Raw genomic sequence first — 55,721 nt, forward strand, 5'->3', positions numbered from 1 at the left:
GCCCGGCGCGTCGACGACCGCACCGCCCGGTGCCGTGCCGCCGGCCGGCGGGGGGGACGGGTGTCAGCAGTGACGAGGTGTTCCAGGTCGAGACGCACGGGATCGACCCGATCCCCGACGAGGACCGGCACGGCAGTGCCAAGGACATCTTCTGGCTCTGGTTCGGCTCCAATCTGACCTTCACCTACGTCATCAACGGCGCTCTCGCCGTCGGCTTCGGACTCTCCTTCTGGCAGGCCACCGCCGCCGTCGTGATCGGCGGGCTGACCTTCTTCGTCATCAGCGCCGCCGGCCTGAGCGGGATACGTACCGGCACCGCGACCCTGGTCATCTCCCGGGCCCCCTTCGGTGTCCTCGGCAACTTCCCGGCCGGACTGCTCAACTGGGTCGTCTCCATCGGCTACACCATCGTCAACACGGTGGTCGGCACCCTGGCACTCGAAGCGCTCTTCGCCGACATCGGATGGCACGGCGGCGACGCCTCCCGGGCGCTCGCGCTGGTGATCACCCTCGCCGTGACCTTCGCGGTCGCCATGTGGGGCCATGCCACGGTGCAGTTCGCCGAGCGGTGGATGGCGTACGTGCTCGCCGCCGGGTTCGGAGTGCTGCTGGTCTTCCTGCTGCCCGGCGCCACGACGGGCGCCGACTCCGGGGGAGCCCCCGGGTTCTCCGGCTGGACGCTCGCCTTCGTCGTGATGCTCGCGGGCCCCTTCTCGTATCTGCCGATGCCCGCCGACTACACCCGATATCTGCCCCGTGAGACCTCGCTGCGCTCCCTCACCTGGACCGGTGCGCTCGGCGGCCTCATCTCATCGGTGGCGCTCGGCGTCGCCGGGGTCGCGGCCGCCACCCAGGCCGATATGACGGACGCCGTGGCCGGGGTGGAGAAGCTGCTGCCCGGCTGGTTCCAGCCGGTCTTCCTGCTGCTCGTGCTCGGCGGTTCGGTCACCAACTCGATCCTCACCCTCTACTCGTCCAGCCTCAACCTCCAGGTGCTCGGCATCCCGTGGAGCCGGGCCAGGGCGATCATCGTCAGCGTCGCCGTGACCGCGCTCGGCTCGCTCGGCGCGCTCTTCCTGGTGGACTTCACCGAGTCGCTGCTGAGCTTCCTCTCCCTGCTGATCATCGTGTTCGCCCCGTGGGGCGGGGTCTTCCTCGCCGACATGCTGATGCGCCGCTGCCGTTACGACACCCGCGCGCTGCACGCGGGGCGCGACGGTGCGTACTGGTACCGCGGCGGCTTCCATGTCCCCGGGATGGCCGCCCTCGTCGCCGGCATGGCCTTCGCCGCGCTGACCTGCGACTCGGAGCTGTGGACCGGGCCGCTGGTCGCCCCGCTCGGCGGCGGCGACCTCACTCTGCTCGGCTCGGTCGTCTCCGGGCTCGTCTACTGGGTCCTGGCCCGTGGCCGGTTGCGCGGGGCCCCCGCCGACAGCTGACCGGCCCGCGTCCGTACGGGCCGGACGACGCCACCCCGTACGGCCGGCACCACGAGCACCATCCCCACCACCGGCGCCGCCGACACCGCCCCCGTCACTCGTACCTCCCGCACCATCCGTACCTCCCGTACTACCCCCAGGAGTCCGTCCCTCATGACCCGCACCGCCGCCCCCGCCGACCTGGTTCTGCGCAACGCCCGTATCCACACCGTCGATCCGCGGCTCCCCGCCGCCGAGGCACTCGCCGTCCGCGGCGGCCGTATCGTCTGGCTCGGCCCCGACGCTGAGGCGGCGGCCTGGACGGGCGAGGGCACCCGGACCGTCGACGGGGCGGGCCGGCTGGTGCTGCCCGGCTTCATCGACGCGCACAACCACGTACGGCTCGGCTCCGACGACGCCTGCGTCCAGCTCGCCGGAGCCCGCACCCTCACCGAGATCCACCACCGCATCACCGCCTGGAGCGCCGAGCACCCCGACGCCGAGTGGATCGAGGCCGAGGCCTTCGACTACTCGGCGATCCCGGACGGCCGGATGCCGAACGCCGCCGACCTCGACCAGGTCACCGGCGACACCCCCGCCTTCGTCCTCAGCTACGACGTCCACACCGCCTGGCTCAACACCGCGGCCCTGCGCCGTCTGGGCGTCACCAGGGAGACGACCTCGCTGCCGTTCGGGCGCGCCGAGACCGACCCGGTCACCGGTGAACCCACCGGATTCATCAAGGACTTCGCGGTGAAGGGGCTCTCCCGTGCGGGACACAGAGCACTGCGCGAACTGGGCGTGCCGTGGGCGGCACCCGACCGGCAGTACGGCCGGCTGGTGAAGAGCCTGGACGACGCGATCGGCTTCGGCATCACCACCGTCGTCGAACCGCAGAACTCCCTGGACGACCTGGAGCTGTTCACCCGCGCCCGCGCCGATGGCCGGCTCCGTTCGCGCCTCGTCGCCGCGCTCTTCCACCCGCGCGGCACCACCGACGCCGACCTGGACGACTTCGCGGCGGCCGCCGCCCGGTTCGACGACGACCGCATGCGGGTCGGCCCGCTCAAGCTCTACATCGACGACGTGGTCGAGCCGCGCACCGCAGCGCTCCTCGAACCGTACGCGGGCTGCGGCAGGCACCGGGGCGACACCTTCTACCCGGCGGAGGAGTTCGCCGGGCTGCTCGCCAAGCTGGACGCCCGGGGCTTCCAGTGCTTCGTGCACGCCACCGGGGACCGGGGCATCCGCACCGTCCTGGACGCCGTCGAGCACGCCGCCGCGGTCAACGGGCGGCGCGACGCCCGCCACCAGGTCGTCCACGTCGAGTGTCTGGACCCGCAGGACACGGCGCGCTTCGCCGAGCTGGGTGTCGTCGCCTGTATGCAGCCGAGGCACTGCGCCCCCGAGATCGCGGGGCCCGGCCAGGACTGGGCGCAGAACATCGGCTCGGACCGCTGGCACAAGGCCTGGCCCATGCGCAGCCTGCACGAGGCGGGTGCCGTGCTGGCCTTCTCCAGCGACTGGAACGTGGCCGAGATGGACCCGCTGATCGGCATCTACACCGCGGTCACCCGCCGTCCGCTCGGTGGCGGCGAGCCCTGGCAGCCGGGCGAGACAGTGGATGTCGAGACGGCGGTGCACGGATACACCATGGGCTCCGCGTACGCCAACTTCCTTGAGGACGAACGTGGTTCGCTGAGCGTCGGCAAGCTGGCAGACTTCACCGTCCTGTCCCGGGACATTCTGCGGATCCGCCCGGAGGACATCCCCGGTACGAAGGCCGAGCTGGTCGTCGTCGGCGGCGAGGTGGTGGCCGGGACCGGGGCCTGAGACCCGGGAGCCGGGGGCCGTGGCTACGGCCCGGCCCCCGGCGGCAGCCGCCCCGGCCGTGTACGGCATCGTGAGGACCGGCAGGGACCTCCGGGTCCACCGGCTCCCGTACCGGAGCGCCGCCGCCGGGCACGCGCTCCACCGGGACAAGGACAGACAGGGGACCCGCGATGAGCGACGACGGAGTGCGGGCGCGCACCGAGGGGCGGATCGGCCTTCTCACCCTCGACCGGCCGAAGGCGCTGAACGCGCTGAACCGGGCGATGGTGAACCGTATCGACAAGGCGCTCACCGCCTGGGAGCAGGACCCCGCCGTGGAGAGCGTCGTGCTCACCGGGGCGGGGGAGCGCGGGCTGTGCGCGGGCGGCGACATCCGGATGATCTACGAGGATGTACGCACAGGGGGGAGCGGAGCGGACGCGTTCTGGCGTGACGAGTACCGGCTGAACGCCCGGATCGCCCGCTACTCCAAGCCGTATGTCGCCCTCATGGACGGCATCGTGATGGGCGGCGGTGTCGGGGTCTCGGGCCACGGGAGCGTCCGGATCGTCACCGAGCGCTCCAGGATCGCGATGCCCGAGACGGCCATCGGGTTCGTCCCCGATGTCGGGGGCACCCATCTACTCGGCAGGGCGCCCGGGGAGCTCGGCACCCACCTCGCGCTGACCGGGGCGGCCGTCGGTGCGGGCGACGCGCTGCTGTGCGGGCTCGCCGACCACTTCGTACCGGCGGAGCAACTCCCGGGCCTGCTAGCGGCGTTGGCCCGGGAGCCGGTGGCCGATGTGCTCCGGGCCCATGCGGCCGGGGCGCCGGGTGCGGAGCTGGCCGGGCAGCGGGAGTGGATCGACCACTGCTATGCGGCCCGCACGGCCGAGGAGATCATCGCCCGCCTGCTCGGCACCGGAGTGCCCGCCGCCAAGGAGACCGCCGAAACCCTGCTGAGCCGGTCGCCCACCGCGCTCAAGGTGACGCTGGCCGCGGTCCGCCGCGCCCGTGAACTCGGCACGCTGGAGCGGGTCCTGGAGCAGGAGTACCGGGTCTCGCGCTCCGCGCTGGCCTGGCCCGACTTCATGGAGGGGATCCGCGCCCAGGTCATCGACAAGGACCGCGAACCCCGCTGGTCCCCGGCGGAACTGGCCGGGGTCACCGATGAGCAGGTCGACGGCTGCTTCACGCACCTCGGCGCCGCGGAGCTCGACCTTTCCTGACGCGGTCCCGGGGCGGGCTCCTGATGCGGCCCTGGGCGGGCCGGACTCATGCACTTCTCATCTACGGCACTCCGTGCACACCTGGCATGACGTGCCAGTGAGGGCATAGGTTCTGCCCATGTCCTCATCGACGCACAGTGCCGTGATGGCGGCGCTCGTCCTGGTCCTTGCCGCTGCCGCGATACCGGCGTACCGGCCGCTCGCACGGAGAACGGGCCGGCCGGCCGCGGTCACACTGGCGGCGCTGCTCGCGGTGGCGCTGTGTCTGGGGATCACGCTGCCCGATCAGATCGTCGGCGGGACGGCCGGGCGGCTCGGGGCGTGCGTGACCGGCGACTCGGTCCGTACGCTCACGGGCGGCGCTGTTCACAACGCGGTCAATGTGGTGCTGTGGGTGCCCCTGGGGCTGCTGGCCACCCTGGCCTCGCGCCGGCCGGTGCTCGTGACGCTCGCGGGGTCGGCGGCCTGGGTGGTGGTCGAGCTGTTGCAGACGCTCGACCCCGTACGGTCCTGCCAGCCGCTCGACTGGGCGAACAACACGCTGGGCGTCGCGGCCGGGGCACTCATCGGGTGGCTGATCGGCCGTGCCCGCGACGCCCGGCAGGCACGCTGAGCCGGTGGCCCGGTGGCCCGGTGGCCCGGTGGCCCGGTGGCCCGGTGGCCCGGTGGCCCGGTGGCCCGGTGGCCCGGTGGCCCGGTGGCCCGGTGGCCCGGCCGTCCGCTGTGCCGCCGAGCCGATGCCCGCTCCGTCTGCTATTCCGCGGAAGCCTCCCGGGGCCAGCTGCCGGTCGTGCGCAGCAGGGCGATGAAAGCCCGCTCGGCCGGGGAGAGCAGCCGGTCGCGTCGGCTCACCAGGCTGATGGGGCGGGAACGCGGCCGCGGGCCCACCGGCACCACCGCCAGGGAACCGGCCCGTACATCGCCGTCGACCGCGTGCTCCGAGATCAGCGTGAGCCCGAGACCGGCGGCCACACACTGCTTGACGGCCTCCGGGCCCCAGATGTCGCCGTGCGACACCTCCGTCAGACCCCACTCGGCCAGCACCTCCTCCTGCAGCTCGCGGGTCTGCGAGCCGGGCTCGCGCAGCAGGAAGCGGCAGCCCGCCAGCTCGGCGGGACCGACCTCACCGGCACCCGCCAGCGGATGCGACGGCGCGGCGACGAGCACCAGCCGCTCGTCCAGTACGTGTTCGACGACGAGCTGAGCCGCGGTGGGCGCCCCCGCGACCACCGCGACGCCGATTCCGCCGCCGACCAGCCGTTCCAGTACCGCCTCGTTGTTGCCCACGAAGATGTCGCACTCGATGCCCGGATGCGCGCTCTGGTACCGGGCGAGGAGCGACGGCAGCAGATAGGTGCCGACCGTCGTGGTGCCGCCGACCAGCAGCCGTCCCGATGCCAGTCCACTGACCTGCTGCACCGCGGCGACAGCCTCGTCGGCGAGCAGGAAGACCCGTTTCCCGTACTCGGCCAGGACCTCGCCCTCGGCCGTGGGCCGGATCCGGGTGCCCGAGCGGTCCACCAGCGTGACCCGCAGGGACTGCTCAAGTCTGCGCACTTGGTTGGAGACGGACGGCTGGCTCATATAGAGCTTCTGCGCCGCCGCCGAGAAGCCGTGGTGCTCGACCACCTGCATGAAGATCCACAATCGGTGGAGGTTGAGTTCCACATGCCTCCTGAGCTGGCTCATCGACTCTCCGCACCCGGCAGCCTAACGGCGGACCGGCCTGGTGGGCAGGGGTGCGGCGACCCCGTCGGAGCTATGGGCCTCATAGCGATTCCGGTGGTTCTCCACCGGTCGCGGCGGGTGCTACCCATGAAAGAGGAGAGCGGCAGCCACCGCTCCGGACTTCGACCTCAGGGGTGGATCCGTACATGAAGGAATCTGTGGCCGAACGGCTCGACGTGAACGGGCGAAGCTACGGCCGGCCCCGCCGGCCGGTCGTCGTGGTCTGCATCGACGGCAGTGAACCCGCCTACCACGAACGGGCCGTGGCGGACGGCCGGATGCCTTTCCTCGAACGCATGCTGGAGCGCGGCAGCGATCTGCGGGCCGACTGCACCATGCCGTCGTTCACCAACCCCAACAACCTCTCCATCGCGACCGGCACACCCCCCTCGGTGCACGGCATTTGCGGCAACTACTTCTACGACACCGAGACCGGTACCGAGGTCATGATGAACGACCCGGCGCTGCTGCGTGTGCCCACCCTCTTCGCTACGTTCTCCGCCGCCGGGGCGAAGGTCGCCGTCATCACCGCCAAGGACAAGCTGCGCAGGCTGCTGGGGCGTGGCCTGGTCGACGGCATGTGCTTCTCGGCCGAGAAGGCCGACCAGGTCACGGAGGAGGAGAACGGCATCGGCAAGGTGCTGGAGCGGGTCGGCATGGAGCTGCCCTCCGTGTACAGCGCCGGGCTCAGCGAACTCGTCATGGCGGCCGGCGCGGACGTACTGGAGCAGGAACGGCCGGACCTCATGTACCTCTCGCTCACCGACTACGTCCAGCACAAGCACGCACCGGGCTCACCCGTCGCCAACGACTTCTACGCCATGCTCGACGGCTACTTCGAGCGGATCGACGCGCTCGGCGCCGTCCTCGTCGTCACCGCCGACCACGGCATGAACGCCAAGAGCGACGGGCGGGGCGACGCCCGGGTGGTGTTCCTCCAGGACGTACTCGACGCACGGCTCGGCGAGGGAACGGCGCGGGTCGTGCTGCCCATCACCGACCCGTACACGGTGCACCACGGCGCGCTCGGCTCGTACGCGACCGTGCATCTGCCCGAAGACACCGACGTGGCACCGCTGGTGGCCGCGCTCGCCCTGCTGGACGGCGTGGACACCGTGCTCACCCGGGCACAGGCCTGCGAGCGCTTCGAGCTGCCGCCCGACCGGATCGGCGACCTCGTCGTCATCGCCGAACGCAACACGGCGCTGGGCACCACCCCGGCCCGGCACGACATCTCCGGCTTCGAGGAACCGCTGCGCTCGCACGGCGGACTGACGGAGCAGCGGGTGCCCTTCCTGGTCAACGCGCCGACCGGGCCGCTGCCCGACGGCCACCGGCTCCGTAACTTCGACGCCTACTGGGTGGGCACCGCACTCGCGGCGGACCGGCCGCTCACCGGCTGACGCCGACCGGTCCGAACGCCCCCTCCGCGACCCCCGCACCACTGACCCGGCCCCGGCGTGCGCTGTCGAGGCGTGCGCCGGGGCCGAGCCATGCCCAGGTACGACTCCGATCCCTCACCCGCACCCCCGCGCCGAGGACAGGACACCGCCATGGCAGACACCCCACCGCAACCACCACCGGTTTCGCGACCGGCACCGGCATCACAGCCGCCCCCGGCCGGCCCACCCGTCACCACCCGTGAGGCACTCGCAGAGGTCTCACCGCTGCTCCGTTCCGCACGGTCCCGCCGCTGGCGCCGGCAGATCTTCGCGATCACCTGGCTCGCGTACGTCGGCTTCTACTTCGTACGGCAGGCGTTCTCCGTCGCCAAGCTGGGCATCCTGGACGACCCCTCCGTGCATACCGTGCTCACCGAGCACGTCCTCGGCGTCATCGACGCGGTCTACCTCGCGGCGTACGCGGCCGGTCAGTTCCTCTGGGGCATGTGGGCCGACCGGTTCGGGCCCCGGGTGGTGGTGATCGGCGGAATGGCCGGTGCCATGGCCGCGGCCTGCGTGATGGGGCTGAGCAGCGCCCTCCTGGTGTTCGGCGGCGCCATGGTGGTCCAGGGGCTCGCCCAGTCGGCGGGGTGGGCGCCGCTCTGCAAGAACATGGGGAACTTCTTCGCCGTGGGGGAGCGCGGCCGGGTGCTCGGCGTATGGAGCACCAACTACGCGTTCGGCGGGCTCGTGGCCCCGCCCTTCCTCGGATGGGTCGCCTACTCCGTGTTCGACAGCTGGCGGGCGGCCTTCCTCTCCGGCGCCGCCACCCTCGCCGTCGTACTCCTGCTGTTCGTGCTCTTCCAGCGGGACTCGCCCCGGGACGTGGGCCTTCCGGAGCCGGCCGGACCTGCGGAACTCACAGAACCCGGGTCGCTCACGGAAGCCACGGAAGCCAAAGAACCCACGGAAGCCGCGGTACCCACAGAACCCGCGGAGACCCCGGAGGCCGTACGGAGTGCCGTGCCCCGGACCGACGGTGTGCCGCGACACTCGGCCATCGGCCTCTACCGCGAAACCCTGCGCGACCGCATGGTGCTCACCCTCGGCCTCTGCTACTTCCTGCTCAAGCCCGCCCGTTACGCCATCCTCCTCTGGGGCCCGGTGATCGTCAGCCACCGGCTCCCGGAGATCGACAAGGTCGGCGCCACCCTCATCCCCATCGCGTTCGGGGTCACGGGCGTCCTCGCCCCGATCCTGGTGGGCTGGGTATCCGACCGGCTCTTCCGGTCCCGGCGGGTGCCCGCGTGCGTCCTCGCCCTGGGCGTACTGACCGCGGCCCTCGCGCTGTTCATGCCGCTCACCGCGGCCGGCAGCGTCGAGGTCATGATCGCCGTGCTCGCGGTGATCGGGCTCGCCGTGTACGCGGCCGACGCGATGATCTCGTGTGTCGCCGCCGTGGACTTCGGCAGCGCCAAGGGCGCCGGAACCGCCGCAGGTCTGGTCAACGGCTGCGGCTCGGTCGGCGCCATCCTCGGCGGTCTGCTCCCCGGGTTCCTCTCCGGGGGCGTGCTGTTCACCGGCTTCGCCGGGGCCGCGCTCCTCGCCGGACTGCTGATGCTCCCGCACTGGAACCGCGTACCGCGCACCACGTCCTGAGCCTCCTGCACACCACGAGAAGGAGACAGCCATGACCGTCAACCGTGCCGACACCGCCGTCGTCGGCGGAGGCATCGTCGGCCTCGCCCACGCGCTCGCCGCCGCCCGCCGGGGGGACCGCGTCGTCCTGTTCGAGCGCGACGACTTCGCCGTCGGCGCCTCCATCCGCAACTTCGGCATGATCTGGTCGGTCGGCCAGCAGCGCGGCGAGGTGTACGAACGAGCCCTGCGTACCCGGGAGATCTGGCTGGAGATCGCCGCCAAGTCCGGCCTCTGGGCCGCGCCGACCGGTTCGCTGCATCTGGCACACCACCCCGACGAGGTCGCAGTCCTGGAGGAGTTCCTCGCGATCACCCCAGCGGCCCGGGAGCGCGGCGTACGGATGATCACCGCGGCCGAGACCCGGGAACGCAGCACCACCGCGCGCACCGACGGGCTGCTCGCCGCGATGTGGAGCCCGACCGAACTCAACGTCGACCCCAGGCTCGCCATCCCGGCGGTCGCCAGGCATCTGGTGACCGAGTACGGCGTCGACATCCGGTTCGGCACGACCGTACGCGGTATCGGTCTGCCGACGGTCTCCACCACCGAGGGCGACTGGCACGCCGACCGGGTCTATGTCTGCAGCGGCAACGACTTCGCGACGCTCTACCCCGAAGTCTTCGCCCGGAGCGGGCTGGTGCGGTGCAAGCTCCAGATGATGCGCACCGGCGCCCAGCCGGCCGGCTGGCAGCTCGGCCCGATGCTCTGCGGCGGGCTGACCCTGCTGCACTACGCGGCCTTCGACGACTGTGAGTCGAAGGCCGCGCTGGCCGCCCGGATGGGTGAGGAACTGCCCTTCCACCGGGAGAACGGCGTCCATGTGCTGCTCTCGCAGACCGCGGACGGCCGGCTGACCATCGGCGACAGCCACGCGTACGCCAACACCCTCCACCCCTTCGAGAGCGAGGAGATCAACCAGGCGGTGGTGGACTATCTGGGCACCTTCGCCCAGCTGCCCAACCCGGCCATCACCGAGCGCTGGAGCGGCTACTACCCGTCTCTGCGGGACGGCCGTACGGAGCTGCTGACCGAGCCCGAACCGGGTGTCACCGTGGTGAACGGTGTCGGCGGCGCCGGGATGACCCTGTCGTTCGGGCTCGCCGAGGAGATCGTCGGAGGCTGACACCGGCCCGTACGGCGGCCCGCACGGCGTGGCCCCTCACCGGAACTCCGGTGAGGGGCAACGCCACTTGGGGACAATTCGTCCGGGGCCCGGTCAGTAGCTGATACAGGCCGAATGCCACTCCGTGTAGAAGTCCCACACCTCGGGGGAGCACTCCGGCGGGCCGTACTGCGACGCCTTGGAACCGACGTGCGGCAGATGCGCGTACGCCCCGACACCCGGACGGTTCACATGGAGCATCCCGGCCTCGAACCGGTCGATCGCCTCGAACGCACGGGACTGCGATGCGGTGAAGACGGTGCCGGACATCCCGTACTTCACCGAGTTCGCCACCGACATCGCCTCGTCGAAGCCGTCCGCGTCGATCACGGCGAGCACCGGCCCGAACACCTCCTCCTGGGCCAGCGAACTGTCCGCCGGCACATCGCGGATGACGGTCGGCTGGACATAGCAGCCATCGGGCAGATCCGCCCGCTGCTCCCGCTCGCCCCCGCACAGCACCTTGCCGCCGTCGTGCCGCGCCCCGGCGACGGCCGCCAGGGCCGCGTCCATCCGTACGGTGTTGACGACCGGGCAGACCCGGGACGCGGGGTCGTCCCCCGGTCCGACCCGCAGACCGGCGACGCGCTCCACCAGCCGGTCCAGGAACTCCTCCCGTACCCGGACGTCCACCACGGCCCGGCTGGTGGCCGAACACCGCTGGCCCGCCTGGCCGAAGGCACCGTTCACCACGGCGTCGACGGCCTTGCCGATGTCGGCGTCGTCGCACACGATCAGGGCGTTCTTGCCGCCGAGTTCGAGCTGGGTACGGAGCAGCCGGTGGGCTCCGCCGCTGTGGATGGCGGTGCCGACCGGCAGCGAGCCGGTGAAACTGATCCCCGCCACTGCCGGGTTGGCGACCAGGGCCTCGCCCGCCGCCGCATCGCCCTGTACCAGATTGAGCACCCCGTCCGGGACCCCCGCCTGCTGGAAGATCTCCACGAGGAGCGCCGAGGTGAGCGGGGTCAGCGGGGACGGCTTGAGCACCGCCGTGCACCCCGACAGGAGCGCGGGCGCCACCTTCCACACCGGGATCGCCAGCGGGAAGTTCCACGGGGACACCAGACCGACCACCCCGATGGGTTTGCGGAAGGTGTACGCGAAGGTGCGCTCCTCCTCGGCGGGCGCGGTGACCCCGCCGAGGAGCCGTGCCTGACCTGCGGTGAAGTCGATGACGGCCCGCGCCCTTGCCACTTCGCCGCGGGCCTCTTCGAGCAGCTTGCCCTGCTCCCGGGTGATGGCCGACGCCACCTCATCGGCCCGCTCACCGAGGATGCGGCTCGCCGCCGTGAGATGTGCGGCGCGGGCGAGCGGACCCTGCGCCCGCCACCCGGGCAGCGCGGTGGCCGCCGCGTCCACCGCGTGGTCCACGTCGACGCCGCCGGACTCGGTGAACTCGCCGATGACATCGGAGAGATCGGCGGGATCGATGTTCTCCCGCAGCTGCCCCGACTCCGCCGGGAGCCACTGCCCGTTGATGAAGTTGAGCCGAAGGTGACCCGGAACCTGATTCCACTGCGCAACGCGTGTCATGCCCTCCCCTTCGCTGGACCTGCCGGCGCCGCCGCCGGTCCTGGCCAGGCTCGCTCAGGGGACGGGCCGTCACAATGCGCGATTGGCGAATACGCGTGATAGCCGCCGCCTATCGGGGACCGGTTGCCACCCGCGCCGCCACGACAGCTGGGCTCTTCCGTGTCCGCGACGCGGAAGGCGGCGGCCAGATCACCCGGAGACGACCGGCCGCCTTCCCTGCTCCACCGTCCGCGCGAGGATGCCGAGCGTCGCGCGCAGCCCGGCCTCGGGGATGACCGGGAAGATGCCCTTCTCGCGGTAGCGCTCCTCGATCCCGCTCCAGTCGTAGTACGAGGTGACGAGCGTCCCCGTGGCGCTCGGGCTGAGCCGGTAGCCGTACAGGTGCCTGATCGGCGGCTGGATCGTCCCGGAGATGGTCCACTCGATCAGAGCGTCCTGCTCGAACCGGGTGATGATGACCGTGACGTCGTACTTGCCCATCGGGAGGTCGTTGAGCGCCTCCCGGTCCATGTGCACGACGAAGGTGTCGCCCGCCTTCCGTACGGGCTCGCCCTCCGCGGACTGGAGCATTCCCGAGCTGTCGATGGCCACCTGGCCCCGCGGGTCGCACAGCAGCGCGAACACCGCCGCCGGGGGTGCGGCGATCTCCCGCTGGACTTCGAAACGTTCTGTTGTCATGCCCGCCACGGTACGGCGCCGCTGCCCGGCGCGGGCGTGGAGGGACAAGGTGCTGCTTCCCGGCGGCGGTGGCGGACGCGATGTCCGGTATGGCCATCCAGGTGCGCCCGGCACGCCGGGACGGGCGGGGTCCAGCAGGACCCGGCCGCCCGGCGGCGCGGGCGCACCGTCGTTCCCGGGCCGTCAGAGCAGTACGGGCTTCAGGTCCGGGCCGCCCTCGTTCTCGTACGCGTCCTCGTCGAAGGGGTACAGCGGGCGCTCCACCCGGTGGTGGCCGAGCCGGACCAGGTCCTGGTCGACGCCACCGGGGGTGAGGGCGAGCAGCCAGTCCGCCGCCATGTCGTGCAGTTCGGGCTCCAGGTAGCCGATCTTCACGACGACCAGGTCGAAGGTGCGCGGGTCGATCCCCAGACCGCCCTGCGCGGGTCCGGTGAAGTCGGCGACCGTGTGGAACGGCTTGCGCTGCCCGGTGACGACGACCGTGAGGCCGCCGACGGTGATCGCCGCCAGGTCGCAGCCTCGGTCGTACGCACCGCCCTCGGCCCGGTCCGCCTTGTCGGCCGCGCGCTGCAGGCCGGTCACCGTGCCGGTGATCTCGTACGGCCCGCCCTGGCTGGTGTCGACCTTGCCGCCGACGCCGAGGGTGACGGTGGCGCCGATCCCTGCCTCGAAGCAGGCGCGGACCGCGGCCGGGTCGGTGATGCCGGGGTGGACGGCGGTCACCCGGCCCGAGGCGATCTCCTCGTTCTCCAGGAGCTTGCCGAGCATGTACGCCAGGTCGCCCGCGCCGCCTGCCGTCGGGTTGTCCCCGGAGTCGCTGATCAGGAACGGCCGGCGGTCGGACGCCACCGCGGCGGCGATGCACTCCTCGGCGGTGCCGGTCGGGCCGACGAACTCGAAGTCGCGGCGCACGTCCCAGTACTGACGGGCCAGTGACTCTGCCTCGGCCGCGGCGAGCTCCGCGTCGTCACCGGTGACCACGATGGCGGCCTTGCAGCGGGGCTCGTCGGCCCAGGCGTACCCCACCCAGATCGCCGCGTCCACGATGCCGGGCTTCGCCTCGATACCGGCGAGACGCCCGTACAGCCCCTTGGCGGGTTCAAGACGGGTGCTGGTCTTCTCGCCGGGCAGCAGGACGGGCACCTGTACCCAGGCGCGGTGCGGGCGGCGGTCGGCCGCGGGCAGCAGCAGTCGCTCGACGAGTTTGCGGGCGGCGCGCTCCCGGGTGTCCCAGGCGTCCTCGTGCGGGGCGAGCCGGTGGGCGGTGAGCAGCTCGATGGGCTCGGCGAAGCGGCGCGATACGTTTCCGTGCAGGTCCATCGCCGCGGACATCATCGGCCGTCCCGACGCCGGGTCCTCCGGGGTGCCCACGGCGTTCAGCGCGGCGCGCACGGCCTCGGTGAGGTCTCCCTCCGCGTCGGTGAGGCCGATGACGCTCATCGCGCCGTGCAGGTCGTAGACCATGCCGTCGAGGGGGCCGGCCGACCGGATCCGGGTGACCAGTTCGTCCTTGAGCAGCAGATACGACGCGGCCTCGACGGGACCGCCGGGCAGCGCGGTGGCGTGCAGCAGCGGGACCCACTCGACGAGCGCGTCGAGGTCCGAGCCCGGCTGCGTCCAGGTGTAGCGGTCGAGGAGTTCCTGACCGCGGGTCTGGCGGAAGTCGTCGGCGGTGGAGCGGTGCGGGCAGAAGGTGGACGACTCGATGCCGATGCCGCCGATGGCGATGCGCAGACGGCGGGCGGGGGTGGCGGTGGTCATGTGGCGCTGCTCTCCGGGTTGCGGGTGGGGTGGTGGGAGGGGGACCGGCCGGGCGGCGGGCGGGGCGCGGCCGGGGGCACGGTCAGACCGCCTCGGCGTGCGGCACGGCGTCGCGCAGGGCGGTGATCCCCGCGCCCAGCAGGCCCGCGTCGCGGCTCGAGACGGTGGTGGTGATTTCGAGGCCGGCCGTGGCCATGGGCAGACAGCGCTCGTACAGGACCCCCCGGACGGCTGCCACCAGGGGCTCCGCCGACGCCAGTGCGCCGCCGAGTACCACAGCCTGCGGGTTGAAGAAGTTGACGACGACGCTCAGGACGGTCCCGATGTGCCGGCCCGCCGCCCGGACCAGGGTGGTCGCCTTCGGGTCCCCGTCGGTGACCAGCCGCAGCAGCTCCGCCGTGCCGGCCACCGGGGTGCCCCCGGCGGCGAGCTCGCGCAGTACGGCCGCGCCGCTGGCGACCGTCTCCAGGCAGCCGATGTTCCCGCAGCTGCACGGCCGGTCCTCCGCCGCGTCGACCCGGACATGGCTGATGTCGCCCGCGCAGCCGTTGGCCCCGCGGTGCGGGCGGCCCGCCGAGATCACTCCGCAGCCGATGCCGCGGCCCGCCTTGACGACCACGAGGTGCTGGAGGTCGGGGCGGGCCGACTGGTGCTCGCCCACGGCCATCAGCGTCGCGTCGTTGTCCACGACGACAGGCAGTCCGAGCCGGTCGGCGAGGACGTCACGGAGCGGGAAGTTGTGCCAGCCGGGCATCCGGGAGGGGGTGAGCACCCGGCCGGCCGGGACGTCGACCGGGCCGGGGAAGGCGATGCCGACGCTCCGTACGGTCCGGCCCGCCGCGCGCTGGCGGTCGGCGAGCGCGGTCAGCTGCTCCACCAGCCAGTCGGCGGCCTGGTCGGGACCGTCGGTGAGGTCATGGCTGTGGTCGGCGGCGTCGCGAATGGTGCCGTCCGCCGATACCGCGGCCAGTCTGCCGTGGTGCGAGCCGAGGTCGGCGGTCAGGGCCACACCGCCCTGCTGCGGGATGCGCAGCAGCCTGGGGCGCCGGCCGCCGCGGGACGCGCCCTCACCCGACTCGGTGAGGAGCCCGGCCGCCACCAGCTCCTGCACGCGGAGCGAGACGGTGGATGCGGCGAGCCCCAACTCCCTGACCAGATCGGCCCGTGAGGAGGCGGCGCCGGACGTGACCATGCGCAGAATCTGCTGGTTCGATGCGCTGTCCGTCATGGGGCTCCCCGATTTTTCTGGCTGATTGAAGCTACTTCTGGGCCGAGTTGCTTCTCAGTTGCTTCGGACTTGTTTCGGTCTTACTTCGGATTTTCAAAGCAAGTCCATGCTGTCTCGATGAAAGTTAGCGATCCCGGAGCACCTTTCGCCAGGGGTGGCGGGAAAGTTTCGGTGAATTGGCATCGCAATATGGGACATAAGGGATCAAAAACCTAAGCAAGGCTGCCCTAAGTCGTATATCTACCCTTGACTTAGTTTCGAAGGCCGTCCTAACTTTCAGACATTCTCCAGCCGATGTTCACATCGGCTCGCCTGCTGGAACCCGATGGAGGCCCACCCATGCGCCCAAGGCGCTCATCCGCGCGGCGTCGCGCGCTCGCCGCAGCGGTCACCGGGGCGGCGCTCGTCGTGGCCCTCACGGCCTGCTCGCAGGACGGCGGCAAGATCGACATGGGGCCCACCGGCGGTACACCCGTCAAGGGCGGCACCGCCACGATGGCCCTGCCGCCCGCCGCGACCCCCAACTGGATCTTCCCCATCGGGGCCCCGGGATACGGCGCCACGTACAACTTCGCCATCCAGTCGCTGCTCTTCATGCCGGTCTACGACGCGGTGAAGAAGGACGGCGCGCTCACCACCACCGGCCCCAACACCCTGGGCACGAAGCCCGTCTACAGCGACGGCAACAGGACTGTCACCGTGCCGCTCCGCAAGGACATCACCTGGTCCGACGGCAAGCCGGTGACAGCGCGCGACATCGAGTTCTGGTTCAACCTCGTCAAGGCCAACAAGGCCGAGTGGGGCAGCTACTCGGTCGGCACCATGCCGGACAACGTCAAGAGCTTCGAGACCGTCGACGCCCACACGGTCCGGCTGCACCTCAACCGCTCGTACAACCCCGACTGGTTCACCGCCAACCAGCTCACCCTGATGCGCGCCATTCCACAGGCCGCCTGGGACGCGGAGAAGGACGGCGGCCCCATCGGCGACTGGGACCGCAAGACCGCCGGAGCCAAGGCGGTCTTCGCCCGGCTGACCACCCACTCCAAGAGCCTCGGCGCCTACTCCAGGGACCCGCTCTGGAAGACCGTCAACGGGCCCTGGAAGATAGCCGAATGGCAGAACACCGGCCAGGTCACCCTCGTACGCAACCCGAAGTACACCGGTAACAACAAGGCGCATCTGGACAAGGTCGTCCTCAAGCCCTTCACCACCGCCGACTCCGAGTTCAACGTGCTGCGCTCCGGCGGCGTCGACTACGGCTACATACCCCCGTCGGTGCTCGCCCAGAAGAAGAAGTTCGAGAGCCGCGGCTACCGCGTCGACCCGTGGGAGGGCTGGGCGGCCACCTACATCGTCTACAACTTCAACTCCTCACACGGCGGGGCGGCCATGCGCCAGCTCTACATCCGCCAGGCGATGCAGCACCTCGTCGACCAGAAGTCGATGAGCAAGGTCATCTGGCAGGGCAGCGCCGACCCCACGCTCGGCCCGGTCCCGGTCACCCCGAAGACGCAGTACACCACCCCGGAGATGCAGAAGAACCAGTACCCGTACTCGGTGAAGGCGGCCCGTACGCTCCTCACCGACCACGGGTGGGCCGTCCGCGACGGCCAGGCCCGCTGCACCCGCCCCGGCACCGGCGCCGACCAGTGCGGAGCCGGCATCGCGAAGAACGCCCCGCTCAACCTGACGCTGCTCTCGCAGTCGGGCTCCACCGAGTCCACCAACATGATGCAGGAGCTGAAGTCCTCGCTGAGCAAGGCCGGCATCGACCTCAAGGTCCGCCAGCAGCCGCTCAACTCGGTACTCGGCAACTCCGTACCCTGCAAGGCGGGACAGCCGGGCTGCGACTGGGACATGTCGTTCTTCGGCACGGCAGGCAGCTGGTACTACCCGCTCAACCCCAGCGGCGAACAGCTCTTCTCGACCGGCGCATCAGCCAACTTCGGCAACTACTCGGACCCGAAGGCCGACAAGCTGATCCGCGCCGTCCAGTACTCCAGCGACCCGAACGCCGTTCACGCGTACGGCATGTACCTCTCCCAGCAGCTCCCCGTGATGTGGATGCCGAACCCCGCCTACCAGGTGTCGGTGATCCGCAACGACCTCCGGGGTGTCGACCAGAACCCGACCGTGACCCTCGCCCCGCAGGACTGGTACTACGTCAAGAAGGGGGCCGACCAGTGACCGGCTTTCTCCTCAAGCGCCTCCTCCAGGCGGTGGTCGTTCTCTTCCTGGTGTCGGTCATCGTCTTCGTCCTTCTGCACATGCTCCCCGGCGGACCGGCCCGCGCCATCCTCGGACCCAAGGGCACACCGCAGCAGATCGAGCACTTCAACCACGCCCAGGGGTACGACCGTTCGCTGCCCTTCCAGTACTTCGAGTACCTGAAGCGGCTGCTCACCGGTGACCTGGGAGTGTCGTACAAGCTCAACCAGCCCGTCTCCGACCTGCTCATGCAGCGGCTCCCCAAGACCCTGCTGCTGACGGCGCTCTCCACGGTCCTCGCGGTGATCATCGCGATCCCGCTCGGACTGCTCCAGGCCGTCCGCCGCGGGAAGATCACCGACTACCTGCTGACCGGGGCCGCCTTCCTCGCCTACGCGACGCCGGTCTTCTTCCTCGGACTGATCCTGATCATCGTCTTCTGCCAGACGATCCCGGTCTTCCCCTCGGAGGCACCGCAGGGCGAGTCCCTGGCCAGTATCTTCAGCGGCTTCTCCGGCATGGTGCTGCCCATCGTCACCATGGCGCTCGGCGTCATCGCGATGTTCAGCCGCTACATGCGCTCCGCCACGCTCGACAACCTCACCGAGGAGTACGTCCGTACGGCGATGGCCAAGGGCCAGTCCAGCCGCCGGATCCTCGCCAAGCACGTGATGCGCAACGCGCTCATCCCGCTCGCCACCCTCCTCGGCCTCTATCTGCCGACCCTGTTCAGCGGCGCGCTGGTCGTCGAGGCGATGTTCAACTACCCCGGTATGGGCCTGCTCTTCTGGAACGCCGCACAGGGCTCCGACTTCCCCGTACTGCTCGGAGTGACGCTGGTCGTGGGCGTCGCCACCGTGGTCGGATCGCTGCTCACCGACATCGTCTACGCCGTCCTCGACCCCCGGATCCGGAGCGTCTCATGAGCACCGCAGTCATAGCCCCCGGGCACGAGGACGCCGACCTCGCCACGCCTTCGCTGGCCCGCCGTACGCTGCAGGTCTTCACCGGCAACAAGCTCGCCCTCACCGGCGTGATCGTGCTCGTGCTGCTCTTCGCGTTCTGCTACATCGGCCCGCTGGTCCACTCCACCGACCAGGTCCACACCGACCTGGCACAGGCCAACCTGGCACCCGGCAGCCCCGGACACATCCTGGGCACCACCGACCTCGGCTACGACCTGCTCGGCCGGCTGATGCTGGCCGGCCAGTCCTCGCTGGAGGTCGGCCTCGCCGCCGGGCTGCTCGCCACTCTCTTCGGCACGCTCTGGGGCGCGGTCTCCGGGTACTTCGGCGGCTGGACCGACGCCGTGATGATGCGTGTCACGGACGCCGCGCTCGCCATCCCGGCGATGTTCCTGCTGGTGGTGGTCGCCGCGATCATCACGCCCAGCAAGAGCGTGCTCATCGTGATCATCGCGGCGGTGGCCTGGCTCTCCCCGGCCCGTCTGGTCCGCGGTGAGGCGCTCTCGCTGCGCGACCGCGAGTACGTCCAGGCGATGCGGATGATGGGCGGCGGCGGAGCCCGCGCCGTGTTCCGGCACATCGTGCCCAACGCCATCGGCACTGTCATCGTCAACTGCACTTTCCAGATCGCCGACGCCATCCTCTACGTCAGCTATCTGGCGTTCCTCGGCCTCAGCATCCCGCCGCCCGCCACCGACTGGGGGTCGATGCTCTCCTCGGGCATCACCTACACCCAGAACGGCTACTGGTGGCTGATCTTCCCGCCGGGCATCGCCATCGTGCTCGTCGTCGGCGCGTTCAACTTCGTGGGCGACGGCCTCCGGGACGCCTTCGAAGTACGGCTCCAGAAGAAGTAGCCACACCCCCGCCTGCTTTCCTGCCTGCACTGCCCGGAGGACACTCCCATGACCGAGCCGCTGCTGCGGATCGACGATCTGCATGTCGACATAGCGTCCCGCAACCGCACCGTCCACGCCCTCGACGGCGTCAGCCTGGATCTCGCCCCCGGCGAGGCCCTCGGCGTGGTCGGCGAGTCCGGCTGCGGCAAGACGATGACCGCGCTCAGCGTCCTCGGGCTGCTCCCGCCCGGCGGCGCCGTCTCATCGGGGCGGGTCCTCTTCGACGGACACGACCTCGCGTCGGCCGGTGAACCCGTGCTGCGCGACGTCCGGGGCAACACCATCGGGATGGTCTTCCAGGACCCGCTGACCTCCCTCAACCCCACCATGACCATCGGCGCGCAGGTCGCGGAACCCCTGCTGCTGCACCGGGACATCAGCAAGCAGGAGGCCTGGGCACGGGCCGAGGAGATGCTCGGTCTGGTCGGTATGCCCCAGCCGTCCGAGCGGATGAAGAACTACCCGCACCAGCTCTCCGGCGGTATGCGCCAGCGCGTCGCCATCGCCATGGCACTCGTCTGCGAACCCAAGCTCCTCATCGCCGACGAGCCGACCACGGCGCTCGACGTCACCACCCAGCACCAGATCCTGGAACTCATCGACGGGCTGCGCTCCCGCCTCGGCATGGCGATGATCCTGGTCACCCACGACCTCGGCGTCATCGCCAACCGGGTCGACCGGGTCGCCGTGATGTACGCGGGCAAGGTCGCCGAGACCTCCGGCGTACGGGACCTGTTCGCCCGCCCCAGGCACCGCTACACCCAGGCGCTCTTCGCCGCGCTCCCCGAGAAGGCCGTCGAGGGCGAGACCGAACTGCGCACCATCCCCGGGCTGCCGCCGAACCTCGCCACCGCCCAGCAGGGCTGCCGGTTCGCCGCGCGCTGCGCCTTCGCCACCGACGTCTGCCGCGCCGATGAGCCGCAGCTGACCGGGGACGACCACAGGTTCGCCTGCTTCCACCCCGTACCGGAGGAGGGTGAGCCGGGCCTCGTGGAGGCCCGCCCCGCCGGACAGGAGACCGCATCGGTCGTCCCGGACGGCGCCACCCTCCTCGAAGTCGTGGACCTGCGCAAGGACTTCCCGCTCACCGGCGGCCCGTTCTCCCGCAAGCGCGGCACGGTCAGCGCCGTCGGCGGGGTCTCGCTGACGGTCCGCAAGGGCGAGACCTTCGGCATGGTCGGTGAGTCCGGCTGCGGCAAGACCACCATCGGCCGCATGATCGCCGGTCTTGAGGACCCCACGGCGGGGTCGATCGTCTTCGAGGGCCAGGACCTGGCCACCATGGACCGGGGCCAGCGCCGCGCCCACCGCCGCCGGATCCAGCTGATGTTCCAGGACTCCGCCGCCGCCATGGACCCGCGGATGCGGATCGGCACCATCCTGCGCGAACCGCTCGTCATCCAGGGCGTCGGGGACCGGGCCGAACAGGACCGGATCGTCGCCGGGCTCCTCGACGCGGTCGGGCTGCCGCGCGGCGCCGTCGACCGCTACCCGCACGAGTTCTCCGGCGGCCAGCGCCAGCGGCTCGGCCTGGCCCGCGCGCTGACGCTCTCTCCCGACCTGATCGTCGCGGATGAACCGGTCTCCGCGCTCGACGTCTCCGTCCAGGCCCAGATCCTCAACCTGATGCGCGAACTCCAGCGCGACCGCGAGCTGACGTACCTCTTCATCTCGCACGATCTCGCCGTGGTCCGCTACCTGGCCGACACGGTCGGCGTGATGTACCTCGGCAAGCTGGTCGAGTCGGGCCCGGCCGAACAGGTGTACGCGAACCCCCTCCACCCGTACACCCGCGGCCTCCTCGACACGGTCAACGTCCCGGACCCCGAGACCGCCGGATCCGGGCGCGCGCCGCTCGGCGGCGAGACGCCGTCCGCAGCGAACCCGCCGTCGGGCTGCCGGTTCCGCACCCGCTGCCCGATCGCCAAGGACATCTGCGCCGAGACGGAACCGGCAGCCAGCACCCCGGACGGCGCCGACCACCAGGTGGCCTGCCACTTCCCGCTGGTGCGGGCGGCGGCCTGACCGGGCCGGAGCACCGCGCGGGGCGGCGCCGTTACGCGACCGCCTCGCGCAGCGCCCTCCGGCAGAGCGCGTCGGCTCGCCGGGTGGACTCCGGCAGCCGGTAGTCGGGGGAGAGCCGCAGGGTCTGGGCGCAGGCGTTGTCGAGGGAGACCCGGTGCCCCACGGAGACGAAGACCGGCTTGATCCCGTCCTGGGTGCGCAGCGCCCGGCCCACCTCCGCGCCGTCGTCGGCGAGCAGCGGCGTCTGCGCACCGCGCCGGGCGCCCGGCTGCTCGTACGAGAAGGTGAAGGGATTCTTCGCCACCCCGATCACCGGCAGCCCCGTCAGCACCCCGAGATGGCTGGCGAGGCCGAACCGCCGTGGATGCGCGAGCCCGTACCCGTCGCATACGACAAGACCGGGACCGGCGGTGAGCGCTTCGAGGGCTGCCAGGACGGTCGGGATCTCGCGGAACGCGAGCAGCCCCGGCACATACGGGAAGGTCACCCGGCCCACCGCCGTGGCCTCGTCGACCACGGCCAGCGTCACGGCGTCCAGCACCACGGCGGCGGCCGCGACCACGTCCCGCTCGTCGTCGTACGCCACATCGACACCTGTGATCAGCCCGGTTCCCGGGGCGGGGCCCGGCTCGTCCAGCACCACCCGGGCGCGGAGTTCGTCCTGGACCTCGCGGGCTGCCGTCTCGTCGGCCGGTGTCTCCATGGGCCTCACCCTACGAGGGCCGCCCCGGGCCGTCCGAAGCCCGCTGTGACCTGCGACGTCACCCGAATGGAGCAACCCCGGTGCGAGCGGTCCGTACCGGGCGAGGAGAGTGGATACGTACGCCCGCCGCCGGGACCGCCGCCACGGCCCCGTGGGCGGTCGGCACAGCTGATCCGCTGCCACAGATCTGGAGATCTCCGATGACCTGCATCAACCGGCACGACCTCGGACTGCTCGCCCTGCGGGCCGGCACCGGGGCGGTGCTCGTCGCCCATGGTTCGCAGAAGCTGTTCGGCTGGTTCGGCGGCGGCGGGCTCGCGGGTACCGCGGCGGGGATGGAGCACATGGGATTCCTGCCCGGGCACCGGAACGCGGTCGCCGCGGGCCTCGGCGAGGCGGGCGGCGGGGCGATGCTCGCGCTCGGCCTGGGTACGCCCGTGGCCGGCGCCGCCGTGGCGGGCACCATGGCAGGAGCGGTCGCCGTGCACGCGCCCGCCGGTTTCTTCGCCCAGTCCGGCGGATACGAGTACCCGGCGTTCCTGGGCTTCACCGCCGCCGCCATCGGCGTCGCGGGAGCGGGGCGCTACTCCCTCGACCACGCCACAGGACGCCGCTTCGACCGGCCCTGGATGCTGGCCCTGGCCTTCGCCGGAAGCGCCCTGGCGAGCGCCGCTGTGGTCAGCAAGCGGAACAAGGCACAGGCCGCCAGGGCGAAGGCCGAGGCGGACGAGGTGCCGGGCGCCGGGGCGTAACGGCCGCGCGATCCGGGCGGGGCGGCAGCTGGGGGAGGGGCGGCCGTCGCGCCCCGGTCGGCGCGACCGGCGGGGAGACGCGGCCCCTACGCGCCCGCCCCGGGGCCCGAAAGGGTGCGGATGCCCGCGAGGATGCACTGCACCCCGAAGGCGAAGTTCGGGTCACGGATCTGCGCAGCGGTCATGGTCGCGGGCGACGGCGAGAGGAGCCCTACCGGCGGACGTGCACGTCGGAGAGGTGGTCATGGCCGCGCACCATCGACTGCAGGAGGCGGAGCTGGGGTGACGGCACGTCAATTCCCTCTCAGGGCAGCCGGACTCGCATCACCTTGCCGTCTTCTGGCCCTTCCCACCGGAGACAGGCACTCGCGGTGGACAGCCCTCAGGTCCGCAACAGATCGGCGAGGACCGTGGCCTGGCTGATGTCCGCGCGTTTGGTCGCCGTCAGAAGCGTCAGCTTCCGCTTCCTCGCGAGGTCACGCAGATGGGTCAGGGCTTCGGCGCGTCCGGTGTCCTCCAGCTCGCTCCGGTAGCGGCGGCCGAACTCCTCGAACCGCTCGGGGTCGTGGCCGTACCACTTGCGCAGGTCGGTGGAGGGGGCCACGGCCTTGCACCACTCGTCCAGGTCCGCCTTCTCCTTGGAGAGGCCCCGCGGCCAGATGCCGTCGACCAGGACCCGTGCGCCGTCCCCTGACGACGGGTCCTCGTACACCCGTCGTACCTCCACCTTCGGTCGTGCCGCCATGGGCGCCGCCTCCTGACGATCTCCCGGGGCATCCCCTAAGGGCTGTCCCGCAATCCCTGGCGGGCGCACGACGACAGCTACGGCACCTCGCCGCGTTGTCGGAACGCCCGAATACATCCAGTATGCGGACGCCCCTCCGCCTTGCGATGCACCGCATCTGACGCCGCGCGCCGATCCACCAGGGGTTACGGGACAGCCCTTAGTCCGGCTGCCCGCCTTCGCCGTACCGCTTCTCGAATTTGGCGACCTGGCCCTCGGAGTCGACCACCCGCGCCTTCCCTGTGTAGAACGGGTGGCTCTCCGCGGAGATCTCCACATCGATCACCGGGTACGTCTGCCCGTCGTCCCAGGCGATGGTCTGGTCGCTCCCCGCCGTGGACCTGGTGAGAAACGCGTATCCGGCGGAGCGGTCGCGGAAGACGACCGGCCCGTACGAGGGGTGCTTGTCCTCTTTCATCTACTGCTCCTTGCCGATGGTTCACGGTTCACGTGTGCACGCGGGCGGGTGCCGAGAGCGCGCGGGGCCCGGCAGCGGCCTCAGGTTCGGTGCGGGTGGACCTCCAGCGGAGCCGCATGCGCCTGATGGCCTCCCGACGCCAGCATGCGCACCTCGCCGCCCCGGCTGATCTCCGCGCGTACGATGCCCGTCCCGTCGGCGTAGACCGGGGAGCCGCCCGCGCCCGTCATCGTGGTGCGCCGGACGAGGACGGTGTCGCTTCCTTCGCCGGGTGTGCTGAACACGAGCTCATAGCTTTCCGGAAATTCAGAAGTGTTCATGGTTGGCTCACGCTTCCCGGTTGAGCTGCGCCTTTGCGAGTACGCCCCCGTACGTGCACCGGCACGCCGACCGGAACCCCGTACCCACCACCATGCAGGGTTCCGCCTCCCCGCGCATGCTGAGCTGCACGGGGAGTGCGGGATCGCTCTTCTCCCGTACGGTCTGTGAAGTGTGTGACCACCTGGGATGCGGGGCGAACCGGTACCTGGTTCGCTGAGGGGGAGCCCTTCCAGATCTCCCTTCCAGGACTCCCTTCGAGACACCAGGAGCTGTGATGAGCGGTGCGGACGAGAGCGGCGGCCGGGTCCGGCAGATGCGCGCCAAGGCGAAGGACCTGAAGGAAGCGGCCGAGCGCAGCACTGACCCCGAGGAGCGGCGCCGGCTCAACGAGAAGGCCAGCAGGCTGGACCGGCAGAGCGAGCAGGAGAGCAGCATGGCGGCCGGGGACATCTACCCGTCCGAGTGACCCCGGTACGGCAGGGCGAACCGGGGCACCCGGCGTGTTATCCCACGAGCGCCAACGCCTCTATCTCCAGCACCAGTTCGGGCCGGAACAATGCCACGACCTGGACCGCGGTGCAGGCGGGCTGACGCGTGGCGTCGATGTACTCGTCGCGTACGGAGCGGACAGCGGAGAGATGGGCGACATCGGTGACGTAGAAGGTGAACTTGATGACGTCGTCGAACGTCGCGCCCGCGGCCGTCAGACAGCGGCGCAGGTTCTCGAACACCTGCCGTGCCTGCGCGGCGGGGTCGTCCGCCCCGACGACCTCGCCCCGGCTGTCGAGCGCCACCTGCCCGGAGAGTGCGACCAGCCTGCCGGAGCCGGTCACCACATGGGTGTAGCCCTTACCCGGCGCGACGCCTTCCGGAGCGGCTATGTGGGTGAGATGTGATTCGTTCATGCCTGGAATCCTCACCGGAATAGGCCGACCCCACCAGCGCTTATCCCGCAGTGCGGCCATGCGGGGCACGCATGGCCGCACCCGGTCGGGTCACCAGGGAACGGGCTCGCCGTCGCGGTCCAGGTAGGCAAGGCCCTTGGTGCCGAGGCGTGAGAGCAGTACGTCCACGAGGAGCGGGATGCTCTCCCGCACCGTGTACGGGGCGTCGGCGCCGCCGAGTTCGGTGCTGATCCAGCCCGGGGCCAGGAGCAGCAGGGCGCGGTCGTTGTCGGCCTGGCGGTTGGCGTAGCTGCGCATGAACATGTTGAGCGCCGCTTTGCTGCCGCGGTAGACCTCGCGTCCCGCTCTGGTGTTGTTGGTGATGCTGCCCTGCCCCGAGGACATGATCCCGATCAGGCCACTGGTGCTCACCAGGCCGTCGAGCGCCTCGATGACGCGCAGCGGGCTGAGGGCGTTGGTCACCATGACGTCGATGAAGTCCTGGGTGGGGACGGAACCGATGGGGGTCTGCTCGTTGTTCGTGGTGCCCGCGTTCACGAAGAGGATGTCGAGCCGCGCTCCGGACAGGCGTTCGCGCAGAGGCGTGAGTTCCCCGGGCTCGGTGACGTCCAGGTGTTCGATGCGGATGTGTCCGGGGTGCTGGTCGGCGAGGTCGTGCAGCGGGGTGCGGGTGGTGCCTCGGACGGTGCCGATGACCGACCATCCACGGTCGGCGAGTTCGGCCGCCATGGCACATCCGAGGCCACGGGACGCACCGACGATCAGGGCGGTGGGGGTGTGCTCGTCGGCGGTGGACCGCGACATGGCGCATCGTCTCCGTTTCCGGGGTGGGGGGCTCTTCTGGGTTCGGCGTTACGGGGCGGGGCGGAGCCCGCCGGTCAGGGTGCGGTGCGGTCGATACCGAAGAGCGTGGCGGCGTTGGCGGAGCTGACCTTGTGCCGGTCGGTATCGGTGGGGATATGGCCGAAGAAGGAGTCGATCTCGGCTCGGGTGGGCTGCTGGAAGGGGTAGTCGGTCGAGAAGATCAGCCGGTCGGTGGTCGTCACGGTCAGGGCGTGTCGCAGCAGGGCGGGGCTGAGCATCCCCGAGGTGGTGATGAAGACGTTGGTACGGATGTACTCCGAGACCGTGCGCTGGAGGCCGGCGATGCGGGAGAGGCTGTCGGCCCGGTCCAGCCAGAAGAGCAGCAACTCGCCCCAGTGGCCCAGCACGATCTGCAGATCGGGGTGGCGGTCGAAGGCGCCGCGCAGGATGAGCCGCAGTGCCGCGGTCGCCGCTTCCAGGTGCCAGCCCCAGCCGAAGGTGGCAAGACCCAGGTCGGTCGTCGGGTCGAAGCCCCGGTAGGCGGCGTCACGCAGCGCGTCGGAGGGGATCTGCGGATGGATGAAGACCGGCTGGCGCAGGTCGGCGGCGGTGGCGAAGAAGTCGTCGTAGGCGGGGTCGTCGAGGAACCGGTCGCCGGACCGGCCGTAGACCATGGTCCCCACGTGGCCCTGGGCCGCGGCCCGTTCGAGTTCGGCGGCGACATGGCGCGGGGACGACATCGGGAGGGTCGACAGTGAACGGAACCGTGCCGGGTGGATGCCGACCGCCTCGGTGGCGGTGTCGTTCGCGAGGCGGCTGAGTGCGAGCGCCTCGTCGGGGGGCAGTGACTGGGTCCCCGGCGGCGTGAGGGCGAGGACGGCCAGGTCGATCCCCTGGGCATCCATGGTGGCGATGCGGCCGGCTCCGAGGTCTTCGAGACGCTGGAGGGTGTCGCCCCGCTCATTGAAGAGGAGGCTCTCGTCCGGGTGGGCGACGGCCTTCAGGGCGGAGGTCAGCTCCGGCAGCATCCAGTGTTCTTCGATGCCGATGAGGTCCATGATCGGCGTCCCTCCGCTCGGGCGATTCGTTCCATGTGCGGGCAAAGCTAGGCTCACCTCAAGTACCTGTCAAACGATAACGATCGATCGATAGGTAAATTACACTGTGAGGGTGGACGAGAAGCAGAAGGCCAGACTGTTCGAGCTCGCTGACCTGATCCTGGCGATCAGTCGGCATATTCATGCTGCCAAGGCGGAGACAGGAGAGCCGTGGACGCCGCTCGAAGCGGCGGTCATGCGCTTCGTCGACCACCAGCCGGGCGCCACGGCGGGCCAGGCCGCCGAGTCGACCCGGCTGATCTCCAGCAACTTCAGCCGGGCCCTGCGCAAGCTGGAGCAGAAGGGGCTGGTGCGCCGCGAAACCGACCCCGAGGACGCGCGGCGCGTACGCCTGTATCCGACGCCGAAGGCGGGCGAGAACCTGCGGTACCTCCAGGACGCCTGGGGTGGCCTTCTGGACGAGGCCGTGCCCGACACCGTCGAGGCGGATGAAGTGATCGCCGTACTGCGGCGCATCGAGGCCCAGCTACTGGCCCGAAGCCGCAGTGGCCCGAACCGGGGTTGAACCCGCCACCGGAGCCCCGGGGGAGCCAGGACGACCGGCGGGCGGCTCGCGTTCGCACGGCCCGGCCACCGGTTGCCGGTTGGCGAGCCCGCTTCTGCGGTTCCCGCTGCTCACCCGCGCCTGATGCGGTTCGCGACGACGTCCGCCACCGCGGCGATCAGCGCGGCGACCACGAACGCCACCGACACGATCAGGCCGTGGTCGTACGCGGTCGGCCAGCCCTCCGTCACCTGGGCGAAGAACACCGAGCCCACCGCGGCGATCCCGACCGCGGAGCCCACCCGCTGTCCGGTCTGGAGTGTGCCGCCGGCGCTGCCCGCCATCGCCACCGGGACCTCCGAAAGCGTCAGCGTCTGGTTGGGGGCGATGACGAGGCCGCTCCCCAGCCCGGCCAGCAGCAGCGGCCCCGCCATCGCCCACCCCGCCCCGTGGCCCGGCACCATGTGCACCGCCAGGGCCGTGCCGCCAAGGCCGACCGCCACCATGGTCAGCCCGGTGGCGATGAGAGGCCGGCCGAAACGGCTCACCAGCCGGCCTCCCAGGGCCGCCGTGGCCCCGGAGCCGAGCGCGAAGGGGGTGATGGCCAGCCCGGCGAGCAGCGCGCTGTAGTGCAGCCCGCTCTGCAGATAGAGCGTGCTGATGAAGAAGATGGAGGTGAACCCGGCGAAGTACAGCAGGATCAGCAGGCACCCCAGCCAGTACGAACGCACCCGGAAGAGCGCGATGTTCAGTACGGGCTGGATGCCGTACCCCGAGCAGCGCGACTCCCACCAGGTGAAACCACCGAGCAGCAGCAGCGCCACCAGGAGCAGCAGCCACTTCTGCGGACCGTGCCACTGCTGGGCCTGGACGAAGGGCAGCAGCAGCGCCAGTACGCCGGTGCCGAGCAGGAACACCCCGAGGGGGTCGAGGTCGCGCATACGCACATGACCGGCGGTCGGGGTGTCCGGCAGCAGCCGCCGGGCCAGCGGCAGGCAGATGGCGCCCAGCGGAAGGTTGACGTAGAAGACCCACCGCCAGCCTTCCTGCGCACCGGCCGCCTGGATCAGCAGTCCGCCCAGCAGCGGCCCCACCGCTGTCGAGAGGCCCACCACGGTGCCGAACATCCCGAAGGCCCGGCCGCGCTCGCTGCCGGAGAACATCTGCTGGATCAGCGCGGAGATCTGAGGCGAGATCAGCCCGCCCGCCACCCCCTGCACCAGCCGCGCGATCACCAGCCAGGTGCTCGACTGGGCCGCACCGCAGGCGGCGGACGCGACGGTGAAGAGCGCGAGGCCCGCCATGAAGACCGCACGGCGGCCCCGCGCGTCGCCCAGCCGTCCCGCCGGGATGAGGAAGAGGCCGAAGGCGAGGGCGTACCCGGACAGCACCCACTGCAGATCGGATTCGGGGGTGCGCAGCCCTTCGCGGATCGAGGGCAGCGCGACATTGACGATGGAGACATCGAGCAGGGTCATGAATCCGGCGATCAGGCACACCCCGAGCGCCGCCCAGCGCCGCGGGTCCGGCCCCCCGGACGTGCCGCCCGGGCCGGAACCCGAATCGCTCACGGGCTGTGAAGCCACAGCATGCTTCCTTTCCTCCGGATCTCCGGACGCCGTCCCCGGCCCCCCGAGGCGGTCCGGCCGCGGCCCGCGCCGTCTTCCACCGGATGCCTCACCCGATTCGCCTCGAACATCCTCACGCGGAGGGACAGCCGTGGCATCTCGGCGCCCGCGATCTCACCGCCCGCGGGCGGTGAGCGTTGTGGACCCGGCCGCGGATTTGACAGGGCCCCGGGTGGTGGGACGGTTGATGAGGCGCCCGGTTCGGCCGCCTCGCCGGTGAGGACCGGCCGTAAGGGACCCGGGGGATCACCCCGTGGTGGTCCGGAAGGTGTCCCCGGCCGTGCGCCGTCAACAGGCCGGCGCAGCCCGCCGCGAGTGGATCCCAGCAGGTCGTGGCCTCTGCGTCCGGACGCGAGCAGCAGAAAGGGCGGCGGTCTCGTCATGCGGGCAGCAGTGTACGAAGGACCTCGGACGGTCACAGTGAAGGACGTGCCGGACGCGAGGATCGAGCACCCCTGCGACATCATCGTGAAGATCACCAGCACCAACATCTGCGGCTCCGACCTCCATATGTACGAGGGGCGGACCTCGTTCGAGACCGGGCGCACACTCGGGCACGAGAACCTGGGGCAGGTCGTGGAGGTGGGGCCGGGGGTCAGCAAGGTCAAGGCCGGTGAGTACGTCGTCCTCCCGTTCAACATCGCCTGCGGCTTCTGCAAGCAGTGCGAGAAGGGGCTGACCAGCTACTGCCTGACCATGCAGCCGGAACCCGCCCTGGCGGGGGCCGCGTACGGATTCGCCGAGATGGGCACCTACCAGGGCGGACAGGCCGAGCTGCTGCGCGTCCCGTACGGAGACTTCAACGCCCTGCGGCTCGGGGAGGACGCCGCCGAGCGGCAGGTGGACTACGTGATGCTGTCGGACATCTTCCCCACCGGCTACCACGCCACCGAGATGGCGGACGTCAAGCCGGGGGACCAGACCCTTGTGTACGGCGCGGGCCCGGTCGGCCTGATGGCCGCCTACTCGGCGCTCCTCAAGGGCGCGGGGCGCGTGTGGGTCGCCGACCACCAGCCGGACAGGCTGCGGATCGCCGAGGAGATCGGGGCGATCCCGATCGACACCAGCCGACAGGATCCGGCCGAGGTCGTCAAGGAGGCGACACTCGGACTGGGCGCCGACAACGGCTGCGAGTGCGTCGGCTACCAGGCGCACGACCCCCAGGGCAAGGAGGACGCGGCCCTGACCCTGAACGGGCTCATCGACGCCGTGCGGTTCACCGGGTCACTGGGCGTGGTGGGTATCTTCCTGCCCGAGGATCCGGGCGGTGCCCAGGCCCAGGGAGAACTCGAAGGGCAGGGCAAGATCGCCATCGACTACGGGCTGATGTGGTTCAAGGGCCAGCGGATGGGGACCGGTCAGGCACCGGTCAAGCGGTACAACCGCGCCCTGCGCGATCTGATCGCCGGAGGGAAGGCCGAGCCGAGCTTCCTGGTCTCCCACGAACTCGACCTGGACGCGGCGCCCACCGCGTACGAGAAGTTCGACGCGCGCGAGGAGGGATGGACCAAGGTCGTGCTCCATCCGAACGGCTCCTCCGCCTGACGGCGGCGGCGGGCGGTTCCGCCCGAGTGCGGGACCGCCGGCGAGCATCTAGGACATATTTGTCGCAAATTGCGGGTATTTACCCACCCAGGTTGTTCACGCCACGACAATGAGGTCCCCATGGCCAACACCCATAACGACGACGATGACGAGTTCTACTCGCGCGACCGGCCCGACCATCCCGTACTGCCGGAGGACCGCCCGCGCGGGGGACAGCCCAGGTACCCCTTGCAGCACCGGGGGCCGTGGACGGCGGCGGCCGTCGTCGTCGCGATCATCGTGCTGATCATCGTGGGGGTGGCGCTGTTCCCGTGACGGGGCCCGCTGTCCCCGTACGGGGCCCGGTGCCGCCGGGGGGTCCGCGACCGTGGGGTCGGGCGTCCTGCCTCAGGCGGTACGAAGAGCGGAACGGCCTGCGCGCCACTCACCCAGCAGATGGGCGGCCAGCCGCTCCTCCAGGAACACCGTGGCATCCGCACCGAAAGCCACATCGTCCCGCAGATACGGCTCGTCGGTGAGCAGCCCGCCGGTCACCTCTCGGCGCACGATCTGCTCGTGCACCGCGTCCGCCTCGACATGCTCGTCGTAGAACCGCACGGCGGCGGGACCCGCTCCGAGACGCCGCATCGCCTGCGCGAGGCGGCGCGATCCGGGCGGCGACGTCACCTCGACACAGGCGAAATGACCGACCAGGGCGCCACGCAGCGCCCGGTGCAGCCCGAACAGCGTCATCAGGTTCACCGTCGCGAGTACGGAGGCGGGCGCCGACCCCAGATAGTGGCCGTAGCGGGTGTCGAGGCCGAGATCCGTCATGAGGTCGGCGAAGAGCTGTGCGTGTACGTCCTCGGCCCGGCCGGCGCCGAACTCGTCGTACTCGATCGCGGTCATCGCCGCCTTCGCCCGGCCGCTGAGCCGCGGGATCACCCAGACATGCGGATCGGCCTCCTTGAGGTGGTAGAGCGAGCGCAGGGCGGCGTACTCGCGCATCTGCCACAACTCGCCCTCGTGCTCCAGGTGGTACGCCACACTGCCCCGCGCGTCGGCGGGCTCCACCAGAAGTTCGCCGAACACGTCGTCGGTGCTGCGGCCCGCCGGGACATCTTCGCGCAGACCGGCGAGGAAGCGCTCTTCCAGGGCCCCGCGCAGCGGCATCAGAGCGGGATCCCACTCACGGTGGTCGGCGACCCCCGCGAAGCCGCGGTAGTGCAGCTCGTAGAGCAGGTACAGGGACAGCTGGAGGTCCTCGCCGTACGGGTCGGCCTCCGCCGCCTCCTGCGTGCCTGGCGGGGCCGCGGACTCCGCGGTGAGGGCGGCGATGACACCCGCCGACAGCGGACCCCGGTGGGCGGGCAGTACGGGCCCGGCGCGGTACCGCCGGGGATCGGCCGTCGCAGCGGTCATGAGGCGGGCTCCCCGGGGTGGCCGGGGCGATGGCCGGGCGGGGACGTACGCCGGTGGCCGCGGTGGCTGGTGTCGCACCAGGGATAGGTGCGGCTGCGCCGGCAGGTGCAGAGGGCAACGGTGAACCGCTCGGAGACGACACGTGTGCCGTCGTCCAGGGTCACTTCCACCGGGCCCTCGATCAGGACGGGACCGCCGGGGTCGACAGCCACCCGCCTCGGCCGTTCGGAGGGCCGGTCGGAGGACCGCTCAGCGTCGCTCGGCACGGATCACCACCAGCTCCTCCGTGTCGTCGGCGGGCCCGATCAGCCCCTGCGCGCGGAGCCAGGGCAGCCGGGCGGTCAGTACGGGCCCGAACGGGACGTCCGCCCGGTCGATGACCGAGCACCGCAACCCGGCCTGCGTGAGCTGCCGCAGCGTCGCCGGGGCGCCGCAGAGACCGGAGTGCACCATCAGCAGCACCCCCCGCGGGCCCAGCAGCGACGGGGCGTGCGCACAGACGCGGTCGAGCACATGCCTGCCGTCGTGCCCGGCGTCCCACGCGCGGACCCGGCCCCGGACCGGAGGCAGGGCCCGATCGGCGGGCACATACGGAGGGTTGCACACCACGACGTCGAAGGTGCGGTCCCAGGGGACCGACAGATCGCCGCGCCGCACCCGGATGCGGTGACCGCCCCGCAGAGCGTTGACGCGGGCGGTCGCCACCGCCCGCCTGGATATGTCGACGGCCGAGACCTCGGCCCCCATACGAGCGGCCAGCAGCGCGAGCGCTCCGCCTCCCGTGCACACATCGAGCACGTTCATTCCGGCGGTGACACCTTCGGCCCGGAGTGCGCGCGCGAGAAGACAGGTGTCCATCTGGGGCGCATACACGCCGGGAAGCGTCCAGATCGAACGGGGAAACCCGGAGAGACCGAGCAGACCGGTAAGGCCGGGGAGGCCGGAGTGTCCGGCGGGCCCCGGGCGGTGTCCCGGAGATCCCGGCCGGGTTCCGGGGCCGGCCCTGGCTGCGGTGCCACTCGTCGTGAGCCTCACGGATCCAGCCTCCGTGCCGGCGCCGTGTGCCGCCACTCGGGCGAGGGCGAGGGCGAGGGCGAGAGCGAGGACGAGGGCCTTGGCCTTCCGGCCCGGCTTCCGGAGCCGTACGGACCGTAGCCGACGGGCAAACGCCGTCGAGGACTGAGCCGCCCCACCGGACGGAGCGGTGGCGGCCGGGCGGCTGTGGCGGCGGACCGCGTCGCTCCCGTACGCCTGCGTGCCACGCCTCTAGAGTCCCTTCGGCAGGACGTAAACGGACTTTTTCTGGCGAAGGAGTTACTCAATGGTGCGGAACGGTCGTACAGGCGCCCTCACAGTGATCGCGGCGACGGGTGCGTTGCTGCTGTGCGGGTGCTCGGGTTCCGGCGGGCACGCCCCGTCGCACGGAACCGCGGCCTCGCAGTCGTCTCCCAGCGGTTCACCCAGCTCTTCACCGGGCGCTGCGTCCAGCCCTTCCGGGCACCTGACGGAGGATCAGTCCGAGCGCAAGGCGCTGATCCCGGCGGCCAAGGTGAATTACGAGAAGGCGGCCAAGGCCGCCGTCACAGCGGTGCCCGGCTCCGAGCCGGTCTCCGTGGAGCTCGAACGGGGCGCGAACGGCAAACCGGTGTGGAAGACAGAGGTCGCCAAGAGCGACGGCACCAGCAGCAAGGTGCCCGTTGACGCCACCACCGGCAAGGCGGGGCAGCCGCGGACCGAGACGGACGAGGACAGCGAGGACCGGGCCAAGCTGGCCGCTCGTCTGAAGCGGGCGAAGGTGACGATGTATCAGGCCGCCGCCACCGCAACGGGCCGCAAGAAGGGCACGGTCAGCACCGCCGAACTGGACGACGAGAACGGCACCCTGGTCTGGAAGATCGACGTCGTGACGCACACGGACTGGAACAAGACGACGTTCGACGTCGACGCCGGCAGCGGCAAGGTGGTGCGCGAGAAGGTCGACCGCGACTGAGCCGGACCGTGCGCGGGCCGACCCGCGCAGGACCGCGCCCATGCCTCCGCCCCGGGGGTTGAGCTGCCTGTGCGGCTCAACCCCCGGGGCGGAGGCGGATGTCGACTACGAGTGGGCGCTGATGATGCCGCCGGCGCTCAGCACGATGTAGATGCCGTTGGCGTCGAGGCCGACATCCTGCTGGTTGGTGTTGAGGGTGGCGTCCACTTCGCCGTCGTGGCCGAGGATCTGCGCGCGGTACCGCAGTTCGCCGGTCTTCGTGACCTTGGCCGTCCAGCCGCCCGCGAGCTTGAAGGTGCCAGGACCCTGGTGCCCGCCGCCCATCCAGGAGTGGACCTCGCCGCCGAGGGTGAGCACGACGAACATGTCGTTGGCGTCGAGCCCGGCATCGTGCCCGTCCGTGTCCAGCGTGGCCAGCACCGAACCGCGGCTGACGATCTTGAGCCGGTAGTGCTGGTCGCCCAGCCGGTAGATCTCGCCCTTGCTGCCGTCCGCCAGGGTCTGGGTGCGGGTCGGGGACGCCGCATTGCCCTTGCCGGCCTGCGTGTTGGTGTGGCTCCCGGCGGGCGCCTCGGTCCGCGTCATGGTCCGCGCGTCGGTCCGGGTGTCGCCCGCACCGGCCTTGGAGTCGCCCGCACCGGCCCGGGAGTCACCCGCTCCGGCCTTGGAACCGCTCGACGCACCGCCGTCGCCGGTGGAGTCGGAGGCGGCGACGGAGTCCTTCTTCTCCGGCCCTGCGGCGTCCTTGCCCCCGCTCTGGCAGGCGGTCAGCGAGAAGGCCGCGGCGGCGGCCACGGCCACCAGGCCGGCGGAACGGACGGTACGGCGAGCACGACGAGTGGTCATGATGAAGTCCCCCATGGACTGTCGGGATACGGGTGCCGCCGCCTGCTCCGGCAGGTCGACCGCCCGTATCTGCTGTTGCCTACACACCGTGAGACGGCGCCCCGGCAGGAGTTGTTCGCCAGGTTCTGTCCGCACTTGGTAACAAGGAATCCGGGCACCGACCGGCCGGGCATCCATGGCGGTCACCGGGGCGCAGGCGGGAATGACCACGGGGCCGAGTGCGGCGCCCTAATTATTCTCAAGGGTTGACTGAAAAGTTGACGACCTCGTACGGTGCCGATCGGCGCCGGGTGGGAGCCGCCCCCGTACGCGACCCGCCCACTCTGGAGGCCACCGTGGCAAGCCGTGATCCGCTGCACCCGAACATCCTGCTCGTCCTCAGCGACGACCAGGGCCACTGGGCTCTGGGCAGCGCGGGCAATGACGAGATCATCACCCCCCGCCTCGACGCGCTCGCCGCCGAAGGGACCCGTCTGGAGAACTTCTTCTGCACATCACCGGTCTGCTCTCCCGCGCGGGCCAGCCTGTTCACCGGGCAGATACCGTCCCGCCACGGGGTGCACGACTGGCTCTCCGGCGGTCACACCGGGCAGGACGGCACCGACTTCTTGTCCGGGCAGCGCCTGTTCACCGACGACCTGGCCGCAGCCGGATACAGCCTGGCGCTCTCCGGCAAGTGGCATCTCGGCGCGAACGACCGGCCCCGGACGGGATTCACCCACTGGTACTCCCACGAAAGCGGCGGCAGTCCCTACCACGGTGCGCCCATGTACCGGGACGGCGTACCGGCCCCGGCCGACGGCTACCTCACCGACCTGCTCGCGGACGACGCGTCGGCCCGGGTACGTGCCGAGGCCGGGGGCGACACCCCCTTCTACCTCTCCCTGCACTTCACCGCCCCGCACAAGCCCTGGAAGGGGCAGCACCCGCCGCACATCGAGGATCTGTACAAGGACTGCGCCTTCGACAGCTGCCCACAGGAGCCGCCGCATCCCTGGCAGCCGCTGGTCGACGGGGTGCCCGTCGGAGGCGAACCGGATGTACGGGCGGCGCTCGTCGGCTACTTCGCCTCTGTCACCGCCATGGACGCGGGCATCGGAAGGGTGCTCGACACACTGGCCGAAGAGGGACTGACGGAGAGCACCCTTGTCGTCTTCTCCAGCGACAACGGGTTCAACTGCGGCCACCACGGCATCTGGGGCAAGGGCAACGGAACCTTCCCGCAGAACATGTACGACAGTTCGGTCAAGGTCCCCGCGATCATCTCGCAGCCGGGGCGGATCCCCGCGGGCCAGGTGCGCCAGGAGCTGCTGTCGGCCTACGACTTCGCGGCGACGCTCATGGAGTGCGCGGGCCTGGACCCGGAACCGTACGAACAGGGACCCGGCAACTCCTTCGCGGGACTGCTCATCGGCGACGAAGCGCGGCGGTCCGCCCCGTCCCGGCCCGTGGTGGTCTACGACGAGTACGGGCCGGTCCGTATGATCCGCACCATGGACTGGAAGTACGTCCACCGTTACCCGCACGGCCCGCATGAGCTCTACGACCTGGCCGACGACCCGGGCGAGCGCGTCAACCTCGCCGATGACCCGGTCCACCGCGAACGCATCAGAACTCTGCGGCGGCGGCTGGACGCCTGGTTCCTGGAGCACGGAGAGCCCGAGCGGGACGGGAGCCGCCTGCCGGTGACCGGGGCGGGCCAGTCCGCACCCCTGGACGGCGACCCCACAGGGGCGTTCGACGCTCCGGAGTGGCCGCTGCGGTATCCGCAGAGCGGCCCTTCCTGAGACAGACCGCCTGGGCTGTGGAGGCACCTTGCACCCGGATGTTCTGTCGGTGCAAGGCGCCTTCGCCAGCCGCCAGCCGCCAGCCGCCAGCCGCCAGCCGTCAGTTGACGGTCAGGGCCCAGTGTCTCCCGGGTGTGAACAGAGACCGCCCCGGTAGCCACTGTCGTACCAGGCCCCCGTCGCATTCGAGTCCAGGACCGTCTTCCCCGGCCCCACACAGCGGTGGTAATCACCCGAGATGAACGTGCGTGTGACCTGGATCCAGACGTTCGTCCTGGAGTCACAGTGCTCATAGAACGGATGCTCTGTTCCCGGGTTGTTCCAGCCACAGGCCGTAGGCCGCTGCGGCGCTTGCGCCATGGCATCCGCCGGGGCTGCCGGGGAGAGCGCCAGCGCACCGGCGATCGTCAGCGCGGCGAGACCCAGCCGGCCGGCTTTCCGGAGTCGGGAGAGGGGGAAACGTCCTGACCGCATGGAGGTCCTTTCTTCGGGGACTGACGAGGATCTGACCGGCCCGCACGGGCCGCGGAGCCGACCCTCGCGCTCTTTCGCCATGCTGGTCGTCGGTGCTGGTCGAAGCTATTCCTCCAAAGAGTGAAGGCGGAGTGAGGCAGCACACTCGGCACGCGGCGTACGCCCCGCGCCCTTGATCACATGCCGTGGTGGAAGAACACAGGGAGAGCTGACCGCACACGCGACTGGCTGTAAGATGTGAAAACAGCCCTTGACCTGCAAATACGCAGGCAGGGAGCCTACTTTCAGGAGTGCGCCCATGTTCCGTACGATGTTCAAATCGAAGATCCACCGTGCCACGGTGACCCAGGCCGACCTGCACTATGTCGGGTCGGTCACCATCGACGCCGCACTGATGGAAGCCGCCGACCTGCTGCCGGGCGAGCTCGTGCACATCGTCGACATCGACAACGGGGCCCGCCTGGAGACCTATGTCATCGAGGGCGAGCGCGGCTCTGGCGTCATCGGTATCAACGGCGCCGCGGCCCACCTCGTACACCCCGGCGACCTGGTGATCCTCATCAGTTACGCCCAGATGGACGACGCCGAGGCGCGTACGCTTCGGCCGAGCGTCGTGCATGTCGACGCCGACAACAAGATCGTCGCCCTCGGCGCCGACGCGTCCGCGCCTGTGCCCGGCACCGATCAGGTGCGCCCCCCGCACGCCCGGCCGCTGCTCGCCGGAGCCTGACCGGCCCGTGGCGGAGGTGGTTCTCCGTACCCGCCGTACGAGCACCGCGGCGCCGCGCTCCCGGTCCGCCGCAGCGTCCACTTCCGGGCCCGCCTCCGGCCGCGGGCGGTGGCCCGTCCGGTTCGACCCGGCGCGCGTGGGCAGGCGGAGCGGGAGACATTGGTCAGGACATACAGCCGTACTGTGGGAGGTCCACCGTGACGCATCCTTATCCCGGCCCTATGCCGCCCAACCCGGGTGGTCCGGATCCTGTGCCGCCGACGCCGACCCCGCCGCCGGGCCCCGGTCCGGCACCGGTGCCGCCGCCGCTGCCCGATCCGCTGCCCGACCCCGTACCGCAGCCGCCGGGCCCCGAGCCGACACCGACACCAGGACCGGGACCCGGCCCTGACCCCACGCCTGAGCCGGAGCCGCAGCCCGGTCCGGTCTCACGTCGCTGACGGTGGGTGGGCGCCGCGGTCGGCCGCTCGGACCGCAGCGTCCGGCTTGAGAACACGAGCGCAGCCGACAGGCCCGGCAACCGGACGCCCTGGCGTGCGGCGGGGCCGGCCACCGCACGCCAGTCGTCCTGCACCGCCGCCGGGAACGCCGTTCTCCAGGAGTGCGCAGGGTCCGGAGCGTTCTCGGGGCGGGCGGTCGGTGCGGCGAGGGGGTCAGACGGTGGCCAGCAGCAGGTCCTCTCCGCTCGACGGGCGGAGACCGTCCGTACGGTCGGCGAAGTAGCGCTCGGCGAGCAAGGCTCCCGATACATGCCGCGCGTCTTCGAAGATGAAACGGGCGCGGGCAACGATGGCCGCCCGGAACCCGCTGGTGGCCTGCACGTCCATGTCCGGCCGGCTGCGCCAGTCGTCGCCGGGGGCTGCCAGCCGCAGGCCGATCTCGTCCTCGCTCCCGTACTCGGCTCTTGCCGATTACGAGAGGGCACCGGCGCGGCTCAGTGCACCGGCGTGGCTCAGCGGCCCGGCTGAGTGAGACCGGCCGGCGGGGGGCGCTCGCCGGCCAGGTCGATTCCCCAACTGCCGAGCAGGAGGGCGCGGCCGTCGTCCGTCAGGTTCAGGCCCCTGCGGTCACCGGGGCGCCGCACCACCCACCCGGCGTCGAGAAACCGCCTGCCGACGGCGGCGCCCAGGGCTCCGGCGAGATGAACGCGCCGTTCCGTCCAGTCCAGGCAGGTGCGGGTGGTGGCCCGGCGCGACCCGACGGCCTCATCGACGTCCACGCCGATCCGGCACAGGCCGTCCACCCCGGCGGGGGTGAGGGCGAGAGTGTCGCGGTCGGCCAGCCAGCCCAGCCCGCTCCAGGCGTCCGCCAGCGCGATGCCGAGCCGCCCGGCGAGGTGGTCGTAGCAGAAACGGGCCGTGGCGAGGTTCTTCATCTGGCGGCTTCGCCGATACCCCGTGACGGGTTCCGAGGCGGTGAGGACACCGAGCGCCTCCAGGGCGGACGCGACATCGGGGCCGGTGAGCGAGTAGTACCGGCACCGTCCGCGAGCCCGGCAGGTCACGAGACCGGCGTCGACGAGCACCGCCAGATGCTCCGAAGCCGTCGACGCGCTCACGCCGGCCTCCCGGGCGAGTTCCCCGGCCGGCCGTGTGGTGCCGTCCATGAGCAGGTTCAGGAACACCGAACGTGCCGGTGCGGCAAGCGCCCTGCCCATGCTGGTGAAGTCCCGCTCCCTGCTCATGGGGACGACTCTACGACCGTGACGTTTCGGCCGGTCCCGAAACGTCGCGCACCTACGGTTCGGTCATGGACACGCACACCTACCGCACCCAACTGCACTGGGACGGCTCCACCGCCGCCGGCATCCGCGCCTACACGCGCGACCACACCGCTTCGGCCGCGCCCGCGACGGCCCGGGTCGACCTGAGCGCGGATCCCGCGTTCCGCGGCGACGCCGGCCGGCTCAACCCCGAACAGCTGGTCGTCATGGCTGCCTCCTCCTGCCAGATGCTGTCCTTCCTCGGCGCGGCGGCCCGCGCCGGAGTGGATGTGCTCGCCTACGACGACGAGGCGACCAGCCATCTCGACGTCACCACCGGACCGGCCCGTCTGGCCGCGATCCAGCTGCACGCGACCGTGCGCACCGCGCCCGGCACCGATGAGGCCACCGTCCACCGGCTCGCCGACCAGGCCCACCGGGACTGCTACATCGCCAACAGCCTCGCCGTACCCGTCAGGGTCTCCACCCGTGTGGTGACGTCATGAACCGCCGTATGCAGGACCTGGAGGTCCACCTGCCCGACCGGCCCGGCGCCCTGGCCGCCCTGGGCCGGGCCCTCGGCGAACGCGGGGTGAGTCTGGAAGGGGGCGGTGTGACCACGTACGACGGGCAGGGTGTCGCGCACTACCTCGTCGACGACGGTCCCGCCGCCCTGGCCGCCGTCGAGGCCGCCGGATTCGGTCCGGGCGTCGTCCGCGACGTCCTGATGACCCGGCTCGACCAGGAGAGGCCGGGACAACTCGGCGCACTGGCCCGAGTGCTCGGCGACGCCGGGGTCAACGTCCTGACCCAGTACAGCGACCACGGCGGCAACCTGGTCCTGCTCGTGGCGGACGAGCAGGCCGCCGCCTGTCAGGACGCCATCAGCCGGTGGCGGCACGGTTGATCCGACCGGCCGGTCCGCCGACGCGGCGGTACGTGCCCACCCCGTGGACGGGTGCTCTCCATCAGCCCGGCGGCGGATCGGCGGTGGATCGGGCTTCAGCTCTCGACTTCGGTCCTGTCCCCGCCCCAGAGCGTGTGGAACGTGCCCTCGCGGTCGGTGCGGTGGTAGGTGTGGGCCCCGAAGTAGTCGCGCTGGCCCTGGGTGAGGGCCGCGGGGAGGCGTTCGGCGCGCAGCGAGTCGTAGTAGGCGAGGGCAGCGGAGAAGCCGGGGGTGGGCACGCCCTGGGTGACGGCGGTCGAGGTGACGGCACGCCAGTCGTCCTGCGCGGCGGCGATCTCGTCGGCGAAGCCCTTGTCCGCGAGAAGGCTCGGCAGCTGTGGCTGTGCTTCGTAGGCGCCGGTGATCCGGTCGAGGAAAGCGGCCCGGATGATGCAGCCGCCGCGCCAGATCGCGGCGATCCGGCCGAGGTCGATGCTCCAGTCGTACTGCTCGCTGCCCGCGGCGAGTTCGTGGAAACCCTGGGTGTAGGAGACGATCTTCGAGGCGTACAGGGCCTGTTCGACCTTGTCGGCGAAGGCCGCGGCCTCGTCATCGGCCAGCGGCCCGGCGGTGGGCCCCGCGAGGTGCCGGGATGCTTCGCGCAGGTCGGCATGGCCGGACACGGAGCGGGCGAAGACCGCCTCGGCGATACCGGAGACGGGCACGCCGAGGTCGAGAGCGGTCTGGACGGTCCAGCGGCCGGTGCCCTTCTGCTCCGCCTGGTCCAGCACGACGTCCACGAAGGGTTTGCCGGTCGCCGCGTCGACGTGCGAGAGCACCTCCGCGGTGATCTCGATGAGGTAGGAGTCGAGCCGCCCGGTGTTCCAGGCGCGGAAGACGTCCGCGATCCGCGCGGGGGAGTAGCCGGCCACGTCCCGCAGCAGCTGGTAGGCCTCGCCGATGAGCTGCATGTCGGCGTACTCGATGCCGTTGTGGACCATCTTCACGAAATGCCCGGCGCCGTCCGGACCGATATGCGTCACGCACGGTGATCCGTCCTTGGCCTTCGCGGAGATCTTCTCCAGCATCGGCCCGAGCGACTCGTACGACTCGGCGGAACCGCCCGGCATGATGCTCGGCCCGTGCAGGGCGCCCTCCTCACCGCCCGAGATCCCGGTGCCGACGAAGTGGATGCCCCGCTCGCGCAGTTCCCGCTCGCGGCGCCTGGTGTCCTCGAAGTGCGCGTTGCCGCCGTCGATGATGACGTCGCCCTCCTCCAGGAGCGGCGCGAACTCCTGGATCACGGCGTCGGTGGGGTCACCGGCCTTCACCATGACCACCAGCCTGCGGGGGCGCTCCAGGGCAGCGACGAACTCCTCGGGGCTCTCCGCGGGCACGAAGATGCCCTCTTCGCCGAACTCCTCCACCAGCTCGTGCGTCCTGGCCGCTGTGCGGTTGTGCAGCGCGACGGTGTATCCGTTGCGTGCGAAGTTACGGGCGAGATTGCGGCCCATCACCGCCAGTCCCGTGACGCCGATCTGGGCTGTTCCACTCATGGGTCGCTCCTCGGACTCGCTGGGGGTGCCGATTGCTGGGGGTGCCACGCCTGCGTATCGCGCGTGTCGCGCCTACCCGGACCGTACGTCCGGCGCCGCTGTCCTGCCGGGATCTGTGGGCCGGGCGGCCTACAGGGCACCATGACCGTTCCGGGGTACGGGTGCCCGACTCCGCCGGTCGTATCCCCGTTCGGCCCAGCCGGTGGGAGCGGGTAGGCCCCCAGGGGCCCCGGTGGTCCCGGAGCCCCTGGGGGCGTGGCACATTCAGCGGTGCGCCGGCCGTGCGGTTACGCGGCCCTGCGCCCCCGGCCGCGGGCGGAGCGGACGATGTCCGCGTACCGGTGACCGCTGCTCTTGACGGTGCGCCGCTGCGTCGCGTAGTCGACGTGGACCAGGCCGAAGCGCTTGTCGTACCCGTACGCCCACTCGAAGTTGTCCAGCAGCGACCAGGCGAAGTACCCCGCGAGCGGGACACCCTTGCGGGCGGCGCGGGCGCAGGCTGCCAGGTGCTCGTCGAGGTACTGGACGCGCTCCGGGTCGTCGACCGAGCCGTCCGCGCGGACCACGTCCGGGTAGGCGGAGCCGTTCTCGGTGACGTAGATCTTCCGCGCGCCGTACTCGTCGGCCAGCCGCAGCAGGATGTTCTCCAGTCCGTCCGCGTTGACCTCCCAGTCCATCGCCGTGTGGCGGGCGCCCGGCAGATAGACCTGTCTGGCGTGCGGCAGCGGACCCGTCGGGTCGTCCGTGACGACGTTGCGGAAGTAGTAGTTCACGCCCAGCCAGTCGAGCGGGGCGGCGATTGTGTCGAGGTCACCGGCCCGGACGGGGAGGTCGACACCGTACAGATCGACCATGTCCTGCGGATAGCCGCGGCCGTGGATCGGGTCCAGCCACCAGCGGTTGGTGTGGCCGTCGGCGCGGACGGCCGCCGCCCGGTCCTCCTCGCGCTCGGTGGCCGCCTCGCAGGGGCTGAGGTTGTTGACGATGCCGACACGGGCACCCGGGACGGCCGCCCGGATCGCCTGGGTGGCAAGACCGTGGCCCAGATGGAGGTGGTACGAGGTGCGGACGGCTGCGGTGATGTCCGTGAGGCCGGGCGCCATCCGGCCCTCCAGATGGCCGATCCACGACGAGCAGAGCGGCTCGTTCAGCGTCGTCCAGTCCTTCACCCGGTCACCCAGCCGCCGGGCCACCACACCCGCGTACTCCGCGAAGTGCTCGGCCGTCTCCCGGGCGGGCCAGCCGCCGCGGTCCTGGAGGGTCTGCGGCAGATCCCAGTGGTAGAGGGTCGGGAAGGGGGTGATCCCGGCTTCGAGCAGGCCGTCGACGAGCCGGTCGTAGAAGGCGAGGCCCTTCTCGTTGATCGGTCCGTCACCGCCCGGCACCACGCGCGGCCAGGCGACGGAGAACCGGTACGCGTCCACGCCGAGCTGCTTCATCAGCCCGATATCCTCGCGCCAGCGGTGGTAGTGGTCGCAGGCCGTGTCGCCGTGGTCAGCGTTGTCGATCTTCCCGGGAAGGTGCGAGAACGTGTCCCAGATGGAGGGCGAACGGCCGTCCTCGGCGACCGCTCCCTCGATCTGGTACGCGGCCGTGGCCACGCCCCAGGTGAAGTCCGGGGGAAGGGAGTTGTACTCGTTCACGGGCTGCCTTTCTGCTGCGCGGTGCCGCGCGGTGAGAGGTGAGGAGGGGCGAGTAAGGAGGAGTGCGGGGTCACTTCACCGCGCCGGCGGTGAGACCCGCGACGAGGTAGCGCTGGAGGAGCAGGAACCCGGCGACGACCGGCACGCTGACGACGAGCGAGGCGGCCATGATCTGGTTCCAGTACACGTCGTTCAGCGTCGAGTAGCCCTGGAGCCCCACGGCGAGCGTCCGCGTCGTGTCATTGGTCATGACCGATGCGAAGAGCACCTCGCCCCACGCGGTCATGAACGCGTACATGGTGACGGCGACGATGCCGGGGACGGCCGCGGGGACGACGATCCTGAAGAGCGCCCCGAACGGCCCGCAGCCGTCCACCATCGCCGCCTCGTCCAGGTCCTTCGGAATCGAGTCGAAGTACCCGATGAGCATCCAGATCGAGAACGGCAGCGAGAAGGTCAGATAGGTGAGGATCAGACCGCCGCGGGAGCCATAGAGGTTGACGCCGGTCGAGTTCCCGATGTTCACGAAGATCAGGAACAGCGGGAGCAGGAACAGGATGCCGGGGAACATCTGCGTGGAGAGCACCGTGACGGTGAAGACCCGCTTGCCGCGGAAGCGGTAGCGGCTCACGGCGTACGCGGCGAAGACCGCGACCACCACCGAGCAGACACTCGCCGTACCCGCCACGATCAGTGAGTTCATGAAGTACCGGGCGAGCGGGATGGTGCTCCAGATGTCGATGTACGGGCGGACGGTGAACCCGCTGGGAATCCAGGAGAACCGGCCCGACACATCGCCCAGCGGCTTGAGCGAGCTGCTGACCATGACGTACACGGGCACCAGCGTGAAGAGCGACACCAGGGTGAGCACCACGCGCCGGGTCCAGAGGAAGGACCGCGGCGGCGCGGTGGGGGAGCGGTGGGCGGTCGTCGGGCGCGGGGGAGCGGTGGCGCGCGGCGCGGTGCTGGTACTAGACATCGGTGCTCTTCCTCCCGCGCGACGTGAAGATCAGGTACACGGCCGTCACCAGCAGCAGGAAGAGCAGGAGCAGCACGGACATGGCCGAGCCGCTGCCGAAGTTCCAGGTGTCGAACGACGACTGGTAGATGTGGATGGAGACCAGGTCGGCGGCTTCCGGTGCGGACTTGCCGAACAGGACGTACGGAGTGTTGAAGTCGTTGAAGGTCCACAGGAAGAGCACCAGGACCAGGACCTGGTTGACCGAACGCAGCGACGGCAGGGTGATCCTGCGGATCTGCTGCCAGATCCCGGCACCGTCGATCGATGCCGCCTCGTACAGCTCGCGCGGGACGTTCTGGAGCGCCGCCATCACCATCAGGAAGGCGAACGGCCAGGACTTCCAGATGGCGACGATGACCAGCGCGTAGAAGCTGTTGTCGCCGATCAGCCAGAACGACGGCTTGTCGGTGAGGCCCAGCTGGTCGTGGAGTACGTGGTTCACCAGGCCGTTGTCCCGCTGGAACATGAACGCCCAGGTGATGATCGCGGCGTAGGCGGGCAGGGCGTACGGGATGAGGAAGACCGTGCGCAGCAGTCCGCGTCCGCGGAAGTCCTCCTGGAGCAGGATCGCCACCCCCGTACCGATCAGCCAGGAGAGGCCGACGGCCAGCACGGTGAACGCGCAGGTGACGGTGAAGGAGTGGAGGAGGGCCTTGCCGATCGGGGCGTCGAAGTCGACGGCGACGCTGTAGTTGTGCAGGCCCGTCCAGGGTGCCTGGCCCCAGTTGCGGATGAAGAACTGGGTGAGGCCGCGGAAGCTCATCACGATACCGATGGCCATCGGCACGATATGGATGAGCAGTTCGAGCACGAGCGCGGGAAGCAGCAGCAGATAGGGCAGGCCGCCGCGGCGGATCCGGTCGGGGACGCGCGGCAGACGGGACCGCGCGCCCCCGGACTTCAGTACGTCACCGCCGGCCGCCGGAGGCACCTGGGATGCGGTCTCCAGCAGGACGGGCGAGGCAGCGCCTCTCGTGACGGAGCGGCGGTCGGACGCCGGATGGGAGGTCATCGGATTCAGTGCCTCACTGGGTCATCTGCTGCTGCGCCTTGGTGAGCTTGTCCTTGACCGAGGCCGTGGTGATGGCCTTTCCGGCGGCGGCGTCGGCCCACAGCTCCTTGATGGCGGTCCCGACGGTCGTCTCGAACTGCGACTCCGACGCCACCTGCGGCAGCGGCGCCGCGCTCTTGGTCAGCGTGTCCTTGAGGACCTTCACACCGGGCACGTTGAAGGCCGGGTCCGACTGGGCGGCCGTGACGGGCGGCACCGCGCCGTAGGCCTTGTTGAGGATCTTCTGCTCGTCGTCGCTGGTCATGAACTTCACGAACTTCAGCGCGCCCTTGGTGTTCTTCGTGTTCTTGAAGACGGCCATGTTGATGCCCGCGACCATGGAGTTGACGTTCTTGCCCTGACCGGGGGTGCCGGACTCGACCGGCGCGGGCGCGGCCCCCCAGTCCTGCGGCTTCATCCCCTGGGAGGCGAAGGTGGTCGCGGCGGCCTGCCAGAGCACCATGGCGGTCTTGCCCTTGGAGAAGTCGCTGAGCGACTGGTTCTGGGCGTACTCCGCGTTGCCCGGCGCGATGATCTTGTCCTTGCCCATGAGGTCGACGTACTGCTTCACGGCTGCCACGGCGCTGGGAGAGGTGAAGGTCGGCTTGCCGGACGCGTCGAAGAAGTCGGCCCCGTGCTGCTTGGCGAGTACGAACGCCTGGTGGATGTTCTCGGAGAGGTTGCCGCCCTCGGCGCCGAGGCCCCACTTGCCGCTGGTGCCGTTCTTGGAGATCTTCCGGCCGTCCGCGACCAGCTCGTCCCAGGTGGCCGGGGGCTTGGTGATGCCCGCGTCGGCGAACATCTTCTTGTTGTAGTAGAGCGCGTACGAGAGGGAGTACAGCGGAACGGCCGCCGGGTCCTTGTCCGGTGCGCCGGCCGACCCGACCGCCGCATCGACGAACCGGTCGCGGCCGCCGATCGCGTCGAAGTTGGCCTTGTTCCAGGGCAGCAGAGCGCCGCTGGCCTGCAGCGAGGATGACCAGGTGTTGCCGATGTTGAGCACATCGGGGCCCTGGCCCGAGGTCGTCGCCGCGAGGATCCGCTTGAGCAGGTCGGCCCAGGGCACGACCTCCAGCTTGACCTTGATCCCGGTCTGCTTCTCGAACTTCTTCAGCTCGGGCGTGAGGATCTTCTGGTCGGCGGGGATGTTCGGCGCCTGGTTGGACGCCCAGTAGGTGAGCGTCTTGGGCGACGCGTTGCTGCCTCCGCCACTGGAATCACTGCCTCCACCGCACGCCGTGGCTCCGGCGAGCGTGGAGATGGTGACGGCGACTGCTGCTGCGGCTCTGATACTGCGCATGTCCGTTGGCCCCTTCCCGGGGAGGGCTGCGTTCAGGATTCGAACGGCCTTCACGACTTAATTCAGAGCGTGAGTTAAGTAGTGAGAGAAGGTCGCGTCAAGAGCTTTCACAGGGGTATGTTGCCTACCGGGAAGGAGCCACATGGCTGAACAGGGCAGAAGAACAGTGCGTGACCTGCGGCGCGGCAACCGCGCCCAGGTATTGCAACGGTTGTATTTCGACGGGCCGCTCAGCCGCCAGGAGCTCGCCGCCGCGACCGGTCTGAGCTCGGGTTCGATCAGCAATGTGGTCGCCGAACTGGCCGCGGACGGACTGCTTGAGGAGGCCGGCGTGGTCGACTCGGAGGGCGGCCGGCCGCGCACGCTGCTGCGCGTCGCCCCCGCGAGCGGCCATCTGATCGGGATCGATGTGGGGGAGACCCGCGTCCGGGTCGAACTCTTCGACCTCTCACTCGGTGAACTGGCCCGCTCCGAACGCCCGTTGGCGCATCACGGCTATGACGTCGGCCGGATCGTCGGCCACATCAGGGAGGCCGTCGCCGATGTGCTGCGGGACGCCGACGTGTCCGCGAACCGGCTCGTCGGTGTCGGGGTCGGTGTGCCGGGGATCATCGACCGGGACGGGCCCGACGGGGTCGTCGTCCACGGCCAGACCGTCGGCTGGGACGCCGTCCCGCTGGAGGCCATGCTCCGCGAATCGGCCGAACTCCCTTCCTGGGTACCGTTCTTCATCGACAACGGGGCCAAGACGCTGGGCCAGGCCGAGATGTGGTTCGGCGGCGGACGCGGCACCAGCGACGCCGTCGTGGTGCTGTTCGGCTCCGGGGTCAGCGCGTGCATCGTGGTCGACGGCGAGCTCTACGGCGGCGCGGAGACCAGGGCCGTCGAGTGGGGCCACACCACCGTGCGGGTGGGCGGACGGCGCTGCCGCTGCGGTTCGCCCGGCTGTCTGGAGGCGTACGTGGGGGCCGAGGCGATCCGCGAGCGGTGGCTGGAGTCGGGCGGCTCCCCGGCAGCGGCGGCCGACGAGGAGACGGCCCTGGCCACCCTGCTGGCCGACGCGCTGCCCGCATCAGGGGGGCTGGCGGGCGACACCGCCGCCGCCGGACTGCTGGACGAGACCGCCGAGTATCTGGGGGCCGGCATCGCCGATCTGATCAACCTCTTCCGCCCCGAACGGATCCTGGTGGGCGGCTGGGCCGGCCTGTTGCTCGGCCCCGCGCTGCTGCCCGCCGTGCGGCGGTACGCCAAGGAGTACGCGATGCACCACCCGGCCGAGCGCGTCACCATCGGCCTGGGCACGCTGGGCCCCGACGCGGTGACGCTGGGAGCGGCCACCCTGCCGCTCGCCGACTTCTTCGCCCGCGGCGGCAGACACCGCAGACACGACGCGCCGGACCCGGACGCCGACCCCGTCAATCTGCTGCGGCAGGGGGACTGGCGGCCGGTCGTGGTGGAACGGCGCTGAGGACTGTCCTTCCCGGCGCCGTCAGCACGTTCTTCGCGCCCGATGAGCGACGATGCCCCCGGCTCACGACTTCGTCTTCGTGAGTTCGCCGTTATTGAGTTCGTAGACGGTCTTCCTGTGGCCCCGCATGCTCTCTTCCAGGACGACACGGTCGACGTAGGGCCGCTTCATCGTGGTCTTGTCCATGTCCTTCGTCAGCACCTCCTTAATGTAATTCTCGATCTTCCTCGGGTCGCTCACGTCGTCGGTCACCTGCATGGCGATGGTCCCCGTGTGCCGGGCTCCGCCGCCCTGTCCCGAGCGCAGAGTGAGTTCACGGTCGGTCATGGCGTTCCCCTTCCCGCTGGCGTTCTTGCCTTCGAGCTGGCTCGCGGCCGCCAAGAGGTTGTGGCGGAAGTTCCGCTCGACCGTCAGCTTCGCCTGGACGAACTCACCGGTGAACACGTCGGGTTGCTGCTCCGCCGCGCCTGGATCCGCGTCCTTGGGGGCAGGCCGCCAGACCACCCAGTCGGCGCCCGTCTTGCCCGAACGCTTCTCCGACACGAAGGAGGCGATGAAGTCGCCACGCTCCGTCGAGCCCAGGGACAGGCCGAGATGATGGTTGATGTCGTCCCGGGAGCACGCACCGAACTGGACCACGCATGTGGGGTCCGCCTCCAGTTGCTCCAGCCCCGCCTCCAGCTCGTACAGCCAGCCGGTGCCCGGCCTTGCCTTGTTCGCGAGCTGCCGCATCTCCTCCTGCGGGAAGGCCCGGTTGCCCATCTGCTTCAGCTTGGCGAGTGTCGTCTCCGCATCCGGATCTCGGGACTGACCGTCGGCCTCGGACTCCTCCTGGCCGGGACCGGAAGGGGCCTTCCCCGCCTTCCCGTGCAGGCCCTTCACGAGCTCGGCGAGTGTGTCCTTGGTCGGAGCCTGATGGACCTCCTCGTCATCGATGAGCTGATTCAGGGTCCGGAACAGCTCCTTCTGCTTCTCCTTCTTCTTGGCGTCGTCGTGGGCTCCGATCCCCCATTTTTCCTTCCACTTCTTGGCGCTGAACGTGAAGAAGGACGGTGTGTGGGCATTCCAAGGCGCAAGAGCGTCGACCGTGTTCTCCTTGCCGTCGATACGGCCCAGCCTGGTGTCGATGGCCCGCTGAAGTGGCTCCGTACCGGCACCGGTGGCGGTCGTGGGGGCGGTGGCCTCGCCGGGCGGAGCCGTCGCCCGGTCGGGAGCAGGTCCGGCCAGCACCCGGGCGGCGTTGGCCTCGGCCTCACGCTCGAAGCGGTCGGAGGGGTCGCTGACGGCGAGCCCGTCGCCCTGGTCCGTGCCGGCCACCGGTCCTTTCCGCTGCTGGATCACATGTGTCAGCTCATGGGCCAGGGTGTGCCGGTCCTCGCCCCCCTCGCCCATGACGACATGGTTGCCGGAGGTGTAGGCGTGGGCGCCCACCTCGCTCGCGGAGGCCTTGGCCGCGGCGTCGGTATGCAGGCGTACACCGGAGAAGTCCGCGCCCAGACGCGACTCCATGTCGCTGCGGATCGTGTCGTCCAGCGGATGGCCGGGCGAGCGCAGCACCTCGTGGACAGCGGAGCGCTGCACTGCGGGTTGTGCGTCCGGCTGGTGGCCGCAACCGGCGGAGTGTTCGTGCCGCTCCTCGGCGGCCCGGCGGAGCATCTGCACGACGGCGGCGTTGCCGGCCGTGGTCTGAAGGTTCAGCAGCCCGCTCTGCCGTACCGCCCGCGATGGTGAAGCCGCCGGAGTCCGTCGGGCGGGGGTTCCTGCGTCCCGATTCGTCTCGTGATCGCGCAAGGGAGCCTCGCCTCTGGTTCGGTACGCTGATTTGTCCTGTCTACACAGTCAGAGCGCATCAGCACCAGAGACAACCGGGCAGCGCCGACCGGTCGAACGGGCAGAAACGAGCGAGAGGGCCGGACTGCCGGACAGCGCCGGGGTGTTCGCTGCGCCGGTCGCGGCATCCGTCAGCCCCGGCCTGCGCGTTCCCCGGCCGGTCCCGGCAGGAGTAACAAGTCGGTGTCGTCAGATAGCCGGCTTCTCAGGCGGCGTTGGGTGGGGCGGGGGGTTGAAAGCACGCGGTGACGTCCTTGCCGCGGGTGCAGCGGTGGGTTTGCCAGTCGTCGGCGAGAGCGTCGACGAGCAGCAGTCCGCGCCCCCCGGGACTGTCGGAGGCGGGCTGACGTGGTGCGGGCAGGTCCGCTGACGTGTCGTGGACGGTCACGTGGAGACACTGCTCGTCCCACAGGAGGATCAGCTGTGCGTCACTGCGGGCGTGGACGTGAGCGTTGGTGATCAGTTCGGAGACGGTCAGCACAACGGAGTCCACGACGTGTTGTGCCTGGTGGCACCATTCGAGAGAGTCCAGGTGCCCTCGCGTCCAGTCCCGGGCTTCGGCCACGCCGCAGTTCATGGGAAGAGACCGCGCCCAGCCCACCGCTCTCAGCGAACTCTGCTCCGTCACCGTGACTCCTTCGGGCGTTCTGGGACCGCTCAGCAGCGTCCTGGGACGTAACGGATACCCTCCGGATTCCGGATGACGCCCGCGACCCGTGGCAACCGGCATCCTTGTCGGGACGGCAGTGCCGCGGGATCCCGACGGGGAACCGCAAGGTCTCCGAAGGCCCGCGTTCGTTCCTCGCCGCCGGCACGGAGACTTTCCGCTTCCGAGGCCGCGTTACCCGTGCTTCGCCATCCGGGCGGCACGCGCGTCAGTGTGGAACTCCCACGGAGGGGTGGGCAGCGCCTCACCGGTTTCAAGCAGCGTCTTGAGATTCGCGAGCACTGTCGGCCAGCCCTGTCCGATGGCTTCCCGGTCGGCGAGCGAACGGAACTTGGATTGGGTGAGGGTGAGCTTCACGATGTCGCGGTACGGCTCGATCTCAAATGTCACAAGGCTCTGTTCGGAGGCTGGATCAAGGGCCCGGCTCGGTTCGCCGAAGCCGAAGGAGAGCCGATGTGGAGGATCAACCTCCACAACCGTTCCAGCAGCATCGGAAATACCTGATCCATCGACCCGGACATGGTCGACCCGGCTGCCGACCCTCCAGTCCGAGACCTGGGCATGCCCCCAGAACTTCGCGGTGATGTCCGGGTCGGTCAGGGCGTTCCACACCTGCTCAGCCGTGGCTTTGATGTAGGTCGTGTAGACGTAGTCAGGAACTGGGCCTGTCTGGGACGACTCGGTCATGGCGTCCTCCTCCGCGCGGTTCTTGACCCCCGCGAGCACCGCAAGCTGCGGCTCCTCGAACTTCCAGATCCATCGGGTCTGGATCTGGTGGATCAGTACTGGGTTCAGATAGTGCAGTTTGCGTCGGCCATCCCGCACCGAGGTGACGAGATTCGCGGCCTCCAGGAGCTCAAGGTGCTGGCTGACCGACTGGCGGCGCATGTCGAGCCCTTCGCAGAGCTCCCCGAGCGTCAGCCCGGTCCGCTCGTGAAGCATGTCCAGCAAACGCCGTCGACCAGGATCTGCCAGGGCCTTGAACACCTTATCCGCATCCACGCGATCATTATGCAGGTAGTCACCTGCCTAATGCAAACGGCTCAGATCCAGCGACCCGCGGGAAGATTCACGAGTCGACGGCGTCAACAACCTGTGGCCCGGCAATGGCTGGGACGCTCGCGCGTCGTGGCTCTCGCGAGTGGCGAGGACGTGACCCATGTGGGTCCGGGCTCACTGCCTGAGCCCGCCTGTCGGGTACGGGAGCGCGAGAGTGGGGCCGGTCGGCTCGTAGCCGACGGTGACAGGGGCCGTGGGTGTCACCGTGCGGATGGGTAAGCCGTCGCGCCGGAAGGAACGCGGAGTCCTCCACGGTGCGGGACCGTCCGCTACGGGACCAGTCCCACGCCGACATAGCCCGGATACGGTGTGAGTTCGGGCGCGGGCGGGACCTGGAACCACTCGGGGCCCGTCACCACGCCCGGCTCGACCAGATCCAGCCCGTCGAAGAACCGCACGATCTCAGCGCGCGTCCTGGGCTGGAAGGGGATACGGCTGGAGTAGGTGCCGGCCACATGCTCCTCCGCCTCGGGGAATGCGTCGAGGCTGGCCTGCGCCAGCATGAGGCAGCTGCCCGACGGCAGCCGGCCGACCAGCTCCCGCACGATCGCGTGCGGGTTCTCCTCGTCGAGGATGAAGTGCAGGACGGCGATGAGCGACAGGGCCACCGGCCTGCTGAAGTCCAGGAAACCATGGGCGTGTTCGAGGATCGTGTCCGGTTCGCGGACATCGGCCTCCACGTAGTGCGTGGCGCCCTCAGGGGTGCTGACCAGCAGGGCTTCGGCATGGCGCAGCACGATGGGGTCGTTGTCCGCGTAGACGACCCGGGCCGTGGGGATGATCTCCTGGACGATCTGGTGCAGATTCGGCTCGGTCGGGATCCCGGTGCCGATGTCCAGGTACTGGTCGATGCCCTGGTGCGCCGCCCAGGCGGCCGCGCGGTGCATGAACGCGCGGTTCTGCTGCGCTCCGACCCGGATGAAGTCGGCCAGCTCCTCGCCCAGCTCGCGGTCGACGAGATAGTGGTCCTTGCCGCCGAGCAGATAGTCGTAGACGCGCGCGGGGTGCGGCTTGCTGGTGTCGATGGGGTGCTTGGGGTTGCCTGCCGTCATGGGTGCTCCGAGTGCTCCGTTGCGGTCCGGACGTGGCGTGGAATCGGTGGGAACGAGCGAGTCCGGGCGGAGGGGCCGCCACGCTCACGCACTGCTCGCCTCCCGTCCTCACCTCGAAGTCTGTCACTTCCGCGGTGTGACGAGCCTTTCGCGGCCCCGAGCCGGCCCCGGCGGAGGGCCGGGTGGGCCCGGACCCGCCCGTCCTCCTGCCCGGACCCGTTCAGTCTCCTGCCCGGACCCGTTCAGTCTCCTGCCCGGCCCGGCTCAGTCTCCTGCCCGGCCCGGCTCAGTCTCCTGCCCGGCCCTGCCCGACCCGCCCGCAGTCCCCGTCTCAGGGCAGTACGCCCGCCATGGGCACCGGAACCGGCACGTCCACCTCCGTCACCAGTGGCAGATCCCCGGCCGACCGCCCCGCGTACACCGTGAACACCCCCGGCTCGACGCGCCAGCACCGCTCCGCCACGCACCAGTGCCGCAAAGACCGTCCCGGTACCCGGACGACCACTTCGGCGCTCTCGCCGGGCCGCGCGTGTACGGCGGCATGGCCCGCGAGCCAGCGGACCGGGCGCTCCACGGCCGATACCGGTCGCGCCAGATAGAGCTGGACGACCTCGCGCCCCGCACGGCCGCCCGTGTTGCGGACCCGTACCCGTACGTCGAACGAGCCGTCGCCCGACACGGCTCCGGGGGGTTCGAGCCGTTCGTACTCCCAGCTGGTGTACCCGAGACCGTGCCCGAACCAGTACGCGGGCGCCACCGGCCCCCGCAGCCAGGCCCGGTAGCCTATGTGCAGGCCCTCCGTGTAGCGCAGCGCGCCGTCCCGGGGCGTGGTGCCCAGCACCGGTACGTCGTCCTGCCGGGCCGGCCAGGTCGTGGGCAGCCGCCCGCCCGGCTCCGTACGGCCGAGGAGGACATCCGCCACAGCATGCCCCGCCTCCTGGCCGGGGAACCAGCCGAGCAGCACCGCCGCCACCTCGTCCCGCCAGGGCAGAACCACCGGGCCGCCCGCGTTCACGACGACCACCGTGTCGGGACGGACGGCGGCCACGGCCCGTACCAGCTCGTCCTGACCGACGGGCAGTGCGAGCGAGAGGCGGTCGCTGCCCTCGGACTCGGTCTCCTCCGTGGTTCCGACCGCCACCACGACGGCATCGGCCGCGCGGGCCGCCGCGACCGCTTCGGCCAGTGCGGCGGCGGGGGGCGAAGCCGGTGGCGCGGCGGCGAGGACCGTGGCGACTCCGGTGCCGGGGGCCAGTCCGCGCCGGGCGACGATCTCGGTCTCCGCACCCGCGGTGAGGGTGATCCGGCCGGAGCGGTACGGGGGCGACACATGGATATGGGTCGGGTCGTCGGTCTCCGGGGCGAACACACCCTCCACCACGGTCCGGCCATCGGCGGTCAGCGAGACCGGGCCGAATCCGCCGACCGCCAGGGTCCACTCACCGCTCGCCCCCGGCCGCAGCAGGGTGCGGATCTCCACGGTGGCCGCGCCCTCGGTCCTGGCCGGTTCCACGATCCGCCCCGACAGCCGGTGTTCGGAGTGCAGTACGGCGCCACCGGCGTCCAACAGGCTGACCAGGAAGCCGGGTTCACCGGTCTCCGGATTGCGTGCCGCCTCCCGGGTGAGCGGCGCGGGCCCGCGTCCGGCCGGCACCCCGGGTGTATGCAGCAGCCGCACCCCCGGGCCGAGCGCCGCCCGGATCCCCTCCAGCGGGGAGACGACGGAGCCGGGGAAGACCTCGGCGCTGCCCCCGCCCTGGATACGCAGCCCGGCGGCCCGCGGCCCGATCACGGCGACGGTCCGCAGTTCCCGCGGGTCGAGAGGAAGCACCTGCCCCGCGTTGCGCACCAGCACCATGCCGGCCGCCGCTGCCCGGCGCAGCAGTGCGCGCCGCTCCGCATCGGGCACCACAGGACGCCACACCGGAGCCGGTGTGCCGAGCGCGCCCACCCGGTCGGCCAGCCGCAGCAGCCTGCGCACCTTGTCGTCCACCGCGGACTGGGCCACCGCCCCAGACCGTACGGCCGCCAGCAGCGCATCGCCCCAGGCACCGGCCGGTCCGG

Annotated in this window: 51 protein-coding genes and 1 pseudogene (1 of these 52 running past the window's edge); 22 read left to right on the forward strand and 30 right to left on the reverse strand. The window is 70.6% G+C overall.

Features of this window, described 5'->3' with window-relative positions:
- The first annotated feature begins 29 nt into the window (after positions 1-29).
- The 4 genes from ACWGKJ_RS18840 (at position 30) to ACWGKJ_RS18855 (ending at position 5,072) form a co-directional block, all read left to right on the forward strand.
- Positions 30-1,439, forward strand: a complete 1,410-nt coding sequence (locus tag ACWGKJ_RS18840; protein ID WP_453315775.1) for a purine-cytosine permease family protein — start codon at positions 30-32, stop codon at positions 1,437-1,439.
- 153 nt (positions 1,440-1,592) lie between these two features.
- Positions 1,593-3,251, forward strand: a complete 1,659-nt coding sequence (locus tag ACWGKJ_RS18845; protein ID WP_385033532.1) for an amidohydrolase — start codon at positions 1,593-1,595, stop codon at positions 3,249-3,251.
- A 170-nt stretch (positions 3,252-3,421) separates the two neighbouring features.
- Positions 3,422-4,459, forward strand: a complete 1,038-nt coding sequence (locus tag ACWGKJ_RS18850; RefSeq protein WP_385033535.1) for an enoyl-CoA hydratase/isomerase family protein — start codon at positions 3,422-3,424, stop codon at positions 4,457-4,459.
- Positions 4,460-4,577: 118 nt separating this feature from the next.
- Positions 4,578-5,072, forward strand: a complete 495-nt coding sequence (locus ACWGKJ_RS18855) for a VanZ family protein (RefSeq protein WP_385033537.1) — start codon at positions 4,578-4,580, stop codon at positions 5,070-5,072.
- Positions 5,073-5,212: 140 nt separating this feature from the next.
- Here ACWGKJ_RS18855 and ACWGKJ_RS18860 read toward each other — a convergent pair whose 3' ends face one another.
- Positions 5,213-6,148 (reverse strand): LysR family transcriptional regulator, encoded by a 936-nt coding sequence (locus tag ACWGKJ_RS18860; RefSeq protein ID WP_385033540.1) that lies wholly within the window; start codon positions 6,146-6,148, stop codon positions 5,213-5,215.
- 185 nt (positions 6,149-6,333) lie between these two features.
- Here ACWGKJ_RS18860 and phnA point away from each other — a divergent pair, with 185 nt between their 5' ends.
- From phnA to ACWGKJ_RS18875, 3 genes are all read left to right on the forward strand, one after another.
- Positions 6,334-7,590, forward strand: a complete 1,257-nt coding sequence (gene phnA, locus ACWGKJ_RS18865; protein ID WP_385033543.1) for a phosphonoacetate hydrolase — start codon at positions 6,334-6,336, stop codon at positions 7,588-7,590.
- Positions 7,591-7,740: 150 nt separating this feature from the next.
- Complete coding sequence (locus ACWGKJ_RS18870; RefSeq protein WP_385033546.1) at positions 7,741-9,228, forward strand: MFS transporter; 1,488 nt, start codon at positions 7,741-7,743, stop codon at positions 9,226-9,228.
- A 31-nt stretch (positions 9,229-9,259) separates the two neighbouring features.
- Complete coding sequence (locus ACWGKJ_RS18875) at positions 9,260-10,393, forward strand: TIGR03364 family FAD-dependent oxidoreductase (protein ID WP_453315770.1); 1,134 nt, start codon at positions 9,260-9,262, stop codon at positions 10,391-10,393.
- A 93-nt stretch (positions 10,394-10,486) separates the two neighbouring features.
- On the opposite strand, the gene ACWGKJ_RS18880 is transcribed toward ACWGKJ_RS18875, so the two are convergent.
- From ACWGKJ_RS18880 to ACWGKJ_RS18895, 4 genes are all read right to left on the reverse strand, one after another.
- Positions 10,487-11,965 carry an aldehyde dehydrogenase family protein gene (locus ACWGKJ_RS18880; protein WP_385031566.1) on the reverse strand — a complete coding sequence of 493 codons (1,479 nt, stop codon included), beginning with the start codon at positions 11,963-11,965 and terminating at the stop codon, positions 10,487-10,489.
- Positions 11,966-12,154: 189 nt separating this feature from the next.
- Complete coding sequence (locus ACWGKJ_RS18885) at positions 12,155-12,643, reverse strand: SRPBCC family protein (RefSeq protein ID WP_385031569.1); 489 nt, start codon at positions 12,641-12,643, stop codon at positions 12,155-12,157.
- A gap of 183 nt (positions 12,644-12,826) precedes the next feature.
- On the reverse strand, positions 12,827-14,404 hold the full coding sequence (locus tag ACWGKJ_RS18890) for a M81 family metallopeptidase (protein WP_385031571.1): 1,578 nt from the start codon (positions 14,402-14,404) through the stop codon (positions 12,827-12,829).
- An 82-nt stretch (positions 14,405-14,486) separates the two neighbouring features.
- The gene (locus ACWGKJ_RS18895) at positions 14,487-15,632 is read right to left on the reverse strand and encodes an ROK family transcriptional regulator (protein ID WP_385031574.1); all 1,146 of its coding nucleotides are present in this window, start codon (positions 15,630-15,632) and stop codon (positions 14,487-14,489) included.
- 339 nt (positions 15,633-15,971) lie between these two features.
- Between ACWGKJ_RS18895 and ACWGKJ_RS18900 the strand changes: the two genes are divergently transcribed.
- The 4 genes from ACWGKJ_RS18900 to ACWGKJ_RS18915 are packed head-to-tail and all read left to right on the forward strand — an operon-like array spanning position 15,972 to position 21,732.
- Positions 15,972-17,822 carry a peptide ABC transporter substrate-binding protein gene (locus ACWGKJ_RS18900; protein ID WP_385031577.1) on the forward strand — a complete coding sequence of 617 codons (1,851 nt, stop codon included), beginning with the start codon at positions 15,972-15,974 and terminating at the stop codon, positions 17,820-17,822.
- Complete coding sequence (locus ACWGKJ_RS18905; protein WP_385031581.1) at positions 17,819-18,769, forward strand: ABC transporter permease; 951 nt, start codon at positions 17,819-17,821, stop codon at positions 18,767-18,769. The genes ACWGKJ_RS18900 and ACWGKJ_RS18905 overlap by 4 nt, the downstream gene beginning before the upstream one ends.
- A complete protein-coding gene (locus ACWGKJ_RS18910) occupies positions 18,766-19,665 on the forward strand; it encodes an ABC transporter permease (protein ID WP_385031584.1) in 900 nt (299 codons plus the stop codon). The genes ACWGKJ_RS18905 and ACWGKJ_RS18910 overlap by 4 nt, the downstream gene beginning before the upstream one ends.
- A 48-nt stretch (positions 19,666-19,713) precedes the next feature.
- Positions 19,714-21,732, forward strand: coding sequence for an ABC transporter ATP-binding protein (locus tag ACWGKJ_RS18915; protein ID WP_385031587.1), 2,019 nt, complete (start codon positions 19,714-19,716; stop codon positions 21,730-21,732).
- Between the two features lie 31 nt (positions 21,733-21,763).
- Here the strand turns inward: ACWGKJ_RS18915 and ACWGKJ_RS18920 are convergent, their stop codons facing one another.
- Entirely contained in the window at positions 21,764-22,435 is a 672-nt protein-coding gene (locus tag ACWGKJ_RS18920; protein ID WP_385031590.1) for an endonuclease V, read from the reverse strand.
- Positions 22,436-22,635: 200 nt separating this feature from the next.
- Here ACWGKJ_RS18920 and ACWGKJ_RS18925 point away from each other — a divergent pair, with 200 nt between their 5' ends.
- Positions 22,636-23,187, forward strand: coding sequence for a DoxX family protein (locus ACWGKJ_RS18925; RefSeq protein ID WP_385031593.1), 552 nt, complete (start codon positions 22,636-22,638; stop codon positions 23,185-23,187).
- Between the two features lie 382 nt (positions 23,188-23,569).
- On the opposite strand, the gene ACWGKJ_RS18930 is transcribed toward ACWGKJ_RS18925, so the two are convergent.
- The 3 genes from ACWGKJ_RS18930 to ACWGKJ_RS18940 all read right to left on the reverse strand — a co-directional run bounded on the left by ACWGKJ_RS18930 (position 23,570) and on the right by ACWGKJ_RS18940 (position 24,709).
- Positions 23,570-23,932, reverse strand: a complete 363-nt coding sequence (locus ACWGKJ_RS18930; protein ID WP_385031596.1) for a DUF488 domain-containing protein — start codon at positions 23,930-23,932, stop codon at positions 23,570-23,572.
- Positions 23,933-24,131: 199 nt separating this feature from the next.
- Positions 24,132-24,389: a type B 50S ribosomal protein L31 gene (locus ACWGKJ_RS18935; protein WP_385031599.1), complete on the reverse strand. Its 258-nt coding sequence runs from the start codon at positions 24,387-24,389 to the stop codon at positions 24,132-24,134.
- Between the two features lie 80 nt (positions 24,390-24,469).
- Complete coding sequence (locus tag ACWGKJ_RS18940) at positions 24,470-24,709, reverse strand: DUF6296 family protein (protein ID WP_385031602.1); 240 nt, start codon at positions 24,707-24,709, stop codon at positions 24,470-24,472.
- A gap of 275 nt (positions 24,710-24,984) precedes the next feature.
- Here ACWGKJ_RS18940 and ACWGKJ_RS18945 point away from each other — a divergent pair, with 275 nt between their 5' ends.
- A complete protein-coding gene (locus tag ACWGKJ_RS18945; protein ID WP_385031604.1) occupies positions 24,985-25,176 on the forward strand; it encodes a DUF6381 family protein in 192 nt (63 codons plus the stop codon).
- A gap of 37 nt (positions 25,177-25,213) precedes the next feature.
- Here the strand turns inward: ACWGKJ_RS18945 and ACWGKJ_RS18950 are convergent, their stop codons facing one another.
- The 3 genes from ACWGKJ_RS18950 to ACWGKJ_RS18960 all read right to left on the reverse strand — a co-directional run bounded on the left by ACWGKJ_RS18950 (position 25,214) and on the right by ACWGKJ_RS18960 (position 27,477).
- Positions 25,214-25,615, reverse strand: coding sequence for a RidA family protein (locus tag ACWGKJ_RS18950; RefSeq protein ID WP_385031607.1), 402 nt, complete (start codon positions 25,613-25,615; stop codon positions 25,214-25,216).
- Between the two features lie 90 nt (positions 25,616-25,705).
- Positions 25,706-26,419 carry an SDR family NAD(P)-dependent oxidoreductase gene (locus ACWGKJ_RS18955; protein WP_385031610.1) on the reverse strand — a complete coding sequence of 238 codons (714 nt, stop codon included), beginning with the start codon at positions 26,417-26,419 and terminating at the stop codon, positions 25,706-25,708.
- A gap of 74 nt (positions 26,420-26,493) precedes the next feature.
- On the reverse strand, positions 26,494-27,477 hold the full coding sequence (locus ACWGKJ_RS18960; RefSeq protein ID WP_385031613.1) for an amidohydrolase family protein: 984 nt from the start codon (positions 27,475-27,477) through the stop codon (positions 26,494-26,496).
- Positions 27,478-27,589: 112 nt separating this feature from the next.
- On the opposite strand from ACWGKJ_RS18960, the gene ACWGKJ_RS18965 reads away from it, so the two are divergent.
- Positions 27,590-28,042, forward strand: coding sequence for a MarR family winged helix-turn-helix transcriptional regulator (locus ACWGKJ_RS18965; RefSeq protein ID WP_385031616.1), 453 nt, complete (start codon positions 27,590-27,592; stop codon positions 28,040-28,042).
- 110 nt (positions 28,043-28,152) lie between these two features.
- On the opposite strand, the gene ACWGKJ_RS18970 is transcribed toward ACWGKJ_RS18965, so the two are convergent.
- The gene (locus ACWGKJ_RS18970) at positions 28,153-29,607 is read right to left on the reverse strand and encodes an MFS transporter (RefSeq protein ID WP_385031619.1); all 1,455 of its coding nucleotides are present in this window, start codon (positions 29,605-29,607) and stop codon (positions 28,153-28,155) included.
- A gap of 423 nt (positions 29,608-30,030) precedes the next feature.
- On the opposite strand from ACWGKJ_RS18970, the gene ACWGKJ_RS18975 reads away from it, so the two are divergent.
- Positions 30,031-31,194, forward strand: coding sequence for a glutathione-independent formaldehyde dehydrogenase (locus tag ACWGKJ_RS18975; RefSeq protein ID WP_385031622.1), 1,164 nt, complete (start codon positions 30,031-30,033; stop codon positions 31,192-31,194).
- A gap of 120 nt (positions 31,195-31,314) precedes the next feature.
- Positions 31,315-31,509 (forward strand): hypothetical protein, encoded by a 195-nt coding sequence (locus tag ACWGKJ_RS18980; protein WP_385031626.1) that lies wholly within the window; start codon positions 31,315-31,317, stop codon positions 31,507-31,509.
- Positions 31,510-31,581: 72 nt separating this feature from the next.
- Here ACWGKJ_RS18980 and ACWGKJ_RS18985 read toward each other — a convergent pair whose 3' ends face one another.
- The 3 genes from ACWGKJ_RS18985 to ACWGKJ_RS18995 are packed head-to-tail and all read right to left on the reverse strand — an operon-like array spanning position 31,582 to position 33,453.
- A complete protein-coding gene (locus ACWGKJ_RS18985) occupies positions 31,582-32,595 on the reverse strand; it encodes an iron-containing redox enzyme family protein (RefSeq protein ID WP_385031629.1) in 1,014 nt (337 codons plus the stop codon).
- On the reverse strand, positions 32,592-32,861 hold the full coding sequence (locus ACWGKJ_RS18990; RefSeq protein WP_385031632.1) for a CDGSH iron-sulfur domain-containing protein: 270 nt from the start codon (positions 32,859-32,861) through the stop codon (positions 32,592-32,594). The genes ACWGKJ_RS18985 and ACWGKJ_RS18990 overlap by 4 nt, the downstream gene beginning before the upstream one ends.
- On the reverse strand, positions 32,845-33,453 hold the full coding sequence (locus ACWGKJ_RS18995) for a HemK2/MTQ2 family protein methyltransferase (protein ID WP_385031636.1): 609 nt from the start codon (positions 33,451-33,453) through the stop codon (positions 32,845-32,847). Before ACWGKJ_RS18995 ends, ACWGKJ_RS18990 begins: the two co-directional genes overlap by 17 nt.
- 463 nt (positions 33,454-33,916) lie before the next feature.
- Between ACWGKJ_RS18995 and ACWGKJ_RS19000 the strand changes: the two genes are divergently transcribed.
- On the forward strand, positions 33,917-34,585 hold the full coding sequence (locus ACWGKJ_RS19000) for a PepSY domain-containing protein (protein ID WP_385031639.1): 669 nt from the start codon (positions 33,917-33,919) through the stop codon (positions 34,583-34,585).
- A 105-nt stretch (positions 34,586-34,690) separates the two neighbouring features.
- Here ACWGKJ_RS19000 and ACWGKJ_RS19005 read toward each other — a convergent pair whose 3' ends face one another.
- Entirely contained in the window at positions 34,691-35,431 is a 741-nt protein-coding gene (locus tag ACWGKJ_RS19005; protein ID WP_453315771.1) for a hypothetical protein, read from the reverse strand.
- A gap of 245 nt (positions 35,432-35,676) precedes the next feature.
- Here ACWGKJ_RS19005 and ACWGKJ_RS19010 point away from each other — a divergent pair, with 245 nt between their 5' ends.
- Positions 35,677-37,218: a sulfatase-like hydrolase/transferase gene (locus tag ACWGKJ_RS19010; RefSeq protein ID WP_385022000.1), complete on the forward strand. Its 1,542-nt coding sequence runs from the start codon at positions 35,677-35,679 to the stop codon at positions 37,216-37,218.
- Positions 37,219-37,329: 111 nt separating this feature from the next.
- Here the strand turns inward: ACWGKJ_RS19010 and ACWGKJ_RS19015 are convergent, their stop codons facing one another.
- Positions 37,330-37,773, reverse strand: a complete 444-nt coding sequence (locus tag ACWGKJ_RS19015; protein ID WP_385022003.1) for a DUF6355 family natural product biosynthesis protein — start codon at positions 37,771-37,773, stop codon at positions 37,330-37,332.
- Between the two features lie 217 nt (positions 37,774-37,990).
- Here ACWGKJ_RS19015 and panD point away from each other — a divergent pair, with 217 nt between their 5' ends.
- Positions 37,991-38,422: an aspartate 1-decarboxylase gene (gene panD / locus ACWGKJ_RS19020; RefSeq protein WP_385022006.1), complete on the forward strand. Its 432-nt coding sequence runs from the start codon at positions 37,991-37,993 to the stop codon at positions 38,420-38,422.
- A gap of 767 nt (positions 38,423-39,189) precedes the next feature.
- Here the strand turns inward: panD and ACWGKJ_RS19025 are convergent.
- Together ACWGKJ_RS19025 and ACWGKJ_RS19030 are read right to left on the reverse strand one after the other, a co-directional pair.
- Positions 39,190-39,309 (reverse strand): annotated as a pseudogene (locus ACWGKJ_RS19025) (SAM-dependent methyltransferase); the annotation flags it as partial.
- 65 nt (positions 39,310-39,374) lie between these two features.
- Positions 39,375-40,106, reverse strand: coding sequence for an ArsR/SmtB family transcription factor (locus ACWGKJ_RS19030; RefSeq protein ID WP_385022009.1), 732 nt, complete (start codon positions 40,104-40,106; stop codon positions 39,375-39,377).
- A 65-nt stretch (positions 40,107-40,171) separates the two neighbouring features.
- Between ACWGKJ_RS19030 and ACWGKJ_RS19035 the strand changes: the two genes are divergently transcribed.
- Both ACWGKJ_RS19035 and ACWGKJ_RS19040 read left to right on the forward strand, forming a co-directional pair.
- Positions 40,172-40,630, forward strand: coding sequence for an OsmC family protein (locus tag ACWGKJ_RS19035; protein WP_385022012.1), 459 nt, complete (start codon positions 40,172-40,174; stop codon positions 40,628-40,630).
- Positions 40,627-41,031, forward strand: a complete 405-nt coding sequence (locus ACWGKJ_RS19040) for an ACT domain-containing protein (protein WP_385022015.1) — start codon at positions 40,627-40,629, stop codon at positions 41,029-41,031. The genes ACWGKJ_RS19035 and ACWGKJ_RS19040 overlap by 4 nt, the downstream gene beginning before the upstream one ends.
- 95 nt (positions 41,032-41,126) lie before the next feature.
- On the opposite strand, the gene gndA is transcribed toward ACWGKJ_RS19040, so the two are convergent.
- The 5 genes from gndA to ACWGKJ_RS19065 all read right to left on the reverse strand — a co-directional run bounded on the left by gndA (position 41,127) and on the right by ACWGKJ_RS19065 (position 47,581).
- A complete protein-coding gene (gene gndA, locus ACWGKJ_RS19045; protein ID WP_385022018.1) occupies positions 41,127-42,566 on the reverse strand; it encodes an NADP-dependent phosphogluconate dehydrogenase in 1,440 nt (479 codons plus the stop codon).
- 287 nt (positions 42,567-42,853) lie between these two features.
- Complete coding sequence (locus tag ACWGKJ_RS19050) at positions 42,854-44,209, reverse strand: GH1 family beta-glucosidase (protein ID WP_385022021.1); 1,356 nt, start codon at positions 44,207-44,209, stop codon at positions 42,854-42,856.
- 70 nt (positions 44,210-44,279) lie between these two features.
- Positions 44,280-45,188, reverse strand: a complete 909-nt coding sequence (locus ACWGKJ_RS19055) for a carbohydrate ABC transporter permease (protein ID WP_385022024.1) — start codon at positions 45,186-45,188, stop codon at positions 44,280-44,282.
- Complete coding sequence (locus tag ACWGKJ_RS19060) at positions 45,181-46,242, reverse strand: carbohydrate ABC transporter permease (protein WP_385022027.1); 1,062 nt, start codon at positions 46,240-46,242, stop codon at positions 45,181-45,183. The genes ACWGKJ_RS19055 and ACWGKJ_RS19060 overlap by 8 nt, the downstream gene beginning before the upstream one ends.
- 13 nt (positions 46,243-46,255) lie before the next feature.
- The gene (locus ACWGKJ_RS19065; protein ID WP_385022030.1) at positions 46,256-47,581 is read right to left on the reverse strand and encodes an ABC transporter substrate-binding protein; all 1,326 of its coding nucleotides are present in this window, start codon (positions 47,579-47,581) and stop codon (positions 46,256-46,258) included.
- A gap of 142 nt (positions 47,582-47,723) precedes the next feature.
- Here ACWGKJ_RS19065 and ACWGKJ_RS19070 point away from each other — a divergent pair, with 142 nt between their 5' ends.
- Positions 47,724-49,049 carry an ROK family transcriptional regulator gene (locus tag ACWGKJ_RS19070; RefSeq protein ID WP_385022033.1) on the forward strand — a complete coding sequence of 442 codons (1,326 nt, stop codon included), beginning with the start codon at positions 47,724-47,726 and terminating at the stop codon, positions 49,047-49,049.
- Positions 49,050-49,112: 63 nt separating this feature from the next.
- Here the strand turns inward: ACWGKJ_RS19070 and ACWGKJ_RS19075 are convergent, their stop codons facing one another.
- The 5 genes from ACWGKJ_RS19075 to ACWGKJ_RS19095 all read right to left on the reverse strand — a co-directional run.
- Positions 49,113-50,705, reverse strand: a complete 1,593-nt coding sequence (locus ACWGKJ_RS19075) for an eCIS core domain-containing protein (protein WP_385022161.1) — start codon at positions 50,703-50,705, stop codon at positions 49,113-49,115.
- A gap of 379 nt (positions 50,706-51,084) precedes the next feature.
- Entirely contained in the window at positions 51,085-51,507 is a 423-nt protein-coding gene (locus ACWGKJ_RS19080) for an ATP-binding protein (protein WP_385022036.1), read from the reverse strand.
- A gap of 213 nt (positions 51,508-51,720) precedes the next feature.
- Positions 51,721-52,548, reverse strand: coding sequence for an ArsR/SmtB family transcription factor (locus ACWGKJ_RS19085; protein WP_385022038.1), 828 nt, complete (start codon positions 52,546-52,548; stop codon positions 51,721-51,723).
- A 326-nt stretch (positions 52,549-52,874) separates the two neighbouring features.
- Positions 52,875-53,657: an SAM-dependent methyltransferase gene (locus ACWGKJ_RS19090; protein WP_385022041.1), complete on the reverse strand. Its 783-nt coding sequence runs from the start codon at positions 53,655-53,657 to the stop codon at positions 52,875-52,877.
- 331 nt (positions 53,658-53,988) lie between these two features.
- On the reverse strand, positions 53,989-55,721 hold the 3' portion of the coding sequence (locus ACWGKJ_RS19095; RefSeq protein ID WP_385022044.1) for a glycoside hydrolase family 3 C-terminal domain-containing protein. It continues 727 nt past the right edge of the window; the window shows 1,733 of its 2,460 coding nt (coding positions 728-2,460); the start codon falls outside the window, past its right edge — the gene reads right to left on this strand; the stop codon is at positions 53,989-53,991.

Source organism: Streptomyces sp. NPDC054757 (genome assembly GCF_053612185.1).

What these genes read in the sequence shown, in the direction of transcription:
- ACWGKJ_RS18890 (WP_385031571.1), bottom strand. Translation starts at nt 14,404, where the DNA reads ATGACCACCGCCACCCCCGCCCGCCGTCTGCGCATCGCCATCGGCGGC.
- ACWGKJ_RS18995 (WP_385031636.1), bottom strand. Translation starts at nt 33,453, where the DNA reads ATGGACACCTGTCTTCTCGCGCGCGCACTCCGGGCCGAAGGTGTCACC.
- ACWGKJ_RS19035 (WP_385022012.1), top strand. Translation starts at nt 40,172, where the DNA reads ATGGACACGCACACCTACCGCACCCAACTGCACTGGGACGGCTCCACC.
- ACWGKJ_RS18850 (WP_385033535.1), top strand. Translation starts at nt 3,422, where the DNA reads ATGAGCGACGACGGAGTGCGGGCGCGCACCGAGGGGCGGATCGGCCTT.
- ACWGKJ_RS18985 (WP_385031629.1), bottom strand. Translation starts at nt 32,595, where the DNA reads ATGACCGCTGCGACGGCCGATCCCCGGCGGTACCGCGCCGGGCCCGTA.
- ACWGKJ_RS18975 (WP_385031622.1), top strand. Translation starts at nt 30,031, where the DNA reads ATGCGGGCAGCAGTGTACGAAGGACCTCGGACGGTCACAGTGAAGGAC.
- ACWGKJ_RS18895 (WP_385031574.1), bottom strand. Translation starts at nt 15,632, where the DNA reads ATGACGGACAGCGCATCGAACCAGCAGATTCTGCGCATGGTCACGTCC.
- ACWGKJ_RS18950 (WP_385031607.1), bottom strand. Translation starts at nt 25,615, where the DNA reads ATGAACGAATCACATCTCACCCACATAGCCGCTCCGGAAGGCGTCGCG.
- ACWGKJ_RS19000 (WP_385031639.1), top strand. Translation starts at nt 33,917, where the DNA reads ATGGTGCGGAACGGTCGTACAGGCGCCCTCACAGTGATCGCGGCGACG.
- ACWGKJ_RS18860 (WP_385033540.1), bottom strand. Translation starts at nt 6,148, where the DNA reads ATGAGCCAGCTCAGGAGGCATGTGGAACTCAACCTCCACCGATTGTGG.
- ACWGKJ_RS19065 (WP_385022030.1), bottom strand. Translation starts at nt 47,581, where the DNA reads ATGCGCAGTATCAGAGCCGCAGCAGCAGTCGCCGTCACCATCTCCACG.
- ACWGKJ_RS18910 (WP_385031584.1), top strand. Translation starts at nt 18,766, where the DNA reads ATGAGCACCGCAGTCATAGCCCCCGGGCACGAGGACGCCGACCTCGCC.
- ACWGKJ_RS19060 (WP_385022027.1), bottom strand. Translation starts at nt 46,242, where the DNA reads ATGACCTCCCATCCGGCGTCCGACCGCCGCTCCGTCACGAGAGGCGCT.
- ACWGKJ_RS18960 (WP_385031613.1), bottom strand. Translation starts at nt 27,477, where the DNA reads ATGGACCTCATCGGCATCGAAGAACACTGGATGCTGCCGGAGCTGACC.
- ACWGKJ_RS18900 (WP_385031577.1), top strand. Translation starts at nt 15,972, where the DNA reads ATGCGCCCAAGGCGCTCATCCGCGCGGCGTCGCGCGCTCGCCGCAGCG.
- ACWGKJ_RS18945 (WP_385031604.1), top strand. Translation starts at nt 24,985, where the DNA reads ATGAGCGGTGCGGACGAGAGCGGCGGCCGGGTCCGGCAGATGCGCGCC.
- ACWGKJ_RS18955 (WP_385031610.1), bottom strand. Translation starts at nt 26,419, where the DNA reads ATGTCGCGGTCCACCGCCGACGAGCACACCCCCACCGCCCTGATCGTC.
- ACWGKJ_RS18925 (WP_385031593.1), top strand. Translation starts at nt 22,636, where the DNA reads ATGACCTGCATCAACCGGCACGACCTCGGACTGCTCGCCCTGCGGGCC.
- ACWGKJ_RS18880 (WP_385031566.1), bottom strand. Translation starts at nt 11,965, where the DNA reads ATGACACGCGTTGCGCAGTGGAATCAGGTTCCGGGTCACCTTCGGCTC.
- ACWGKJ_RS18870 (WP_385033546.1), top strand. Translation starts at nt 7,741, where the DNA reads ATGGCAGACACCCCACCGCAACCACCACCGGTTTCGCGACCGGCACCG.
- phnA (WP_385033543.1), top strand. Translation starts at nt 6,334, where the DNA reads ATGAAGGAATCTGTGGCCGAACGGCTCGACGTGAACGGGCGAAGCTAC.
- ACWGKJ_RS18855 (WP_385033537.1), top strand. Translation starts at nt 4,578, where the DNA reads ATGTCCTCATCGACGCACAGTGCCGTGATGGCGGCGCTCGTCCTGGTC.
- ACWGKJ_RS19015 (WP_385022003.1), bottom strand. Translation starts at nt 37,773, where the DNA reads ATGGCGAAAGAGCGCGAGGGTCGGCTCCGCGGCCCGTGCGGGCCGGTC.
- ACWGKJ_RS18930 (WP_385031596.1), bottom strand. Translation starts at nt 23,932, where the DNA reads ATGGCGGCACGACCGAAGGTGGAGGTACGACGGGTGTACGAGGACCCG.
- ACWGKJ_RS18885 (WP_385031569.1), bottom strand. Translation starts at nt 12,643, where the DNA reads ATGACAACAGAACGTTTCGAAGTCCAGCGGGAGATCGCCGCACCCCCG.
- ACWGKJ_RS18915 (WP_385031587.1), top strand. Translation starts at nt 19,714, where the DNA reads ATGACCGAGCCGCTGCTGCGGATCGACGATCTGCATGTCGACATAGCG.
- ACWGKJ_RS18935 (WP_385031599.1), bottom strand. Translation starts at nt 24,389, where the DNA reads ATGAAAGAGGACAAGCACCCCTCGTACGGGCCGGTCGTCTTCCGCGAC.
- ACWGKJ_RS19030 (WP_385022009.1), bottom strand. Translation starts at nt 40,106, where the DNA reads ATGAGCAGGGAGCGGGACTTCACCAGCATGGGCAGGGCGCTTGCCGCA.
- panD (WP_385022006.1), top strand. Translation starts at nt 37,991, where the DNA reads ATGTTCCGTACGATGTTCAAATCGAAGATCCACCGTGCCACGGTGACC.
- ACWGKJ_RS19090 (WP_385022041.1), bottom strand. Translation starts at nt 53,657, where the DNA reads ATGACGGCAGGCAACCCCAAGCACCCCATCGACACCAGCAAGCCGCAC.
- ACWGKJ_RS19075 (WP_385022161.1), bottom strand. Translation starts at nt 50,705, where the DNA reads ATGCTCCGCCGGGCCGCCGAGGAGCGGCACGAACACTCCGCCGGTTGC.
- ACWGKJ_RS18920 (WP_385031590.1), bottom strand. Translation starts at nt 22,435, where the DNA reads ATGGAGACACCGGCCGACGAGACGGCAGCCCGCGAGGTCCAGGACGAA.
- ACWGKJ_RS19055 (WP_385022024.1), bottom strand. Translation starts at nt 45,188, where the DNA reads ATGTCTAGTACCAGCACCGCGCCGCGCGCCACCGCTCCCCCGCGCCCG.
- ACWGKJ_RS19005 (WP_453315771.1), bottom strand. Translation starts at nt 35,431, where the DNA reads ATGACCACTCGTCGTGCTCGCCGTACCGTCCGTTCCGCCGGCCTGGTG.
- ACWGKJ_RS19070 (WP_385022033.1), top strand. Translation starts at nt 47,724, where the DNA reads ATGGCTGAACAGGGCAGAAGAACAGTGCGTGACCTGCGGCGCGGCAAC.
- ACWGKJ_RS18980 (WP_385031626.1), top strand. Translation starts at nt 31,315, where the DNA reads ATGGCCAACACCCATAACGACGACGATGACGAGTTCTACTCGCGCGAC.
- ACWGKJ_RS18845 (WP_385033532.1), top strand. Translation starts at nt 1,593, where the DNA reads ATGACCCGCACCGCCGCCCCCGCCGACCTGGTTCTGCGCAACGCCCGT.
- ACWGKJ_RS18940 (WP_385031602.1), bottom strand. Translation starts at nt 24,709, where the DNA reads ATGAACACTTCTGAATTTCCGGAAAGCTATGAGCTCGTGTTCAGCACA.
- ACWGKJ_RS19040 (WP_385022015.1), top strand. Translation starts at nt 40,627, where the DNA reads ATGAACCGCCGTATGCAGGACCTGGAGGTCCACCTGCCCGACCGGCCC.
- gndA (WP_385022018.1), bottom strand. Translation starts at nt 42,566, where the DNA reads ATGAGTGGAACAGCCCAGATCGGCGTCACGGGACTGGCGGTGATGGGC.
- ACWGKJ_RS18875 (WP_453315770.1), top strand. Translation starts at nt 9,260, where the DNA reads ATGACCGTCAACCGTGCCGACACCGCCGTCGTCGGCGGAGGCATCGTC.